The 43,897-nt window shown below is 72.9% G+C and carries 33 protein-coding genes and 1 pseudogene (1 of these 34 only partly in view); 16 read left to right on the plus strand and 18 right to left on the minus strand.

Features of this window, described 5'->3' with window-relative positions; all coding sequences use genetic code 11:
- Together ACFHW0_RS18780 and ACFHW0_RS18785 are read right to left on the minus strand one after the other, a co-directional pair.
- On the minus strand, positions 1-678 hold the 5' portion of the coding sequence (locus ACFHW0_RS18780) for a catalase (protein WP_416609331.1). 825 nt of this gene lie to the left of the window's left edge; the window shows 678 of its 1,503 coding nt (coding positions 1-678); the start codon lies at positions 676-678; the stop codon falls past the left edge of the window.
- A complete protein-coding gene (locus ACFHW0_RS18785; protein ID WP_416609333.1) occupies positions 675-1,130 on the minus strand; it encodes a Fur family transcriptional regulator in 456 nt (151 codons plus the stop codon). Before ACFHW0_RS18785 ends, ACFHW0_RS18780 begins: the two co-directional genes overlap by 4 nt.
- Before the next feature lie 196 nt (positions 1,131-1,326).
- On the opposite strand from ACFHW0_RS18785, the gene ACFHW0_RS18790 reads away from it, so the two are divergent.
- The 5 genes from ACFHW0_RS18790 (at position 1,327) to ACFHW0_RS18810 (ending at position 5,627) form a co-directional block, all read left to right on the plus strand.
- The gene (locus ACFHW0_RS18790; protein WP_416609334.1) at positions 1,327-1,920 is read left to right on the plus strand and encodes a hypothetical protein; all 594 of its coding nucleotides are present in this window, start codon (positions 1,327-1,329) and stop codon (positions 1,918-1,920) included.
- Positions 1,921-1,930: 10 nt separating this feature from the next.
- On the plus strand, positions 1,931-2,950 hold the full coding sequence (locus tag ACFHW0_RS18795) for a hypothetical protein (RefSeq protein WP_416609336.1): 1,020 nt from the start codon (positions 1,931-1,933) through the stop codon (positions 2,948-2,950).
- Between the two features lie 233 nt (positions 2,951-3,183).
- Positions 3,184-4,842 (plus strand): sodium:solute symporter family protein, encoded by a 1,659-nt coding sequence (locus ACFHW0_RS18800; RefSeq protein ID WP_416609338.1) that lies wholly within the window; start codon positions 3,184-3,186, stop codon positions 4,840-4,842.
- A gap of 16 nt (positions 4,843-4,858) precedes the next feature.
- Positions 4,859-5,167 carry a hypothetical protein gene (locus tag ACFHW0_RS18805; protein WP_357578793.1) on the plus strand — a complete coding sequence of 103 codons (309 nt, stop codon included), beginning with the start codon at positions 4,859-4,861 and terminating at the stop codon, positions 5,165-5,167.
- A gap of 88 nt (positions 5,168-5,255) precedes the next feature.
- Complete coding sequence (locus tag ACFHW0_RS18810) at positions 5,256-5,627, plus strand: hypothetical protein (protein ID WP_416609339.1); 372 nt, start codon at positions 5,256-5,258, stop codon at positions 5,625-5,627.
- Between the two features lie 112 nt (positions 5,628-5,739).
- Here the strand turns inward: ACFHW0_RS18810 and ACFHW0_RS18815 are convergent, their stop codons facing one another.
- Complete coding sequence (locus ACFHW0_RS18815; RefSeq protein ID WP_416609341.1) at positions 5,740-7,527, minus strand: glycoside hydrolase family 6 protein; 1,788 nt, start codon at positions 7,525-7,527, stop codon at positions 5,740-5,742.
- Positions 7,528-8,094: 567 nt separating this feature from the next.
- Here ACFHW0_RS18815 and ACFHW0_RS18820 point away from each other — a divergent pair.
- Together ACFHW0_RS18820 and ACFHW0_RS18825 are read left to right on the plus strand one after the other, a co-directional pair.
- Positions 8,095-9,171 carry a hypothetical protein gene (locus ACFHW0_RS18820; protein WP_416609343.1) on the plus strand — a complete coding sequence of 359 codons (1,077 nt, stop codon included), beginning with the start codon at positions 8,095-8,097 and terminating at the stop codon, positions 9,169-9,171.
- Position 9,172: 1 nt separating this feature from the next.
- Positions 9,173-9,847 carry a class F sortase gene (locus ACFHW0_RS18825; RefSeq protein ID WP_416609345.1) on the plus strand — a complete coding sequence of 225 codons (675 nt, stop codon included), beginning with the start codon at positions 9,173-9,175 and terminating at the stop codon, positions 9,845-9,847.
- Between the two features lie 89 nt (positions 9,848-9,936).
- Here the strand turns inward: ACFHW0_RS18825 and ACFHW0_RS18830 are convergent, their stop codons facing one another.
- Entirely contained in the window at positions 9,937-15,009 is a 5,073-nt protein-coding gene (locus ACFHW0_RS18830; RefSeq protein ID WP_416609347.1) for an NAD-glutamate dehydrogenase, read from the minus strand.
- A 288-nt stretch (positions 15,010-15,297) separates the two neighbouring features.
- On the opposite strand from ACFHW0_RS18830, the gene ACFHW0_RS18835 reads away from it, so the two are divergent.
- A complete protein-coding gene (locus ACFHW0_RS18835; protein ID WP_416609348.1) occupies positions 15,298-17,259 on the plus strand; it encodes a penicillin-binding transpeptidase domain-containing protein in 1,962 nt (653 codons plus the stop codon).
- A gap of 1,187 nt (positions 17,260-18,446) precedes the next feature.
- Here the strand turns inward: ACFHW0_RS18835 and ACFHW0_RS18840 are convergent.
- From ACFHW0_RS18840 to ACFHW0_RS18865, 6 genes and pseudogenes are all read right to left on the minus strand, one after another.
- Positions 18,447-19,667 (minus strand): annotated as a pseudogene (locus tag ACFHW0_RS18840) (arginase family protein); the annotation flags it as partial.
- 87 nt (positions 19,668-19,754) lie between these two features.
- The gene (locus ACFHW0_RS18845) at positions 19,755-20,672 is read right to left on the minus strand and encodes a tetratricopeptide repeat protein (protein ID WP_416609350.1); all 918 of its coding nucleotides are present in this window, start codon (positions 20,670-20,672) and stop codon (positions 19,755-19,757) included.
- Between the two features lie 209 nt (positions 20,673-20,881).
- Positions 20,882-22,570, minus strand: coding sequence for an acyl-CoA mutase large subunit family protein (locus ACFHW0_RS18850; RefSeq protein WP_416609352.1), 1,689 nt, complete (start codon positions 22,568-22,570; stop codon positions 20,882-20,884).
- A gap of 108 nt (positions 22,571-22,678) precedes the next feature.
- A complete protein-coding gene (locus ACFHW0_RS18855; protein ID WP_311412026.1) occupies positions 22,679-23,092 on the minus strand; it encodes an Asp23/Gls24 family envelope stress response protein in 414 nt (137 codons plus the stop codon).
- 74 nt (positions 23,093-23,166) lie between these two features.
- Positions 23,167-24,102 carry a methylmalonyl Co-A mutase-associated GTPase MeaB gene (meaB, locus tag ACFHW0_RS18860; RefSeq protein ID WP_416609393.1) on the minus strand — a complete coding sequence of 312 codons (936 nt, stop codon included), beginning with the start codon at positions 24,100-24,102 and terminating at the stop codon, positions 23,167-23,169.
- Between the two features lie 103 nt (positions 24,103-24,205).
- Entirely contained in the window at positions 24,206-25,405 is a 1,200-nt protein-coding gene (locus ACFHW0_RS18865) for an acetyl-CoA C-acetyltransferase (RefSeq protein WP_416609354.1), read from the minus strand.
- 61 nt (positions 25,406-25,466) lie between these two features.
- On the opposite strand from ACFHW0_RS18865, the gene mce reads away from it, so the two are divergent.
- The 5 genes from mce to ACFHW0_RS18890 all read left to right on the plus strand — a co-directional run bounded on the left by mce (position 25,467) and on the right by ACFHW0_RS18890 (position 33,054).
- On the plus strand, positions 25,467-25,940 hold the full coding sequence (mce, locus tag ACFHW0_RS18870; protein WP_121399562.1) for a methylmalonyl-CoA epimerase: 474 nt from the start codon (positions 25,467-25,469) through the stop codon (positions 25,938-25,940).
- A 285-nt stretch (positions 25,941-26,225) separates the two neighbouring features.
- Positions 26,226-27,581 (plus strand): crotonyl-CoA carboxylase/reductase, encoded by a 1,356-nt coding sequence (gene ccrA / locus ACFHW0_RS18875; protein WP_416609356.1) that lies wholly within the window; start codon positions 26,226-26,228, stop codon positions 27,579-27,581.
- A 289-nt stretch (positions 27,582-27,870) separates the two neighbouring features.
- Positions 27,871-29,133: a cell division protein DivIVA gene (locus ACFHW0_RS18880; protein WP_121399564.1), complete on the plus strand. Its 1,263-nt coding sequence runs from the start codon at positions 27,871-27,873 to the stop codon at positions 29,131-29,133.
- Between the two features lie 184 nt (positions 29,134-29,317).
- Positions 29,318-31,579 carry a hypothetical protein gene (locus ACFHW0_RS18885; RefSeq protein ID WP_416609359.1) on the plus strand — a complete coding sequence of 754 codons (2,262 nt, stop codon included), beginning with the start codon at positions 29,318-29,320 and terminating at the stop codon, positions 31,577-31,579.
- Positions 31,580-31,815: 236 nt separating this feature from the next.
- Positions 31,816-33,054 (plus strand): AI-2E family transporter, encoded by a 1,239-nt coding sequence (locus ACFHW0_RS18890; protein WP_416609361.1) that lies wholly within the window; start codon positions 31,816-31,818, stop codon positions 33,052-33,054.
- A 90-nt stretch (positions 33,055-33,144) separates the two neighbouring features.
- Here the strand turns inward: ACFHW0_RS18890 and ACFHW0_RS18895 are convergent, their stop codons facing one another.
- The 7 genes from ACFHW0_RS18895 to ACFHW0_RS18925 all read right to left on the minus strand — a co-directional run bounded on the left by ACFHW0_RS18895 (position 33,145) and on the right by ACFHW0_RS18925 (position 39,595).
- On the minus strand, positions 33,145-33,954 hold the full coding sequence (locus ACFHW0_RS18895; RefSeq protein WP_334605541.1) for an alpha/beta hydrolase: 810 nt from the start codon (positions 33,952-33,954) through the stop codon (positions 33,145-33,147).
- Positions 33,955-34,020: 66 nt separating this feature from the next.
- Positions 34,021-34,347 carry a hypothetical protein gene (locus ACFHW0_RS18900; protein WP_357870721.1) on the minus strand — a complete coding sequence of 109 codons (327 nt, stop codon included), beginning with the start codon at positions 34,345-34,347 and terminating at the stop codon, positions 34,021-34,023.
- 66 nt (positions 34,348-34,413) lie between these two features.
- On the minus strand, positions 34,414-35,466 hold the full coding sequence (locus tag ACFHW0_RS18905; protein WP_416609364.1) for a hypothetical protein: 1,053 nt from the start codon (positions 35,464-35,466) through the stop codon (positions 34,414-34,416).
- Positions 35,463-35,957: a SigE family RNA polymerase sigma factor gene (locus tag ACFHW0_RS18910; protein ID WP_416609366.1), complete on the minus strand. Its 495-nt coding sequence runs from the start codon at positions 35,955-35,957 to the stop codon at positions 35,463-35,465. Before ACFHW0_RS18910 ends, ACFHW0_RS18905 begins: the two co-directional genes overlap by 4 nt.
- A 41-nt stretch (positions 35,958-35,998) precedes the next feature.
- Complete coding sequence (locus ACFHW0_RS18915; protein ID WP_416609368.1) at positions 35,999-37,786, minus strand: 3-hydroxyacyl-CoA dehydrogenase family protein; 1,788 nt, start codon at positions 37,784-37,786, stop codon at positions 35,999-36,001.
- A gap of 195 nt (positions 37,787-37,981) precedes the next feature.
- On the minus strand, positions 37,982-39,040 hold the full coding sequence (locus tag ACFHW0_RS18920; protein ID WP_416609369.1) for an alpha/beta fold hydrolase: 1,059 nt from the start codon (positions 39,038-39,040) through the stop codon (positions 37,982-37,984).
- A 99-nt stretch (positions 39,041-39,139) separates the two neighbouring features.
- Positions 39,140-39,595, minus strand: coding sequence for an FHA domain-containing protein (locus tag ACFHW0_RS18925; RefSeq protein WP_416609370.1), 456 nt, complete (start codon positions 39,593-39,595; stop codon positions 39,140-39,142).
- A 315-nt stretch (positions 39,596-39,910) separates the two neighbouring features.
- Here ACFHW0_RS18925 and ACFHW0_RS18930 point away from each other — a divergent pair, with 315 nt between their 5' ends.
- Together ACFHW0_RS18930 and ACFHW0_RS18935 are read left to right on the plus strand one after the other, a co-directional pair.
- Positions 39,911-41,407 carry an aldehyde dehydrogenase family protein gene (locus ACFHW0_RS18930; protein WP_416609371.1) on the plus strand — a complete coding sequence of 499 codons (1,497 nt, stop codon included), beginning with the start codon at positions 39,911-39,913 and terminating at the stop codon, positions 41,405-41,407.
- A gap of 68 nt (positions 41,408-41,475) precedes the next feature.
- Positions 41,476-42,141, plus strand: coding sequence for a methyltransferase domain-containing protein (locus tag ACFHW0_RS18935; protein ID WP_416609373.1), 666 nt, complete (start codon positions 41,476-41,478; stop codon positions 42,139-42,141).
- Between the two features lie 264 nt (positions 42,142-42,405).
- On the opposite strand, the gene nucS is transcribed toward ACFHW0_RS18935, so the two are convergent.
- Entirely contained in the window at positions 42,406-43,065 is a 660-nt protein-coding gene (gene nucS, locus ACFHW0_RS18940) for an endonuclease NucS (protein WP_121399575.1), read from the minus strand.
- Between the two features lie 71 nt (positions 43,066-43,136).
- Here nucS and ACFHW0_RS18945 point away from each other — a divergent pair, with 71 nt between their 5' ends.
- Positions 43,137-43,754 (plus strand): DUF4126 domain-containing protein, encoded by a 618-nt coding sequence (locus ACFHW0_RS18945; RefSeq protein WP_416609374.1) that lies wholly within the window; start codon positions 43,137-43,139, stop codon positions 43,752-43,754.
- The last annotated feature ends 143 nt before the right edge of the window (positions 43,755-43,897 follow it).

Consider the following 43,897-nt stretch of genomic DNA (forward strand, 5'->3'; position numbering starts at 1 on the left):
CTTGACCAGCACGCCCTCGCCCTCGGCGTTGACCAGGCGGTAGGTGTTCACCCCGGAGCCGCGCATCGTCCGGTAGTTCTTCGGGATGCCGTACGGGGAGAAGAGCCAGGTCAGCATGTGCATCGACTCGGGCGTGTTCGACATGAAGTCGAAGATCCGGTTCGGCTCCTGGCGGAAGGTGACCGGGTCCGGCTTCAGCGAGTGGATCACGTCCGGGAACTTGATCGCGTCGCGGATGAAGAAGACCTGGAGGTTGTTGCCCACCATGTCCCAGTTGCCGTCCTCGGTGCGGAACTTCACGGCGAAGCCGCGCGGGTCGCGCGCCGCCTCGGAGGAGTCCCGACCGCCAATGACGGTGGAGAAGCGGATCGTGACGGGGGTCTTCTTGCCCCTGGTCTGGAACAGCTTGGCCCTCGTGTAGGTGGACGCCGGCACGGCCTGATCACCGGTTCCGATCGTCCCGTACGCCTCGAACTCGCCGTGCGCGACGAAGCCGCGCGCGTGCACCACCCGCTCCGGGATGCGCTCCCGGTCGAAGTGGCTGATCTTCTCCAGGAAGTGGTAGTTCTCCAGCGTCGCCGGGCCGCGCGAACCGACCGTCCGCTGCTGCTGGTTGTTGTGCACGGGGTGACCCTGGCGGGTGGTGAGGATCGACCTGTTGGCCTGCGGGTCGCTCATGGCTCTCCTCCTGATCGGTGTGGCGGCTGGCGTCGGTCGTGCTGCGGCTGGCACCCGGGGCACCGGCCCCAGTAGGTGACCTCGGTGAACTCCACCGCGAAGGCGGCGGCCCCGGGGTCGAGGCAGGGCCCGGGGGCCCGGTCGCGCCGGGTGTCGACGATCGCGCCGCAGTCCCGGCAGACCAGGTGGTCGTGGTCGTCCCCGCCCAGCTCGTACCGGGCCGGTCCGCCGGCCGGGGCGAACCGGCGCAGCAGGCCCGCGCCGGTGAGCGCGTGCAGGACGTCGTAGACCGCCTGGCCCGAGATCCGCCCGAGACGGGCCCGGGCGAGTCGGGTGATCGTGTCGGCGTCCAGGTGCGGCCGGTCGCGCACCGCGGCGAGCACCGCGAGCCGGGGCTGCGTGACGCGCAGCCCCGCCGCCCGCAGGCGTTCGACGTCGGGTCCGACCGGCATCACCCCACCCAAGCGCGTTTTCTGGAACGAGTCAAGTTTTGGCAGCCGATCACGCTGTGTGACTCGTCATGCGGTGGCGGGGAATCAGCAGGGGTCGGGTCCGTCGGGTCGCGGGGTCGGGTTCGTCAGGAAAATGCGCCGGAACGGGATTGGCGATCAGTGAGCGGAGGGAATACCACCTGATGAAGGAGGAGCCATGTCGCCCACGCAGATAGTCGTCATCGTTCTCGTCGTGCTGGTGATCGCGGCCGTAGCCGTGGCCGCCCGGTCGTACGCCCGCCGCCGCGCGCTGCGGTCGCGGTTCGGTCCCGAGTACGACCGTGCCGTCGCCGAGCAGGACAACCGGACCGCCGCCGAACGGGAACTGCGGGAGCGGGAGCGTCGCCACGCGGAGCTCACGCTGACCCCCCTCGCCCCCGAGTCCCGGGCCCGGTACTCCGCCGCGTGGGAGGAGCTCCAGGTCCGCTTCGTCGACTCCCCCGCCGAGACCGTGGGTGAGGCGGACGAACTGGTCACCCGGCTCATCGCGGAACGTGGCTACCCCACGGGCGAGTTCTCCGACCAGGTCGCCCACCTCTCCGTCGAGCACGCCCGCACGCTGGGCCACTACCGCGACGCCCACGAGATCCACCTGCGCAACTCCCGGGGCGAGGCGAGCACCGAGGAACTCCGCCAGGCCGTCGTCCACTACCGCGCCCTCTTCGCAGACCTGCTCGGCGAGGAGCCGGTCGGCGCCCGTCCGTCCGCGCAGCACGACCCGGACAGCCAGCACGACGTCACGAGCCGCTAGGAGGATGACCATGCGCCAGGAAGAGCAGCGGGTGGACAACGAGCACCCCGAGGCCGTCCGCTCCGAGCCGGTGCCGGTGCCGGTGCCGCCTCCGGGCGACCGGGCCGGCCGGGCCGACGTACCCGAGGACGTCCTCGACGACCGGGGCACCTTCGACGATCCGGCGGTCGCCGACCGCGACCGGGCCGACCGGGCCGACCGCGACGACGAGCCGTCGCGCGGCCGGGACGCCGGCAAGGGCCGGCCGGACGACCGGGACGCCGAGCGCGACCGGGCCGGGTTCCACGAGCCGGGGCCGGTGCCGACCGCCTTCGGGGCCACCAGCGTCGGCGGCGCGGTCGCCGCGTCCGCCCTGGCCAGTCCCCTCCCCGAGGACGAGCCCGACCCGCGTACGGAGTCGACCGCGCGGCCGGGCGACGGCGCCGTGGACGGCCCCCGGGAGGGCCGCCGGGCGGACCCGACCGCCGAGTTCCACCGTTCCGTCGGGCTCGGCGACAACCGCTCCGACGACCGGCAGGACCGCCGGGACGGCGCCGAGGCGCTGCCGCCGGACGCCGCCGACGGCCGTCCCGAGCGCCGGGCCGACGTCACCGGGTGGGCCGGCGACCCGGAGGGCGGCGCGGCCGGGGCGGCCGGGTACGGCAGCGCCACGCCCGCCATGGTCGACCCGGACGCCGAGCACGCGCCGGCCGGACGCGTGGCCACCGGGGAACTGGGGTCCGCCGGGACCGACCGCCCGGCGGGCGCGACGGTGGCCGCCGAACCGGCCAGCCTCTTCGACCCGGCGACGGCGCAGGGCTTCCGGGACCGCTGGCGCAACGTCCAGCTGCGGTTCGTGGACGATCCCCGCGCGGCGGCCGGGGAGGCCCAGTCGCTGGTCGACGAGGCCATTCAGGCGCTCTCCTCGGCGCTGTCCGCGCAGAAGAACAAGCTGGGCGGCTGGCAGGACGCCGGCTCGGCCGACACCGAACAGCTCCGGATGGCCGTCCGCCACTACCGAGACTTCCTGGACCGGGTGCTCGGGCGCTGACCCGGTTCCCCGCGGACGCCCCCGGCCGGTCGGCCGGGGGCGTCTCTGCGTCCGGACTCCGCTCGCGGCGCGGCGACGGGCCCTCCGGACAGCGGCGTCCCGCCCGTGCCTCCGAGGCCGGGGAAACGGGGCGCGGACGGGTTTTCGGCACCCCAGGCGTGAAACCGCGCGTTCGGGGTAATTGGGCGCGCGCGCACTCATCCGGCGCACGCGGTCGACGAAGGGTTACAGGGATGGACGACGATGGCCTGCGGCTGAACATGAACGTCCTGGACTACGGCATCCTGGCGCTCTACTTCGTCACGGTGCTCGGTGTCGGCTTCGCCGCCCGGCGGGCCATCAAGACCAGCGTCGACTTCTTCCTCTCCGGCCGCTCGCTGCCCGCCTGGGTGACCGGACTCGCCTTCGTCTCGGCCAACCTCGGGGCGTTGGAGATCATCGGCATGGCCGCCAACGGCGCCCAGTACGGCGCGATGACGTTGCACTACTACTGGATCGGCGCCGTGCCGGCGATGGTCTTCCTCGGCATCGTGATGATGCCGTTCTACTACGGCTCCAAGGTCCGCAGCGTGCCCGAGTACCTGCGGCTGCGCTTCAACCGCCCCACCCACCTGCTGAACGCGCTCAGCTTCGCGGTCGCCCAGGTGCTCATCGCCGGGGTGAACCTCTACGCCCTGGCGCTGATCATGCAGGCGCTGCTCGGCTGGCCGCTCTGGGTCGCCATCGTGATCGGCGCGCTGATCGTGCTGGCGTACATCACCGTGGGTGGCCTCTCCGGGGCGATCTACAACGAGGTGCTCCAGTTCTTCGTGATCATCGCGGGCCTGCTGCCGATCACGATCCTGGGACTGGTCAAGGTGGGCGGCGTCTCCGGCCTGATGGAGGCGGTGCGCGAGTCCAAGCTGGGCGAGGCGGGGCTGCACACCTGGCAGGACACCGGCGGCACCGACAACCCGCTCGGCGCCCACTGGATCGGCATCGTCTTCGGCCTCGGCTTCGTGCTCTCCTTCGGCTACTGGACGACCAACTTCGCCGAGGTGCAGCGCGCGCTGTCGGCCAAGAACATGAGCGCCGCCCGGCGTACGCCGATCATCGCCGCCTACCCCAAGCTGCTCATCCCGGTGGTCACGGTGATCCCCGGCCTGGTCGCCCTCGTGACGGTGCAGGGGCTCGGCGCGGAGAGCGGCGACCTGGTCTACAACAACGCGATCCCGCTGCTGATGCGCGACCTGCTCCCCAACGGCGTGCTCGGGATCGCGGTCACCGGCCTGGTCGCCTCGTTCATGGCCGGCATGGCGGCGAACGTGAGCGGCTTCAACACCGTGTTCACCTACGACATCTGGCAGCAGTACGTGCGCCGGGACCGCCCGGACGAGTACTACATCCGCATCGGCCGGTGGGCGACGGTCGGCGGCGTGCTGGTCGGCATCGGCACGGCGTTCATCGCCGCCGGGTTCAGCAACATCATGAACTACATCCAGGCGCTGTTCTCGCTGTTCAACGCGCCGCTGTTCGCCACCTTCATCATCGGCATGTTCTGGCGGCGGATGAGTGCCGCCGCCGGCTTCCTCTCCCTGCTGATGGGCACCCTGGCGGCGCTGGCGACCTATTTGCTCTACAAGGCCGGGGTGGTGCACTTCAACTCTGACCTGGAGGAGAGCTTCTGGGGCGCCGGCATCGCGTTCGGCACGGCGGCCGTCGTCGCCGCCGTCGTGACCCCGTTCACCGCGAAGAAGCGGGACGAGGACCTGCGCGGGCTGGTCTACGGCATGGGCGCCGTCGACGTGAAGGGCGACCTGCTGACCGGGGACGCCGTCTGGTGGCGCTCCCCGGTGCTCCTGGGCCTGATCGCGGTGGCGCTGTCCCTCCTCCTCTACGTGCCGTTCTTCTAGGAAGGGGTGCTCGGCCATGAGCATGGAAAACCTCAACCCGCACGGGCACGACCGGTCGGTCGAGGCCACCGAGGAGGCCCGCCGCCGCTCGGCCGCCGCCCGGCTGTTCGACATCCGCCGGGTGATCGGTGGCCTCTTCACCGCGTACGGGGCGATCGTCACCCTGATCGGCGTCTTCGACGGCGATTCCGCCGTGCAGAAGGCGCAGGGAGTCCGGATCAACCTCTGGGCGGGCCTCGGCATGCTCGCCTTCGGCGTGCTGATGCTGCTCTGGCAGTGGCGCAATCCGGTCGAACCGCCGGAGACCTCCGACGAGGAGCGCTGAGCCGGCCCGCCGGCCCCCGGCATGGGCACCGCCACGCCGGGTACGCGAGCAGGATCAGGAGACCACCTGGCGACAGGAGGGCAGCGACATGACGGACCGTGACCGTGACCGACCGCTGGAGGAGAGCCCGGAGGTGGCCGCGGCGGTCGAGGACGACACCGGCATCCCGCAGCTGATGACCGGCGGCGGCGCCGACCGCGACACTCCGTCGTTCACCGGGCCCGGGGACGAGGTGGGTGGCGGCGAGCTGATCGGCGACCCGTACGCCGCCGGCACCGGCGCGACCGGCACCGGCACGGGCGCGGCCCCGGACAACATCCGCACCGGGGCGGAGCAGCCCTGGGAGCCGGAGGACCTGGTCGCGGCCCGGGGGCAGGACCTGACGCCGGAGAACGTCGAGCGGGCCCGCCGGGACCTGGCCGAGCTGGGCCGCGCGGCGATCGAGAAGACGGTGCCCTGACCGGCGTACGCGAGGGGGCCCCCGGCCCGACCGTCGGACGGTCGGACCGGGGGCCCGGGGAACCTGCCGCTGGAGCGCCTCACCTACTGCCAGCGGCGGGTGGGCACCGCTCTCAGAGCGCCGGGTACGCGTTCTGCATGAGCTGCGCGAACTGCGCCGGGAACCAGGCGCCCGAGATCGGGGCGTCCGGCAGGGCGCCGCTCATGCTGTTGCCGTTGCGGGCGTTACCGGTGTAGGTCGGGTCGCACATCCGGTCGAAGCCCTTGCCCTCGTTGTTCGGGATCTCCTTGCTGGAGCCGTCCGACTCGCCCGGGGGCTTCACCCAGACGTACGCGTCGATGCCCGGCTCCGGCGCGGCCTTCGGGCGCTCGCCCAGGCCGGCCCCGGCCTGGTTGCACCAGTTACCGGCGTGGATCCGCCGGTCCACCCGACCGCCGTTGACGTACGTGTCCACGTTGGTCGTCGCGCCCGGGCCGGTGGGCCGGGCGGAGCCGCCCCAGCCGTTGCGGGACGTGTCGATCAGCATGCCGATCTTCGAGTCGAAGCCCTTGGCGACGAGCTCGTTGCGGAACGCCTGGGCGAACGAGAGCTCGTCCACGTAGAAGTTCCAGTCGATCCACTTGGACTGCCGCACGCTGGTCCCGTTGACGTTGTCCGTGATCTTGATGTAGGGCTCGCGCAGCGCCGAGTAGTTGGCGGTGTTGACGATGAAGCCGTGGACGTGGTTCACCGTGCTGCCGGAGGCCACGGCGGCGTCCTTCAGGATCTGCGCGGTCGGGCTGAAGTTGCTGTCCCAACCGATCCAGCCGTGGTGGGCGGCGTCGATGTAGTTGTAGACGTTGCCGATCGCGCCCAGCTTCGACAGGGCGTACCCGACACCGTTGACGTAGGCGCCGTTGGCCTTCACCGTGTCGCACATCGCGGTGCCGCCGGGGTTGCCCGAGGTGTTGGTCACCAGGTTCGGCAGCGAGTCGATCTCGATGATGTTCACGATCCGCAGGCTGGCGTACTTCGGGTCGCCCTGGATCGCGGCGATCGGGTCGATGTACTCGGCCTTGTACCTGGGCAGCTCGTCCGCGCGCAGCTCACCGTTCGACGCCAGCGCGGCACAGTCCCGGCCGGGCAGGTTGTAGATCACGAACTGGATGTAGTCCGCGCCCTGCTCGAGGGCCTTGTTCAGGTGGTCGCGGACGCCCATCGCGCCGTTGGAGCTGCTGTCCGGGGTGCCGTTGATGGCGGCGATCCGGTCGATCCACACGGCGGTCGGGTTGTTCGACACCCGGTTGCCGCCCGCGACCGACTCGGCCTTGGCCTTCCACTCCGGGTTCACGTACCCCTGGGCGTTCAGGTAGGGGTTGTCCACCTTCTGCCCGGGCGGCGGGGTGGTGGGCGGCGGGGTGGTCGGCGGCGGGGTCGTCGGCGGCGGCGTCGAGGGGGGCGGCGTCGTCGGCGGGGTCGTGGTGGGCGGGGTGCCGCCGTTGCAGGTCACGCCGTTGAGCGTGAACGAGGTCGGCTTCGGGTTGCTGCCGCTCCAGGCCCCGTTGAAGCCGAGGCTCACCGTGGCGCCGCTGGCCACCGCGCCGTTGTAGGACTCGTTCTGCGCGGTGACGTTCCGGCCGCTCTGCGACCAGCGGGCCGACCAGCCCTGCTGCACCCGCTGGTTGCCGTCGGGGAAGGTGAAACCGAGCGTCCACCCGTTGAGGGCGTCGCCGATGTTCTTGATGTTGACGGTGGCGGTGAACCCACCCTGCCAGTCGCTCGTCGTGTACGACACGTCGCACTGGGTGGCGGCGTGCGCCACGGTGACCGGCAGGGTCACCAGTCCGCCCGCGACCAGAGCGCCCGCGCCACCGAGCGCGAGGGCCCGGCGGGGGCCGGACAGCCTTCTCCACACATTCATGCCACTGATCTCCTTGGGCGAGACCGGATCCGCGAACGGCCCGGCGATACGGCCCGATGGGCGTCCTGCGCGGACGTCCGCCGGCACCACGGGTTCTTCGGGGGTGTGCCCGACCCGGTCGGGCGTTTGGTGGTGGTCCGACCGGCGACAACGTGCCGGTCGGGAGGCGGGACGTCGTCCGGCGGACCGGTGCCCTCGACTCCTGCCTGCGCGGTGTGGCTCCCCGAACCGCGTGCAGCGATTCTTGCATGGGAGCGCTTCCATGGCAATGCCTCGATGTGGTGCGAGGGTCCGAAGGGACCGCCGGAGCCGGCGGGGCGGACGTGACGGGACGGGAAGGGCCGGCGCGGCACGGGCCACGCGACCGGCCCTGCCGGCGCCACGAGGGCGGTAACCACCCGACCGCACCCGGCGTGCCGCCAAAGCCGCGTAGCGCTCCTAGCGCCCTTAGCCTGCCGAAATACTAAAACACGAATCTTTCCCTTCATAGCTCATGAAACGGTCTAACGTCGTCTCTAGCTCGGTTGTCGCCGGGCTCAGGACAACAGGGATGGAGTGACGCAGGTCATGGCAAACAAGATGCTCGGGAAGGTCGTTGCTGGCGCGGCCCTCGGTGGCGCCTCCTTGCTCGTGTTCACGCCGGGGATCGCGTTCGCGGACGGCCACCAGGACGACGAGGGCAAGGTCTACGCCAAGCCGCACGTCGTCAAGGCGGGCGACACGGTCAAGCTGATCGAGGTCTGCCCGGACCGGCAGGAGCACGCATTCGTGTGGTCGAAGGTCACCGGCAAGGTCAAGCTCAAGCCGGCCGAGGGCCGCACCGACCGGCGTGGCGGGGAGGACTCCCGCGACCACGACAAGGGCCCCGACCACGAGGGCAAGGGCCGCGACCACGACAAGGGCAAGGACCACGAGGACAAGGGCCGCGACCACGGCAAGGACGACAACGGCAAGGACGACAACGGCAAGGACGACAACGGCAAGGACGAGAGCCCCAGGCCGCAGCCGCCGGCCAACGGCACCGACCAGCCGCAGCCGCCGGCCAACGGTGGCCAGCCGCCCGCCGACGGCCAGGGTGGCGGCGCCGCCGACGCCGCCGGTGACGAGGGCGCCCGCGACTGGAAGGGCTACGAGCACGGCCAGGACGCCGAGGGCGACCGTGGCGACAAGGGCCACGACAAGGGCCACGACAAGGGCGACCGTGAGGGCCGCGAGGACCACGAGGACAAGTACGGCTCGGACGAGTACGACCGCGAGGACCGCAAGGACCACGCCGGGTACGGCTCAGACAGCAACGGCTCGGACGAGTACGACCGGGAGGGCCACGACAACGGCTGGTCGGACGAGGAGTCCGAGGGCAACGGCAAGGACAAGGACCGCTGGGAGCACAAGCGGGACTTCGTCTACTACGGCGAGGCCGAGGTCTCCGAGGACGCCAAGCCGGGCCGTTACGAGCTCAAGGGCTCGTGCGGCGAGGGCGAGCTGGTCGTGCTGCCGCGCGGTGGGGTCGACGGTGGTGACGGTGGCGTCGGCGCCGGCACCGACCGGGGCCTGGCCGCCGGTGGGGCGAGCCTGATCGGCGCGGCCGCCCTGGGTGGTCTCGTGCTGATGCGCCGTCGTCGGACCGATGAGTCCTTCGTCTGACATGACGGCGACACCGGCCGGCGGCCGTCACGGGACACCGTGGCGCGCCGCCGGCGCGGCCGTCGTCGTCGTGCTCGCCATGGTCGGCGCCGGCCTGATCGGCGCCTCGGTCAAGACCGGACCTGCTCCCCGCCCCCCGCAGCCCCTGGCCGCGTCGGCCAGCACCCGGCCGGCGGTCGCCGACGCGCCGGACCCGGACGTCGCCGCCGGCACGGGCCTCGCCCGCTCCGCCCCCACCACCATCGCCATCCCCCGGATCGGGGTCGACGCCGCGATCATGCCGCTCGGCACCAACCCGGACGGCACCGTCCAGGTGCCCCCGCTGGAGCGGGCGCAGCTGGCCGGCTGGTACGAGCCGGGGCCCAGCCCGGGTGAGATCGGCAACGCGGTCATCGTCGGGCACGTCGACTCGGCGGCGATGGGGCCGGCGGTCTTCTTCTCCCTCGGTGCGCTGCAACCGGGCGACACCATCACCGTCACCCGGGAGGACGGACAGCAGGCCACCTTCACCGTCGAGTCGGTCAAGGCGTACCCGAAGACGGAGTTCCCGACCGAGCAGGTCTACGGTCCCAGCGACCGGCCCGGCCTGCGCGTGGTCACCTGCGGCGGGACCTTCGACCAGGCCGCCGGCAGCTACCCCGACAACGTGGTCGTCTTCGCCTCCATGCCGGCCTGAGCCGGCAACCACGCGGCACCCTCCACCACAGGACACGACGCGGTCCGGCCGGTCGGAACACCGACCGGCCGGACCGCGTGCCGTATGCGTCAGGCGGCGGCGGAGGTCCGCACCAGGGTGCGGATCTGGCGCAGCAGCACCGACAGGGCGGCGAGGTCCGCCCGGGACTCGTCGAACTCCCCCATCGCCCGCTCGGCGCGGTGGATCGAGGTGGCGTTCGACTGCTCCCACTGGAGCACCCGCTCCTGCGGCGACAGGCTGCCGGAGGTGGAGTCGAGAACCTCCGCGGTCAGCGCGGCCAGCGCGGCGTACAGGTCGTAGCGCAGCGCCATCCGGGCCAGCGTCTGCCAGCGATCCTCACGCGGCAGCAGGGAGATCTTCGACAGCAGCGAGTCGACCCGGAAGCGGTCGGAGAGCACGAAGTAGACCGAGGCCACCTCGCCCACGTCCCGCCCGCTGCTCGCCGCGGTCTCCACCACGTCGAGCAGGCCGAAGCTGTACATCAGCCGGGTCGCCTGCTCGGCCAGGTCGCGCGGCAGCCCCCGTCCGGTGAGCGAGTCGATGTGCGCCGCGAGGGACTCCCGCTCGCTGCCGTAGAAGCGCTCCTCCAGATCGGGCAGGAGCCGGGCCACCCCGTCGCGCAGCCGGGCGATCTCCGCCGGCACGTCGATCGGCGAACGGCGGTTGGTCACCAGCCACCGCACCGCCCGGTCGAGCAGGCGCCGCGTGTCCAGGTAGACGCTGGTCTGCAACTCGGGGTCGATCCGGTTGTCCAGGGCCTCCACCGCGTCCCACAGCGCGCGCAGCCCGAACACCTCGCGGACCACCACGTACGCCCGGATCACGTCCGCCGCCGAGGCGGCCGTCTCCTCGACCACCCGGAAGACGAACGAGATGCCACCCCGGTTGATCGCCTCGTTGACCAGCACCGTCGTCACGATGTCCCGGCGCAGCCGGTGCTGGCCCATCCGGTCGGCGAACCGCTCGCGCATCGGCGTCGGGAAGTAGTTGACCAGGACCTCGGTCGTCCACTCCTCGTCCGCGAGCCCCTCCGCCAGGATCTCCGTCTCAAGGACGATCTTGACGTACGCGAGGAGCACCGCGAACTCCGGCGCGGTCAGCCCGGACTCGGTGCGCACCGCCATCTCGTCGTCCGGCGGCAGCGCCTCCAGGGACCGGTCCAGCGCCCCCGAGCGCTCCAGGTCGGTGATCATCCGCCGGTGCACCGGCAGCAGCGAGGCGGCCTGCGCCTGCGCGTTGTTGATCGCCCGGGCCTGGTCGTAGTTGTCCCGCAGCACCAGCTCGGCGACCTCGTCGGTCATCCCCGCGAGCAGCTCGTCCCGCTCGGGCAGGGTCAACGCGCCGTCGGCGACCGCCGTGTTCAGCAGGATCTTGATGTTCACCTCGTGGTCGGAGCAGTCCACCCCGGCCGCGTTGTCGATGAAGTCCGTGTAGATCCGCCCGCCGGTCTGGGCGTACTCGATCCGGCCGAGCTGGGTCCAGCCCAGGTTACCGCCCTCGCCGACCACCCGGCAGCGCACGTTCCTGCCGTCCACCCGGATCGCGTCGTTGGACTTGTCGCCCACCTCCGCGTTGGCCTGGCTGGAGGCCTTCACGTACGTGCCGATGCCGCCGTTCCAGAACAGGTCGACGGGCGCGGTCAGGATGGCCTTCATCAGCTCCTGCGGGGAGAGCTGCGTCACGTCGTCGTCCAGGCCCAGCACCTCGCGGACCTGCGGCGAGATCGGCACCGACTTGGCGGTACGCGGGTACACGCCGCCACCGGCGGAGATCAGCGCCCGGTCGTAGTCCTCCCACGACGAACGGGGCAGGTCGAACAGCCGCCTCCGCTCGGCGTACGAGGTCGCGGCGTCCGGAGCCGGGTCGAGGAAGATGTGCCGGTGGTCGAACGCGGCCACCAGCCGGATGTGCTCCGACAGCAGCATCCCGTTGCCGAACACGTCGCCGGACATGTCGCCGACCCCGACCACGGTGAAGTCCTGGGTCTGGGTGTCGTGGCCCATCTCGCGGAAATGCCGCTTCACCGACTCCCAGGCGCCCCGGGCGGTGATGCCCATCTTCTTGTGGTCGTACCCGGCGGAGCCGCCGGAGGCGAACGCGTCGCCGAGCCAGAACTGGTGGGCCGTGGAGATCTCGTTGGCGATGTCCGAGAACGTCGCCGTGCCCTTGTCCGCCGCGACCACCATGTACGGGTCGTCGCCGTCGTGCCGGACCACGTCCTCCGGCGGCACGATCTCGCCGCTGACGATGTTGTCCGTGACGTCCAGCAGCGCCGAGATGAACTCCTTGTAGCAGACGACCGCCTCGTCCCGGTCCCCCGGCTTCTGCTTGAGCACGAAGCCGCCCTTGGCGCCGACCGGCACGATGACGGCGTTCTTCACCATCTGCGCCTTGACCAGGCCGAGCACCTCGGTGCGGAAGTCCTCGCGGCGGTCGGACCAGCGCAACCCGCCCCGGGCCACCGGCCCGAACCGCAGGTGCACGCCCTCGAAGCGCGGCGAGTACACGAAGATCTCGAACTTCGGCCGTGGCGCCGGCAGGTCCGGGATGGCCTGCGGGTCCAGCTTGAGCGCCACGTACGACTTCGGCCGCCCGTCGGCGCGCTTCTGGTAGAAGCTGGTGCGCAGGGTGGCCTGGATCATCGTCAGGTAGGCGCGCAGGATCCGGTCCTGGTCGAGGCTGGCGACGTCGTCCAGCGCGGCCCGGATGTCGCCCACCAGCTCGGCGCTGCGCTGCTGCCGCTGCTCGTGGCCGTCCGCGCCGGGCGCGAACCGCACCTCGAACAGCTCCACCAGCAGGGCGGCGATCCTCGGGTACGCGATGAAGGTCTGCTCCATGTACTCCTGGGAGAAGACCGTGCCGGCCTGGCGCAGGTACTTCGCGTACGCGCGCAGCACCACCACCTGCCGCCAGGTGAGACCGGCGCGCAGCACCAGCTCGTTGAAGCCGTCCACCTCGGCCTCGCCCCGCCACGCCGCCGCGAAGGCGTTCTCCACGTGCGGGCGCACCTCGGCCAGCTCCTGGTGGCCCTCGGGCAGCCGCAGCCCGAAGTCGTAGAGGTAGACCCGGCCGTCGATCCGGTCCACCTCGTGCGGGTGCTCGTCGACCACCTTGACGCCGAGCGAGTGCAGCACCGGCAGCACGGCGGAGAGCATCATCGGCTCGCCGTAGCGGTAGACCTTGAAGCGGACGTCCATCGCCTCGTCGACGTCCGGCCCCCGCCCGCCGGCCCGCGGCGCGAGCTGCTTGCGGAACAGGTGCATCTCCAGCTGGCCGGGCTCCTCCAGCAGCTCCAGCTTCGCCAGGTCCTTCATCGCCTCGTACGGCGTGTGGCCGTCCTTGTAGCCCTCGGGGAAGGCGTCGGCGTACCGGGTGAACAGGTGCTTGGCCTGCTCGTCGCCGAGCTTGCGCTCCAGCACCAGCCGGTAGTCGTCGTCCCAGAGCCGGGTGGCGTCGGCCAGCTCCTCGGCGAGCAGGTCGGCGTCGATGTCGCCCGGAGTGTTGGTCGGGTCGGTCCGGACGATGAAGTGCACCCGGGCGAGCATCGACTCGGTGACCCGGGTCGTGTAGTCGACCCCGACGCCGTTCAGCTCGCGCAGCAGGATGTCCTGCATCCGCAGGCGGTTCTGGGTGGTGAACCGGTCCCGGGGCAGGTAGATCAGGCAGGAGATGAACCGCCCGTACGCGTCCCGGCGCAGGAACACCCGCAGCTGCCGGCGACCGGCCATCCGCAGCACGCCGATGACCGCGTGGTAGAGGTCCTCGGTCTTGATCTGGAACAGCTCGTCGCGCGGGTAGGTCTCCAGGATCTGGAGCAGGTCCTTGCCGGAGTGGCTGCGCTGGCTCAGGCCGGAGCGGTCCAGCACCTCGGCCACCTTGCGGCGGACCACCGGCAGCTCCTGCACGCTGGTCCGGTACGCGGCCGTGGAGAACAGCCCGAGGAAGCGCCGCTCGCCGATCACCTCGCCGGCCTCGTTGAAGATCTTGAAGCCGATGTAGTCGAGGTAGGCGGAGCGGTGCACGGTGGCCCGCGAGTTCGCCTTGGTGATGATCAGCAGCCGCTTCTCGGTGACCTTGTCGTGCGCCTCGGGCGTCATCGACGACAGCGGCCGGGCCTCCGGGGAGTCCTGGCGCAGGATGCCCAGCCCGGTGCCCAGCACCGCCTCCAGGGCTTGTCCGCTGCCCCCGGCCCCGGCACCCGACTCGCCGGTGTCGACCAGCCGGTACTCCCGGTAGCCCAGGAACGTGAAGTGGTCGTGGGCGAGCCAGCGGAGCAGCTCCACCGAGTCCGTGATGTCCTTCTCCGGCACCGGCGGCCGGTTGTCCGACGTCCGCGCGGCGGCCAGTTCGTCGGCGAGGGCGAGGGCCCGCTGGCGCATCTTGGGCCAGTCCTCCACCGCCTCCCGTACGTCGGTGAGCACCCGCTGGAGCTCCCGGCGCAGCCTGTCCCGCTCGGCGGCGTCGCGCACCGGGTCGATCTCGATGTGCATCCAGCTCTCGACCAGGTCGCCGGCGATGGCGTCGTCGGGCTCGACGTCGGCGGAGACCTCGACCAGCCGGCCCAGCGGCTCGCGCCGGACCACCACCAGCGGGTGGACCAGCAGGTGCACGTCCAGGTGGTGCGAGTTGAGCAGGGCGGTCACCGAGTCGACCAGGAACGGCATGTCGTCGGTGACGATCTCGATGACGGAGTGGTGCTGATCGGCGTCGGGCTCGTGGATGCGCAGCTTCAACTCGCCCGGTACCCGCTGCTGGGCGAGGTCGCGGTGCGCGCGGGCCGCCTCCAGCATCTCCTCGGCGGTGAAGCCGATCAGCTCCTCGTCCGGCGCGAACCGCCAGAAGCGGCTGACCAGGGTCGCCGCGTCGTGGTCGTCGCCGGCGAGCGCGACCGCCTGGGCGACCAGGCGCTCCACGTTGGGAACCGGCTCGTCGAGTTCGTTGTCCTCCACGTCGTCGGCCAGCGCGTCGGCGGGCAGACCCAGATCGTAGAGGGTGTCGATACTCGAACCGGTCATCCCGGTCACTCCTGTGTCGAGTCGGCCGTAGCCGTCCCCGTCGGTCGCCGAATCGAAGCTGTCGTCCCGGCCGGTGTCATCCTGCCGGAGGTCGGGTCCCGGTTTGATCGCCGGACGCCGGTCCATCGGTGCCACTCCCCTCGACCCACCGCATTGTGGGTCACTCTGCCGCCCAGCCTAGGCCCTGCCGTTCCGCCCCTTGCTCGGCGGACCACGGTGCGGACGTCCGGTTCCGGACTTCGTCCTTTCACCCGTTGCGGGTACGAGGTTGGCCGGTTCGGGAGTACCCCGCCACCAGTCGTTCATCACCCGGGCGACGGCCTCTCTTTCCGCACGTCCCGGTGCGGGGGGACGGTGCGGACGGCGCCGCCGTACTAGCGTGCAGGGCAGTTCCGAGATCGGAGAGCTGCTTCCATGCGCCTGTCGTACCCTCGCCGCCCCCGCCGCAACCGGCTCCGCCCGCCGCTGGCGCTGCTCGCCGCGACCACGCTCGCGGCCGGCGCCCTCACCGCGTGCTCGGGCGGTGACGGGCCGGAGCGCAGCGTCGACGCGTTCCTGGCCGGCTGGCGCTCGGGCGACCTCCAGGCCGTCGGCTTCGTCGACCCGACCGGCGCCAAGGTGCCGGCGGCCGACGTCGCCCGCGAGCTCAAGGAGCTCTCCGGCGAGCTGGCGGCCACGCCGCCGACGCTGACCCGCCGGGGCGAGGCGAAGGTGACCAAGGACGTCGCGACCACGGTGGTCAAGGTCGACTGGACCCTCCCGGGCCAGACCCGCTGGGCGTACGAGCGTCCGGTGCGGCTCAGCCGCGGCGGCGACGAGTGGCGGGTGATCTGGGAGCCGCAGGTGGTGCAGGAGCAGCTCACCCGGGGCGACCGCCTGGGGCTGCGCCGCGACACCGCCACCCGGGCCGCCGTTCTCGACGCCGCCGGCCGGCCGATCGTGGCGCCCCGGCCCGTGGTGCGGGTCGGGCTCCAACCGAGCGAGGTCACCGACCTCCCGGGCCTGACCCGGAAGCTGGACTCGGCCTTCCGGGCGATCCGGCCGGCGATCACCCCGCCGGTGGACCTCTCCGGGCTGCCCAAGCGGCTCGCCGACGCGGATCCGGGCGCGTTCGTGGAGGTGGTGACGCTGCGGGAGGAGGCGTACCGGCAGATCAAACCACGCATCTACGACCTGCCGGGCACCAAGTTCCGCAGCGACAAGCTCGACCTGGCGCCCACCCGGGAGTTCGCCCGGGCGGTGCTCGGCTCCGTCGACCCGGCCCAGGCCGACGACCTCGCCCAGCACCCCGACCGCTACGAGGCCGGCGACCTGGTCGGCCACGGGGGCCTCCAGGGCCGTCACGACGAGCGCCTGCGCGGCGTGCCGGGGCTGACCGTGATCACCGAGCGCCCCGGCCCGGACGGCACGCTGGTGCCCACCGGCACCGAGGTGTTCCGCAGCGAGCCGAAGCCGGGGCAACCGGTGAAGACCACGCTCGACGTGGCCACCCAGAACGCGGCCGACACCGCCCTGCGCGGCGAGAAGCGCCGGGCGGCGCTGGTGGTGGTGCGGATCAGCGACGGCGCGGTGCTCGCCGCGGCCAACGGTCCCGGCGGGGCCGGGGAGAACCTGGCCTTCACCGCCCAGGTCCCGCCGGGCTCCACCTTCAAGATGGTCAGCGCGCTCGGCCTGCTCGACCGGGGTGCGGTCACGCCGGACGCGACGGTGGACTGCCCGAAGACGTTCACCGTCGACGGCAGGCCGTTCAAGAACTCCGACAACTTCGCGCTGGGTCCGGTGCCCTTCCGCACGGACTTCGCCAAGTCGTGCAACACGGCGTTCGTCGCGCTGGCGCCGAAGCTCGGCCCCGACGGGCTGGCCGTGACCGGCCGTTCTCTCGGGCTCGAAGGGAAGTGGGACGTCGGCCTCGACGCCTTCACCGGCAAGGTCTCGGCGAACGGCGGGGCGACCGAGCAGGCCGCCGCCGCCATCGGCCAGGGCACCACGCTGGTCAGCCCGCTGGCCATGGCCTCGGCCACCGCGGCGGTCGCCCGGGGTCGCTTCGAGCAGCCGAAACTGGTGCTCGACCCCGCCCCGGCCCAGCCCGCCGCCCCCGGCCCGCAGCTCAAGCCGGAGTCGGTCGAGGGGGTCCGGGCGATGATGCGGGAGGTGGTCACAGCCGGCTCCGGCAGCGCGCTGCGGGACGTCCCGGGCGCGCCGGTGCACGGCAAGACGGGCACCGCCGAGTACGACGACAACCCGGCGCACACGCACGCCTGGTTCGTCGGCTGGCAGGGCGATGTCGCGTTCGCGGTCTTCGTCGAGAAGGGCGAAGCCAGCACCGCCACCGCCGTCCCCGCCGCCGAGCGCTTCCTCCGCGCCCTCTCCCGCTGACCAGCCCCACCGCCGGCACCTCGACGAACGATCTCCGTCCGCAGCCAGCGGCGTCGGCACCCAACACCGTCCGCACCCGGCACGTCCCGGATCCGGTGCGGTTTGCATCGGGCACGGGTCGGCACCGCCGCTTCGCGGTTCACCCGGCCACGCCCTGGTCGGCGTCGTCCGACACTCGACGGCGACGGCGACAGCGACAGCGACAGCGACGGCAAGCGCCGTGCGCCGTTGCGGCGGCCCCGGCGGGCAAGCCGGTGCTCGACGAGTCGCTGCCGTTCCACACCGGCGTGATGGGGCACCTCGGCAGCACCGCCAGCAGCGCGCGGGGTCCCGCCCAACCGGCCCGACGCTGTCGAGCTGCCCCTACAGACGGGGCAGCGACGACGCGGCCCGGCGCACGTCCGGCTATCCCCCAGTGGAACGTCATGGATGTCAAACCCCGTCGGTGACACCCATGACGTTCCACCGGTGGGCCCGGGTGCCACCGGCCGCCCCGGCCGTACTCGACAGGCGCACCGGCCCTACCTCAACCGCCCCTGCCCCGACCCGCCTCGGGCACATGCCATCAGCCGCCCCGGCCTGGCCTGTCGAGTCCGGCCTGGCCTGGCCCGCTCCGGCCCGGCCGGACTCGACAGGCGCACCGGGCCTACCTCAACCGCCCCTGCCTCGCCCCTCCCCGGGCATGTGCCGCCAGCCGCCGCCCCGGCCAGGCCAGGCCAGGCCAGGCCAGGCCGAACTTGACAGGCGCACCGGCCCCGCCTCGACCGCCCATCCTTCGCCCCGGCCCAGGCACCTGCCACCAGCCCTCGCCACGACGGATTCGGCAGGTGGGCGCACAGATGGGGCAGCTCGACAGGGAGTCAGGCGATGCCTGCGGCGGACGGTGAGGTGCCGTCCTCGGGCGTGGGCAGCGGGTCGCCCGGGTCCAGGCCCGCGAGCGGCGCCCGGCGCAGCAGGCCCGGGCCGGCAGAGGCGGGCGGGCCGACGGGTTCCGGCACGGTGGGATTGTCGGGGGCGACTGCGACCGGGGCCACCGGCCCGAGCGGTCGGGGCGGGGCTGGCGGAGCGCCCTCGGCACGCTCCTCGCCGCCGCCCGGGTGCCGGTCGTCGCCGTCGCCGGGTGGAACGGGGGCGGGAACAAGAGCCGGGGCGGAGGCCGACGGGGGCATGACCGGGACCTCGGGACGGCCGTTGCTCCGCCGCGCCGGGGGCACGGCCGGGAGCGCGGCCGGGAGCGCGGCCGGGAGCGCGGCCGAAGCGGCAGACCCCGAGGGCACGTTGGCGACGGCAGACGGCGACGGCACGTTGGCGACGGCAGACGGCGACGGCACGTTGGCGACGGCAGACGGCGACGGCACGTTGGCGACGGCAGACGGCGACGGCATGGTCGGGGCGGCGGACGCGGAGGGCCTGGTGGGGGTGGCCGACCGGGACGGCCCGGACGAGGCGGCGGGCGCCGACGGGCCCGGCAGCAGTCGGGGCGGCGACGCCGTCGGCGCGGAGACCGGGCGCAGCCCGGCCACCACGGTGTTGACGATCTCGGCCGCGTACGCGCCGTCCGGGTCGTAGTCGGGGTCGAAGACGGTCAGCTCGACGCCGAGGCAGTGCGGGGTGTCCACGAGGCCGGCGAGCAGGATCTCCAGCTCGGCGAAGGCGATCCCGCCGGGGTCGGGGGCGTCGACGGCCGGCATCACGGCCGGGTCGAGCACGTCCACGTCGATGTGCACCCAGTAGCCGGCGCAGTCGGCGAGCTGCTCGTGCGCCCACTGTGCCGTACGCGCGGCGCCCTCGGCGCGCAGCGCCGGCACCGGCCGGGTGGTGATCCCGGCGGCCTGGAGGTCCAGGCGGTACTCGTCCTGCGCCCGGATGCCGAGCACCACCACGTCGATGTCCCGGAAGTACGGCCGGCGCCCCTCGATGGCGGCCAGGTCGGCCTGCCCCCGCCCGGTGACCAGCGCGAGGTCCTCGCCGGCCGCCGCGCCCACGTAGGAGGCGTTGCCGGGGTGCCGGAAGTCGGAGTGGCCGTCGACGAAGACCAGCCCGATGCGCCCGCCGACCGCCTCGCCGAGCCGGTGCATGGCCAGTGCCGAGCCGAGCAGGATGGAGCAGTCGCCGCCGAGCACCAGCGGGAACTCGCTGCGGTCGATGATGGCGCCGATCCGCTCCGCGAGCGCCACCGAGTAGTCGGCGATCTCGCGGGCGTGGCAGACCCCGTCACCCGGTCGCCAGTCGCCGGGGTCGTAGCGGGGCGCGGTGAGGCAGCCGGCGTCGCGGGCCCGCAGCCGGGCGAGCAGCCCCTGGTCGCGCAGCGCGCCCGGGGCCTTGCCGCAGCCGGGGACCGAGGTGGACGTGGGTGGGCGCAGGCCGAGGTTGCTGGGCGCGTCGAGGACGGCGATCCGGCGCATCATGGGCTCCCGTCCTCGAGGTGTCGGGCGGGCCGGCCGGAACGCCGGCCCGCGCTGGCGTGCTATGTGCTCACAAACAGGGCGTGGTGCTCAGAACAGGGCGCTGGCCAGGGCCCGGCGCGCCGAGGCGACCGCGGGGTCCTCCGGGCCGGCGACCGTGAAGAGGCTGACCAGGTGCTGGCGTACCTTCTCCCGCTCCTCACCGGCGGTGCGGCGGACCACGCCCACCAGGCGGGCGTACGCCGCCTCGGCCTGACCGCTGAGCACCTCGATGTCGGCGGCCAGGAGCTGGGCCTCGACGTCGTCGGGGTTCGCCTGGGCGGCGGCGATGGCCGCGCGCGGGTCGGCACCGGCCACCCGGCGGGCGAGCCCGACCTGGGCCAGGCCCGCCTCCGCCGCGGCGTCCGCGGGCGACTCGGCGAGGATCTTCCGGTACGCCCGCTCGGCCGCGTCGAGGTCGCCGCTCATCAGGGCGTCGTCGGCCTCGTCGAGGCGCGGGTCCTCCGGCTCGGCGACGCTCACGCCACCGGCCTTGAGCACCGCCTGGATCCACTGGCGCAGCTGCGCCTCGGGCACCACTCCGGAGAAGGCGTCGATCGGCTGGCCGCCGACCACCGCGTAGACCATGGGGATGCCCTGCACCCGGAACATCTGGGCGATGCGCGGGTTGGCGTCCACGTCGACCTTGGCGAGCACCCAGGCGCCGCCGCCCTCGGCGGCCAACCGCTCCAGCACGGGGCTCAGCTGCTTGCACGGCTCGCACCACTCGGCCCAGAAGTCCACGATCACCGGTGTGGTGAGCGAGCGCTCGAGAACCTCGGACTGGAATGTCGCCTCACTCACGTCGATGACGGCGACGCCGCCACCGGCGCTGCCGGGAAACTCGGCGGAGGGGGCGGACTGTGCCGGGGTGGCGGGGCGGGCAGGGGCCGATGCGGGGGTGCGCAGCGCGCTGAGGTCGACCGCGCCGCGGGTGAAGATCGACGAGGTGATCCGTGGGTCGCTCATGGTTACCTAGTCTCGCACGCGACCCGCCGAACTCAGATCAACCGCGACGGCGACAGTTGCGACTGTCACGGCTGCTCCCGCCCTTTCCCGCCGTCCGCCCGGCACGCCGCGATCCCGCATCCACGGTCCTCGGTACGGGGCCTGCGCGGCGTCCGCCGGGACGCGGGGTGCGGGATCGCGGATGCGGGATCGGGGTCGGGGAACGGGGGTCAGAAGCGGGCGGGTTCGCGGTAGACGCCCCACTCGGCGCGCAGGGCGTCGCAGATCTCGCCGAGGGTGGCCTCCGCGCGTACGGCGTCCAGCATGGCCGGGATCATGTTGCCGTCGGTCCGGCCGACGGCGACCATCCGCTCGATCGCGGCCTTGACAACGGCCTCGTCGCGGCCGGCCTTCCGCTCGGCGAGCACCCGGCGCTGCTCCAGCTCCACCTCGTGCGAGATGCGCAGGATCTCCAGGTCCTTGGCGACCGTGCCGGTGTGGCAGTTGACGCCGACGATCCGCTTGTCGCCCTTCTCCAGCGCCTGCTGGTAGACGAAGGCGGACTCGGCGATGTGGCCGGTGAACCAGCCGTCCTCGATGCCGCGCAGGATGCCGGAGGTCATCGGGCCGATCCGGTGCGGGCCCTCGCCGCCGAGCTGCCGGATCCGGGCGAAGATCTCCTCCGCCTCGGCCTCGATCTTGTCGGTGAGCGCCTCGACGTACCAGGACCCGCCCAGCGGGTCGGCCACGTTGGTCACCCCGGTCTCCTCCATCAGCACCTGCTGGGTACGCAGGGCGATCTCGGCGGACTCGTCGGTCGGCAGCGCCAGGGTCTCGTCCAGGGCGTTGGTGTGCAGCGAGTTGGTGCCGCCGAGCACCGCCGCGAGTGCCTCCACGGCGGTACGCACCACGTTGTTGACCGGCTGCTGGGCGGTCAGCGACACCCCGGCGGTCTGCGTGTGGAACCGCAGCCAGAGCGCCTTCTCGCTGGTCGCGCCGTAGACGTCGCGCAGCCAGCGGGCCCAGATCCGGCGGGCGGCCCGGAACTTGGCGATCTCCTCGAAGAAGTCGACGTGCGAGTCGAAGAAGAAGCTCAGGCCGGGGGCGAAGACGTTGACGTCCAGCCCCCGGGAAAGCCCCAGCTCGACGTAGCCGAACCCGTCGGCGAGGGTGTACGCCAGCTCCTGGGCGGCGGTCGAGCCGGCCTCGCGGATGTGGTAGCCGGAGACCGAGAGCGGCTTGTAGCGCGGGATCTCCCGGGCGCAGTACTCCATCAGGTCGCCGATCAGGCGCAGGTGGGGCTCCGGGTCGAAGAGCCACTCCTTCTGCGCGATGTACTCCTTGAAGATGTCCGTCTGCAGCGTGCCGTCCAGCTTGGACAGGTCGGCACCCTGCCGCTCGGCGGCCACCAGGTACATGCAGAACACCGGCACGGCCGGCCCGGAGATGGTCATCGACGTGGTGACCCCGGCCAGGTCGATGCCGTCGAAAAGGGCCTCCATGTCGGCGGCGGTGTCGATGGCGACGCCGCAGTGGCCCACCTCGCCGAGCGCCTGCGGGTCGTCGGAGTCCCGGCCCATCAGCGTGGGCATGTCGAAGGCGACGGAGAGGCCCCCGCCGCCGGCGCCCAGGATCATCTTGTAGCGCTCGTTGGTCTGCTGCGCGTTGCCGAAGCCGGCGAACTGCCGGATCGTCCAGGTCCGCCCGCGGTAGCCGGTCGGGTAGAGGCCCCGGGTGTACGGGTACTCGCCCGGCCAGCCGATGCGCTCGAAGCCCGGGTAGGCGACCCCCTCCGGCGGCCCGTAGACCGGCTCGACGGGCATCCCGGAGAGCGTGGTGAAGTCGGCGTCCCGCTTGCGCGCGGCGTCGTAGCGGGCCTGCCAGCGTGCCCGTCCGGCGGCGATCTCGTCGGCGTTCATCGGCGGGGCTCCTCCTCGAGTCCTCGACTGCACTGCGAGTGTAGAGCCCAGACCTGAACGATCGCTAAGTAAGTTCGTACCGGCAGGTAACCTGCGCCGCCGGACGCGTCACGCGACGGGCGCGGCGGGACCGCCCAGGGCCACGTCGTCGACCCTGATGTTGACCTCGTCGACCCGCAGCCCGTACGCCTCGACCGCCCCGGCGACCTGCGCCCGGACCTCGGCGGTCACCTGCGGCACCGCGCGGCCGGCCTCGATCACGATGACCAGGTTGACCACCGCCGCGCCGTTCGTGACGTGGGCCGAGCAGCCACGGCGGGCGTCGCCGACCTGGTCGAGCCCGACCTTGTCGAGCACCGCGTTGAAGAACCGGGCCACGTCCCCGCCCAGCTCGACCACCCCGGGCACGGACCGCGCGGCGGCCACCGCGATCTTCTCCACCACCTCGTCGGAGACGAGCGTCGTCCCGCCCGGCACCGCGTCCGGTGTCACCGACAGCTCCTGCGTCGCCTCGTCGCCCATCGTCTCCCCACTCCGCCGCGCACCGCCCCACGCCGACCGTGGAGCGGTGCGAGCGTACTAGCTCGGTGGGTTCCTTAGGAGCCGAGTTGGGCGAGCAGCTCGTCGGCCGCCGCGTACGGGTCGAGGGCGCCCTCGGCCACCTTCGCAGCGAGCGCCGGCAGCTCCGTACCGTCGCGCAGGGAGCCGATCCGGGCGCGGAGCACGCCCAGCGCGATCGCCTCGACCTCGGCGGCGGCCCGCGCCTCCTGGCGGCGGCGCAGCTCGCCGTGCTCGACGAGCCAGCCACGGTGCTTGTCGATGGCGGCGGCGATGTCGTCGATCCCCTCGCCCCGGGAGGCGATCGCGCGCACCACCTGCGGCCGCCACTGGCCCGGGCCGCGCTCGCCCAAAGCGATCATGCCCTGGATGTCGCGGTAGGTGGCGTCGACGCCGTCCCGGTCGGCCTTGTTGACCACGAAGACGTCGGCGATCTCCAGGATGCCGGCCTTGACCGCCTGGATCGCGTCACCCATGCCCGGGGCGAGCAGCACCAGCGTGGTGTCGGCCAGCGAGGCGACCTCCACCTCGGCCTGCCCGACGCCCACGGTCTCCACCAGCACCACGTCGCAGCCGGCGCCCTCCAGCACCCGCACCGCCTGCGGCGTGGCCGCCGACAGCCCGCCCAGGTGGCCCCGGCTCGACATCGACCGGATGTAGACGCCCGGGTCGGTGGCGTGGTCCTGCATCCGGACCCGGTCGCCGAGGATCGCCCCGCCCGTGAACGGGCTGGACGGGTCGATGGCCAGCACGCCCACCCGGTGGCCGCGGGCGCGCAGCGCCCGGACCAGCTCGTTGGTGGTGGTCGACTTGCCCACCCCGGGCGAGCCGGTCAGCCCGACCACCTGGGCCTGGCCGGCGTACGGCGCAAGGGCCGCCGCGATCCGCGGCAGCGTCTCGTCGCCCGACTCGACCAGGGTGATCAGCCGGGCCACCGCGCGGGGATCGCCCGCGCGGGCCCGCTCGACCAGCATCGGCACGTCCCGGCTGCGGCGCACCGGGGGTGCGCCCGCCGCCGGGACGTCGTCGACGATCTCGCTCACTGTGCTGCCTCTAACGGGATCGGCCGGCCGGCGGTCAGTGACCGCTCTCGCCGGGGGCCGGGACGTGGATGATCAGAGCGTCGCCCTGGCCGCCGCCGCCGCAGAGCGCCGCCGCGCCCGTGCCGCCGCCCCGGCGCTTGAGCTCCAGCGCGAGGGTCAGCACCAGCCGGGCGCCGGACATGCCGATCGGGTGGCCCAGCGCGATCGCCCCGCCGTTGACGTTGACCTTGTCCGGGCTGACCCCGAGGTCACGGGTGGACTGGATGCCGACCTGGGCGAACGCCTCGTTGATCTCGATGAGGTCCAGGTCCTCGATGCCGAGCCCGCCCTTCTTGAGCGCGTGCTGGATCGCGTTGGACGGCTGCGAGTGCAGGGAGTTGTCCGGGCCCGCGACGTTGCCGTGCGCGCCGATCTCGGCCAGCCAGGTGAGCCCCAGCTCCTTGGCCTTGGCCTTGCTCATGACGACGACCGCGGCGGCGCCGTCGGAGATCGGCGAGGAGCTGCCGGCGGTGATCGTGCCGTCCTTGGCGAACGCCGGGCGCAGCTTCGCCAGCGACTCGACGGTGGTGTCCGGGCGGATCCCCTCGTCCTCGCTGATCACCAGCGGGTCGCCCTTTCGCTGCGGGATGACCACCGGGGTGATCTCGTCGGCGAAATGGCCGTTCTTCTGCGCGGCGGCGGCCCGCTGGTGGCTGGCCGCGGCGAACGCGTCCTGCTCCTCGCGGGTGATGCCGTGCCGTCCGTTGTGCCGCTCGGTGGACTCGCCCATCGCGCAGCTGTCCCAGGCGTCGGTGAGCCCGTCGAGCGCCATGTGGTCCTTGACCACCACGTCGCCGTACTTGTAGCCGCCGCGCTGGCCGAGCAGCAGGTGCGGGGCGTTGGTCATCGACTCCATGCCGCCGGCGACGACGATGTCGAACTCGCCGGCGCGGATGAGCTGGTCGGCCAGGGCGATCGCGTCCAGGCCGGAGAGGCAGACCTTGTTGACGGTCAGCGCCGGCACGGACATCGGGATGCCCGCCTCGACCGCCGCCTGGCGGGCCGGGATCTGCCCGGCACCGGCCTGGAGCACCTGCCCCATGATCACGTACTGGACCTGGTCGGGGGCGACGCCGGCGCGCTCCAGCGCCGCCTTGATCGCCACGCCGCCGAGTCTGGTCGCCGGGAGGTCCTTGAGGTTGCCCAGCAGGCGCCCCATCGGGGTCCGCGCGCCGCTGACGATCACCGAAGCCATGCCTGCCTCCGAGGGGGTGCCGACCTGTACGCCTTAACGATTGTTCGGTCAGACTAACGCCATGGCTGAGAACTCCCCCGTCGAGACCGCTGCCGACTATGTCACAGACATCGGCCTGCGCCGCATCGACCACGTCGGGGTCGCCGTCGCCGACCTGGACGCCGCGATCGACTTCTATCAGCGCACCTTCGGGATGCGCTGCGTGCACACCGAGGTGAACGCCGAGCAGGGCGTACGCGAGGCGATGCTGGCCGTCGGCCCGGACGCCGAGGGCGGCTGCGTACAGCTGCTCGCCCCGCTGACCCCGGAGTCGACCATCGCCAAGTTCCTCGACAAGAAGGGCCCGGGCGTGCAGCAGGTGGCGTACACCGTCGAGGACATCGACGCCGCCTGCGCGAAGCTGCGCGAGCGGGGCGTGAAGCTGCTCTACGACACCCCGAAGCGCGGCACCGCCAACTCGCGGGTCAACTTCGTCCACCCGAAGGACGCCGGCGGGGTGCTGGTCGAACTCGTCGAGCCCGCCGCCGGGCACTGACCCCCACCTCCGGCCCCCGCCGACGGGCGGGGGCCGGAGCCCACTTCCCCCGCCGAGCGCGTCGGTGCGTGGTTTCACCACTGCTCGGACACCACCACGCATCGGCCAATGCAGTTTTTCACAGAGGGCTTCCGGCCCTACCTACCGTTCAGTAACGTCCCGCCCCACAGGAGCGCGGCCGGTACCGGATGTGTCGGACACCGACATGGCGGTGGGCCGCACCGACGCCGACGATGGCAGCACCCGGGCCCGCGTGGGCGGGGTGCGGACGAACGGGAGGTCGACGTGCAGGACATCCTCGAAGCGATCATGGCGGCGGAGGGATCCGACCAACCGGAACGGGAGCTCGCCGGAATCGCCGGTCTGCCGGTACCCGAGTCGTACCGCGGCGTCGTGGTGCGCGCCGACGAGACCCGGATGTTCGACGGCCTGGCCACCCGGGACAAGGACCCACGCAAGGCGCTGCACGTGCAGGAGGTGCCGACGCCGGAGCTGGGGCCGGGCGAGGCGCTGGTCGCGGTGATGGCGAGCGCGATCAACTACAACACGGTCTGGACCAGCATCTTCGAGCCGCTGCCGACCTTCAGGTTCCTCCAGCGCTACGGCCGGATCTCGGAGCTGACCCGCCGGCACGACCTGCCGTACCACGTGGTGGGCTCGGACGCGGCCGGCGTGGTGCTGCGCACCGGGCCCGGCGTGACCCGGTGGAAGGCCGGCGACGAGGTCGTCGCGCACTGCCTCTCCGTCGAGCTGGAGGACGCGGCCGGGCACGACGACACCATGCTGGACCCGCAGCAGCGGATCTGGGGCTTCGAGACCAACTTCGGCGGCCTGGCCGAGCTGTGCGTGGTCAAGGCCAACCAGCTGATGCCCAAGCCGCGCCACCTGAGCTGGGAGGAGGCGGCCAGCCCCGGGCTGGTCAACTCGACCGCGTACCGGCAGCTGGTGTCGCACCACGGGGCGAACATGAAGCAGGGCGACGTGGTGCTGATCTGGGGCGCCTCCGGCGGCCTGGGCGGCTACGCCACCCAGATGGCGCTCCACGGCGGGGCGATCCCGGTCTGCGTGGTCTCCTCCCCCGACAAGGCGGAGCTGTGCCGGCGGATGGGCGCCGAGCTGGTCATCGACCGGGCGGCCGAGGGATTCCGGTTCTGGAAGGACGAGCAGACCCAGGACCAGGACGAGTGGCGGCGCTTCGGCGAGCGGATCCGGGAGCTGACCGGCGGCGAGGACCCGGACATCGTCTTCGAGCACCCGGGCCGGGAGACCTTCGGCGCGAGCGTCTACGTGGCCAAGCGCGGCGGCACCATCGTCACCTGCGCCTCCACCAGCGGCTTCCAGCACCAGTACGACAACCGCTACCTCTGGATGCACCTGAAGCGGATCGTCGGCAGCCACTTCGCCAACTACCGCGAGGCGTGGGAGGCCAACCGGCTGGTGGCGCTGGGCAGGATCCACCCCACCGTGTCGAGGACCTACGCACTGGAGCAGACCGGCCAGGCCGCGTACGAGGTGCACCGCAACGCGCACCAGGGCAAGGTCGGCGTCCGCTGCCTCGCACCGTCGGACGGGCTCGGCGTACGCGACCGCGAGCTGCGCTCCCGGCACGAGGACGCGATCAACCGGTTCCGCGGTCACTGACCCGACGGATGAGGCGCCGTCGACCATTGCGGTGAACGGCGATTGCCTTTCCGCCGGGGCCGTCGGACGCTCATTCGAGTGACCCGCGCCATGACACGACAAAGGGCCGCGGGGTGCTCCCGCGGCCCTTTTCCGATGTCACGCTCCGTGCCGTCCGACCCGCCCGGGACCTGCCAAGATCGGCGATCTGTCCGGCCATCGGCGGACCCGCAGTTGACCATGTAAAGAGGACACGAAAGCTCGGCACCGCTCTTGCGAAGCACCCTGGGGGGTCTGCGAGTATGTCCCAATGCCCCAGCAGTCCTCCCCTCTTGCGTTCTTCGATAACGCGAACTCGCAGCCCGATTTCACCGTTGGCCTGCGCGGCTACAACACCCACCAGGTCGATGACTTCATCGGCCGGATGACGGCCGCGCTGACCCAGTCCGAGCAGGCCCGCGCCGAGGCCGAGCAGCGGATGAACGACGCCCAGCGCCGCCTGCGCCAGGCCGAGCAGCGCATGAGCGCGCTGGAGCAGAAGCTCGCCGACACCAACAAGCAGCTCGAGGAGAACAGCCGGCCCACCCTCTCGGGCCTCGGCACCCGCGTCGAGCAGATCCTCCGGCTGGCCGAGGAACAGGCCAACGACCACCGCAACGAGGCCAAGCGGGAGTCGGAGGGCATCCTCTCCGCCGCCCGCCTCGAGGCGCGCGAGATCACTGACAAGGCGCGCGCCGAGGCGGCGGCCATGAAGGCCAACGCCGAGCGGGAGGCGGGCAGCGTCCGCACCGCCGCCGAGCGCGAGGCCGCCGAGGTCCGCGTCCAGGCGCGGCGCGAGGCCGACACGCTGCGCGCCGACGCCGACCGGGAGACCAAGCAGCTGCGCACGGTCACCGCCCACGAGGTCGCCGAGCTGAAGTCCACCGTCGAGCGCGAGGTCGCCACCATGCGGGCCACCGCCGAGCGGGAGATCACCCAGCAGCGGGCGAAGGCCGCCCGCGAGGCCGAGGAGAAGCGCGCCGAGGCGACCAAGCTGCTCACCGACGCCCGCGACAAGCGCGACAAGGACCTCCAGGCCCTGGAGCTCCAGCTCGCCGAGCGCCGGGAGAAGGCCGAGCGCGAGGAGTCCGAGCGGCACGCCGCGCAGGTCGCCCAGACCCAGAAGCTGGTCAGCGAGGCCGAGCAGCGGGCGCACGCCGCGCAGGAGCGGGCCAAGGAGATCGAGCAGCGCGCCGAGGCCCGCCGGGTCGAGTCGGAGCGCACCGCCAACGAGACGGTCGACAAGGCCAAGGCGCTGGCCGACAAGACGCTCACCGAGGCCAAGGCCGAGGCGAACCGCCTGCTCACCGAGGCGCGCACCGAGGCCGAGCTGACCACCCAGGCGGCCCGCCGCGAGGTCGAGGACCTCACCCGGCAGAAGGACGCCGTCACCTCGCAGCTCGGCCAGATGCTCTCCGGCCTCGCCGGCATCGTGCCGGGCGTGCCCGCCCAGCCGCCGGCCGCACAGGCCAAGCCGGAGGCGAAGAAGGCCGACAACGCCGACGAGCGGGTGGCCGCGGAGACCGCCAACTGACCCAACCGACCCACCCGACCGGGGCATGATCCGCGGCGCGGGGTGACACCGGGTGACCGGTGCGCCCCGCGCCGTATGCGTTTTCCCGTAAAGCGAATTGCCCGGGCGTGTCAGTAGTGAAGTAGGTCCTATCCGGGGCGTCCGTATCGCCCCAGCCGGACGGGATGCGTGTGAGGATGGGGGCATGTCGCACGGCGAGGAACTGTTCGCTCTCGGCGGGGACGTGACCACGGAGCCCAGCTTCGAGTCCGCTCTGCGGGGGTACGAGAAACGACAGGTCGACCGGTACGTCGCTCGCGCGGAGCACGAGATCGCGGCCCTGGCGGCCGAGCGGGAACAGGCCTACACACAGATCCACAAGCTGGCCGGCCAGGTCGAGGTGCTCCAACGCGACCTCGCCCAGGCGCGCAAGTCGTCCGGGGCGCTCGAGAACGTCTCCTACCGGCACCTCGGCCCGCGGGTGGAGCAGATCCTCACCCTCGCCGAGGAGCAGGCCGACGCGATCCTGGTCGCCGCCAACGAGGAGATCGAGGCTCGCCGGGCCGCCGCCGAGCACATCGTCGAGGAGGCCCGCGAGCAGGCCGCCACCGCCCTCAAGGACTTCGAGATCGCGCTGGCCGCCCGCCGGACGGAGGAGGAGCGGCACACCGCGGCCCGCAGGGCCGAGGCGGACGCCGCCGTCCGGACGGCCAAGGACGAGGCCGCCCGGCTCCGCAAGGCCGCCCAGGAGGCGCTGGCGAAGGCCCAGCAGGAGGCCACCCAGCTGCGGGACGCGGCCAAGGAGATCCACCAGCGGGCCCAGCAGGAGGCGACCAAGCTGCGCGAGGCCGCCAAGGAGGTGCACGCCAAGGCCCAGCAGGAGGCCACCCAGCTCCGCGAGGCCGCCAAGGAGGTGCACGCCAAGGCCCAGCAGGAGTCCAGGCGCCTGGTCGACCAGGCCACCGAGGCGGGCCGGGCCACCCACGCCAAGGCGCAGCGGGACGCCAAGCAGATCATCGACGACGCCGCCGACGCCGGCCGGGCCACCCGGGAGAAGGCCCGCCAGGAGGCGGAGCGGCTCACCACCCAGGCGGCCGAGACGGCCAAGCGCAACCGCGCCGAGACCGAGGCGTACGTGCAGCGGATGCGCACCGAGACCGAGGCGTACGTGCAGCACGCCCGGGCCCAGACGCAGCAGGAGCTCGGCGCCTGGCGGGCCGGGGTGGAGCAGGAGGTCAACAGCCGGCGCGAGGCCGCGGACCGCGAGCTGGCCCAGCGCCGCGCGGCGGCCGAGCAGGAGTTCACCAAGCGCCGCGACGAGCTGAAACAGCAGTACAAGACCCGGCTCGCCGAGCTGGAGAAGCAGCACACGAGCCGGCACGACGAGCTGGAGTCCGGGTTCGAGGCGCGCCGCGCCGCGCTGGAGGCGGAGTACACCGCCCGGAAGAACGAGATCGAGCAGGGCGCCGCCGCCGTCCGCCGGGCCGCCGAGCAGGACGCCCTGACGATGCGCCGGCAGGCCGAGGAAGAGGCGGCGGCGCTGCTCGGCCGGGCCGAGTCGGAGGCGGCCGACAAGCGCCGCAAGGCCGACGAGCACGTGGCGACGTCGCGTCGGCAGTTCGAGGAGTACGCGGCCACGACGCAGCAGCACCTGGCCACCACCCAGCAGCACCTCGCCGCCACGCAGCAGGAGGCCGCCGCCAGCCGTCAGCAGCTCGCCCAGGTGATGCTGGAGATCGCCCGGGCCCAGCAGGAGCTGGCCGACCTGCGGCAGGAGACCTGGAAGTCCCGGCAGGAGTCCGACGAGCTCCAGCGGCAGGTGACGGAGCTGCGGCTGGGCCTGCTCGGCGCGGCCGACCGGCCGGGCGGGACGGACGGCGCCGTCGCCCCGGTGACGGCGGACGGCAAGCCGACTCCGGCCACGGCGAACGGCGGCAGGCCCCGCCCCGACGCGGCCAGGTCCCCGGCCGACAAGGCTGGCCACCCCGCCCCGGCAGGAGCGGGCGCGGCGGACAAGACCCCGGCCGGCGCGGGCACTGCGGACAAGACCCCGGCCGGCGCGGGCTCCCCGGACAAGACCCCGGCCGGCGCGGGCTCCCCGGACAAGACCCCGGCCGGCGCAGGCGGGGCGACGGGCACCGCGGCGGCCGCGTCCCCCTCGGGCGGCAAGCCCGCCGCCGGCAAGGTGGAGCCGGAGGACGCCGGGCAGCCGGCCAAGGGCCGGATCGAGCCTGCCGACGCTGGGCAGCCGGCCACCGGCAAGGCCACCGTGACCACCATCGACGGAGGCACGGCCAGTGCCGGCGTGGACGGAGAGCCGACCGTGGCGGCGGTACCCGGCGAGGGCGGCCGGGGCGCGACCCCGACGAAGATCACCAGCACCGGCGAGAACGGCAAGCGCCCGGCCAAGCCCACCACCGACGAGCGCAGCGCCAAGCCGAGCAAGGTGGTCGTCGACAAGGACTGACCCTGTGCGCGGCACCGCCCGACGACCTTGGTCGTCGGGCGGATCTTGGTAAGAGGCGGCCCCCGGAGGGGCCCGTTCCTACCAAGATCTCAACCCCGGGCCCGCCCCCAACCCCAGCGGGGTCGGGTCGGTCGGGCTGCGGGGGCGGGCCGGGTTTGCGGCGTACGCTCCCGGGTGGGATCCGTCGACGCGAACCGTGGTGGGCCGTCGACGGGAGTCGATCAGGGGGAGGTCCGATGGCAGACGACGGACCGACGGCGTCGAGCGGCGACCCGGAGCCCGGCAGCAGCCCTGGACCGGGCGACGGGAGCCGGGGGCCGGAGCACCCCGCCGCGCCCGAGCGCAGCACCCGCCCGTCTGACACCACGGACGGCGGCGGGACGGCGGCGGGGATCACGGACCGCAGCGGGCCGGGGGCGAACGGATCGGGCCGGTTCGGCACGCCGGGGCGGCCGCTGAAGCGCAGCAGCTTCCTGGTCGGCTTCACCGGCGCGGCCGGGGTGCTGCTCGCGTACGCCCTCTATCTGGGCCTGCGCAACGCGGCCGGCATCCTGGTCCTGGTGGTCATCGCGCTCTTCCTCGCGGTCGGCCTGCATCCCGCGGTGGTCCGGTTGCGGTCCTGGGGGCTGCCGCACGGGATCGCCGTGGCGGTCGTCGCGCTCACGGTCGTGCTGCTGCTCTGCGGTGGCGTGTTCGCCCTGGTGCCGCCGATCGTCACCCAGAGCGGGCAGTTCATCGAGCAGCTGCCGAGCTACCTGGAGGCGTTGCGCCGCAACGAGACGGTCAACGACCTGGTGGTCCGGTACGACCTGATGGAGCGGGTGCAGAACGCGGCCAACGCCGACACCGTCGGGCAGGCCCTCGGCGGGGTGCTCGGCGGCGCCCAACTGGTCTTCGGCACCGTCTTCCGGGGGCTGACCGTGCTGGTGCTGACCATCTACTTCCTGGCCTACTTCGACCGGCTGCGCGACCTGGGCTACTCGCTGGTGCCCCGCTCGCGCCGGGAGCGGGTGCAGCTCATCGGGGACGAGATCCTGGCCAAGGTGGGCGCGTACATGGTCGGCGCGCTCAGCATCGCGGTGCTGGCCGGAATCTCCACGTACGTGTTCGCGCTGATCGTCGGGCTGCCGTACCCGTTCGCGCTGGCCGTGGTGGTCGCGGTGACGGACCTGATCCCGCAGATCGGCGCGACCCTGGGCGCGGTGATCGTCAGCCTGGTCGGTTTCGCCACGGACCTGCCGATCGGCATCGCCTGTGCGGTGTTCTTCCTGATCTACCAGCAGGTGGAGAACTACCTGATCTATCCCAAGATCATGCGTCGGTCGGTGTCGGTCAACGAGGTGGCCGCCCTGGTCGCCGCCCTGCTCGGGGTCTCCCTGCTGGGGGTGGTGGGCGCGCTGATCGCGATCCCGGCGGTGGCCGCGCTCCAGCTCATCCTGCGGGAGGTGGTCCTGCCCCGGCAGGAGTCCCGCTGACCCCGGCCGGCCCGGTCGGCCACGGTGGACAGGTCGGCCACGCTGGACCGGTCGGCCGGGTCCGCGACGGGAGCGGGGGCGGAGGGTGGGTCAGCCGGCCTGGCCGGCGGGCGGGCCAGGCACCGGGCGGTCCGCGAAGGAGGCCACCGTGCGGTCGGCGTACGCGCTGACGTCGCCGGTCTCCATCGGGCCGTCCCAGGTGGTCGGCAGCGGCACGGCGGCGGCCGGGTTGACCCGGCGGACCACCTCGTCCAGCACGGTCTCGGCGTCGCCGACCCAGAGGTGCTTCGCGCCGGGCACCCCGACCACCTCGGCCTGCGGCACCGCCGCGAAACGCTCCCGGGCCTCGTCGGGGCGCAGGTAGTCGTCGAACTCGGGCACCAGCGCGGTCAGCGGCTTGCCGGACTCCGCCCAGTGCTCCAGGTCCGCCGGGGCGGAGAAGCGCAGCGGCGGGGAGAGCAGGATCGCCCCGACGACGGCCGGGTCGCAGCCGTACTTGAGGGTCAGGTCGGTGCCGAACGACCAGCCGAGCAGCCAGACGTTCGGCAGCTCGTGGAACTCGGCGTACTCGATGGCGGCGGCGACGTCGAAGCGCTCGCCGACCGCGTTGTCGAAGGCCCCCTCGCTGGTGCCGCGCAGGCTGCTGGTCCCCCGGGTGTTGAAGCGCAGCACCGCCAGGTCGGCCAGGGCCGGCAGCCGCCACGCCGCCTTGCGGAACACGTGGCTGTCCATCATCCCGCCGTGTGTCGGCAGCGGGTGCAGGCAGACGAGGGTGCCCACCGGCTCACGGTCCAGCGGCCGGGCCAGCTCGCCGACCAGCCGCAGACCGTCCGCGGTGTGCAGTTCGATGTCCTCGCGGTGCCCGGGCAGGATGGAGGACGCGCGGATCGGTGTGCTCACCCCACCAGTCTCGCCGGTGCGGCCGGGAACCGCCGGGCGGGGCGGAAACAGCGTGATCCAGATCGCTCAGCCGTAGCGCGGAGCGCCGCGACCGCGCTGGACGGCGGGCCCGCGCCGGTCCCGGGCCCGCCAGCACCCGCTGTGCCAGTGCCGCCGGTCGGTCAGGTCGCCCCGCCCGTCCGCCGGCCACGCCACCAGGTGCGCCACCCCGGGCCGGATCTCCTGGTCGCAGCCCGGACAGCGGTACGTCTTGGTGGAGGCGCCGCCGCTGATCCCGCGTACCTGCCAGTCGCCGTCGCGCCACTGCTGCACCGAGGCGACGCCCTGGCGGACCCGGTCGGAGTCGAGGTGCGCGGCGTCATCGCGGCGGGGTCGGTTGCGACGGGGGCTCACGCTTGCCAAGCGTACGTGCCGGTGGCGGGGCCGGCCCGGGGCGGGCGGGCCGGCCCCCGACTCCGGTCAGTCCCAGGTTCGCGGGTCGGCGAGGTCCGGGGCGACCTGCGCCCCGCCCAGCACGACGGCGGCGTCCGCCTCGGTGAAGCCCTGGCTCGGCCAGCCGAAGCGGGCCGTCAGGTGCGCCTTCGGAAAGCCGAGCAGCTCCAGCTCGTCCCCCTTCGGGTAGAGGTAGGCCGACCGGTCGCCGATCGTCCGGTTTCCTTCGTCTCGGCTGCCGGCTATCTCGCGGTGGTACTGCAACCGCACCTGCATCCAGCGCTCCCCGGGTCGGGTGACGCGCAGCAGGACGTCGAGCGAGTCCGGGAAGCCGATCGCGTTCACCTCACAGCCCGCGAGCCGGGCGTCCGGCGGCAGCTCGCCCAGCCGCAACGGGGACGCGCACCGGTGCGCCGCGTCGAGGCGCAGCGCCGACCGTGCCGTCCGCAGCACCGCACCGTCGTCGGCCACCGTGTAGACCCGGGCGTAGAGCCCCGGGACCGGCTGCCAGCGCAGGAACCATCCGGGCTGCGCGCCGGGCCCGGGCGAGGACACCTGCCGCACCTGACCGTCGAAGGCGTCGGCGCCCGCCGGCGCGTCCGGGTACGTCATCCCCTCGTGGCGCATCTGTTCCGCGGCCGCGGCGGTGCGGGCGAGGTCGAACGCGACCCGTCGGCCACCGCCGAGATCGAGGCGGGCGCCCTCCGCCCCGGCGACGGACTGCCAGGTGAGCCAGCGGGCCCGCGCCGGGTCGACCGTGAAGTGCAGCAGGTCCGGGTTACTGCCGACGAGTTCGGGCCGGGCCAGGGCGCCGGGCACCCCGTCCGCCCGGCCCGGCGCGGCGACGGCGACCGTCGGCTCGGCGCCCGGCCACCGTGGTCCGGGCACCGGCCCGAGAGCGCCGGCGGCCGCGAGCCCGAGCAGGGCCACCACCCCCCACGCGCTGCCCGCGCCGATCCGCCGGCGTCGGCGACGGGCGCGCCCCCGGGTCACCGCCCGCGCGGTGAGCCGGTCCGTGTCGACCGTTCCCTCGGCGCGTTCCCGCAGCGTCCGTACGATCCGTTCGTCGAGGTCGGTCACGGCTGGCTCCCGTTCGTCGCCGGGACGCCGTGGCGCTCCCGGAGGTGGTTGAGCGCCCGCATGGCGTGGGTGCGGACGGTGACCGGCGAGCAGCCGAGGATCTGGGCGATGGTCGCGTCGTCGAGGTCCTCGTAGTAGCGCAGCACGAGCACCGCCCGCTGGCGGTCCGGCAGGCCGAGGATGAGCCGCCACATGGCGTCCCGGTCGGCCGTCTCGCCGCCGAGGTCGCCGTGCTGCGGGCGTTCCGCGAAGTCGGCGACGGCCAGTTCGCGGTTCGTGCGCCGGCGCCACCAGGAGTTGTTGGCGTTGACCAGCATCCGGCGCACGTACACGTCCGGCCGGTCCGCCCGGGCGATCCTCCGCCAGTGCACGTACGCGCGGGCCAGGACGTCCTGGGTGAGGTCCTCGGCCCGGTGCTCGTCCCCCGTCAGCAGCCGGGCCAGCCGCATCAGGGCGGGGCCTCGGCTGCTGACGTACTCCTCGAAGGTCACACCCTGCAGACGCCGTCACCGGCCCGAGGTGTTGACCCCCGTCAGCGACGCGTGTGGTCGCGGAAGCCGCGGCCGCTCTTGCGGCCCAGGTAGCCGGCCGTGACGAGGTGCTCCAGCAGCGGCGCGGGCGCGAAGCCCGGCTCGCGCAGCTCCAGGTAGAGCTCCCGCTGGATGGCCAGCGAGACGTCCAGGCCGACCACGTCGAGCAGCTCGAACGGGCCCATCGGGTAGCCGCAGCCCAGCTTCATCGCGTGGTCGATGTCGTCGGCGGTGGAGTAGCTCGCCTCCAGCATCTTCACCGCGTCGTTCAGGTACGGGAAGAGCAGCGCGTTGACGATGAAGCCGGAACGGTCGCCGCAGACCACGCCCGTCTTACCCAGCCCGGCACAGACGGCGCGGGCGGTGGCGGTGGTCTCCGGCGAGGTGCGGATGGTCTCCACGACCTCGACCAGCGGCATGACCGGCGCCGGGTTGAAGAAGTGCAGCCCGACCACGTCGGCGGGCCGCTGGGTGGCCATCGCGACGTCGATCACCGGCAGCGAGGAGGTGGTGGTGGCGAGCACGACGCCCGGCTTGCAGATCTCGTCGAGGCTGGCGAAGAGGGCCTTCTTGACGCTCAACTCCTCGACCACGGCCTCGACGACGAGGTCGACGTCGGCGAGGTGCTCCAGGGTGGCCGACCAGTTGATCCGGCCGAGCGCGGCGTCCCGGTCGGCCTCGCTCAGCTTGCCGCGCACCACGCCCTTGTTGAGCGAGGTCTTGACCGCCTCGAAGACCTTGGCGGACTTCTCCGCGCCCCGGGTCACCGAGACGACCTCGTAGCCGGCCTTCGCGAAGACCTCGATGATGCCGGTGGCCATCGTCCCCGACCCGACGACGCCGACCTTCGCGATCGCGGCGGCGCCGCCGCTCGCCGCCTCCGACGCGACCGGCGTCTGCTCGTCGGGTACGACGACCGGGGAGCCCGGCCGCTCGTAGGTGTAGAAGCCCCGGCCGGACTTGCGGCCGAGGAGCCCGGCGGTGACCATCTGCTTGATCAGCGGCACCGGAGCATGCCGGCGGTCGCGCCCGCCGCGCCGGTACATGGTGTCCAGGATTTCGTACGCGGTGTCCAGGCCGATCAGGTCCATCAGCGCCAGCGGGCCCATCGGCAGGCCGCAGCCGAGCTTCATGGCCGCGTCGATGTCCTCGCGGGTGGCATAGTGCGCCTCGAACATGCCGACTGCGTGGTTGAGGTAGCCGAAGAGCAGGGCGTTGGCGATGAAGCCGGCCCGGTCGCTGATGGTGACGTCGACCTTGCCCAGCCGCTTGCAGAGCGCCTCCACGTCGGCGACCACGTCGGTGGAGGTGACCACCGTCCGGACCACCTCGACCAGTTTCATCACCGGGGCCGGGTTGAAGAAGTGGATGCCGATCACCTGGTTGGGCCGGCTGGTGGCGACGGAGATCTCGGTGACGCTGAGCGACGAGGTGTTGGTGGCCAGGATCGCCTCGGGCTTGCACACCCGGTCCAGCTCGGCGAAGATCCGCTGCTTGAGGTCCAGGTGCTCGGGCACCGCCTCGATGACCAGGTCCACCGAGTGCAGCGCGTCCAGCCCGACGGCGAACCGCACGCGGCTCAGCAGCGCGTCCCGGTCGGCCTCGGCGAGCTTGCCCTTGGCCACGGCCCGGTCCGTCGACCCGGTGAGGATGGCCCGGCCGCGTTCCAGGGCGTCCTCGGAGACCTCCACCGCGACGACGTCGACCCCGTTGCGCGCGAATACCTCGACGATGCCGGCACCCATGGTGCCCAGACCCACAACGCCCACGCTGGTGAAATCACGCGCCACGACCAGCCTCCTCAATGCTCCGCACGGCCGCGTTAACGACCATTAAGGTTATGCGCGCGAGTCTGCCACGTGACGCTGAGTTGTCGAGGCGCCGTGGGAAATTTCACGAGCCCAGCGGGGCTGCGCGCGCCGCTAGGTGGGGCCGGTCGGCTCACCGTCGGTCGGCTCGCCGCACCGGTCGGGCTCGCCGGTCGATCAGCCCGCCGCGTCGGTCAGCCGCAGCAGTTCGGCGACGAACTCGGCCGGCCGCTCCAGGTGCGGGCTGTGCCCGCAGCCGGGCAGCAGCACCTCGCGGTACGCCCCGCCGGCCGCCGCGTAGCGCTCCAGCACCGCCCGGGTCTGCGCCACCATCGGCTGCGCGGGGCAGGCCGCCTCCCCCGGCCAGCCGGGCACCACGCCCAGCGAGCCCAGGTGGGCCAGGTCCATCATCGCGGTGTCCGAGACGATCACGTCGGCGTCCCCGTGGACCCAGGTGATCGGCGGCTTCCCGGCCACGGCGACCAGTTCGTCGGCGACCCGGAAGTGCGCCGGGGAGAGGGCGTTGAGCACGCCGCGCCGTCCCGGGGCGGTGCCGGGCCAGTACGCCGAGGCCACCGCCGTACCGGGGTAGTTGTCGTCACCGATCGCCGTGGAGAGGAGGCTGTCCAGCAGCAACTCCTCGTCGTCGCCGAGCGAGGCCGGGTCCGCCACGTAGGTGGCCCGCAGCACGGCGCGCGGGCTGGTCGGGCTGTCCACGCCCCGGTCGCCGGCGGCCAGCCGCTTGACGAAGTCCCTGTTGGCGGTGCCGCCGCCGGTGCCGGCGAAGTCGGGGGTGGTCGGCGTCCCCGTCAGGTCCCGGGTGCCGCCGTAGCCGTACGGCGAGACCGGCGCGGCGAGCAGCAGCGCGCCCACCCGGTCGGGGTGGTCGACGAGCAGTCGCATGGCCACCCCGCCGCCGAGCGAGTGGCCGACCACCACCGGCCGCGCGCCGGGGGCGAAGAGGGACGGCTCGTCGAGCAGCGCGGCGACGTCGTCGGCGAAGTCGCGCAGCCCCCGGGTCGCGTCCACTTCGACGGTGTCGGTCAGCCCGTAGCCGCGCAGGTCAGGCGCGACCACCCGGAGGGTGGCCGGCAGCCGCCGCAGCAGCGGCTCCCAGAAGGCCGCCGACGAGCAGTTGCCGTGGATCAGCAGCACGGGAACGCCGTCCGGCGGCCCGGCCACCCGTACCGCCTGGGTGATCCCGTTCGCCGACACCTGCCGCTGTCCGGTCTCCATCCGCCGGATGCTGCCACGGAGGCGCCGGACGCGTCCATGGGCCGGCCCGCCACCTTCCACCACCGGGAGGTGTGCGCCGGCATCCACCGTCGGCCCCGGTCAGGACGGCGCGGACAACACCGCCGGAACCGCCGCCGGCGGCACCGCGTCGACGCCCGGCGCGGACAACGCCGCCGGGACCGGCACCGCGTCGACGCCCGGCGCGGCCGGGGTCGCGATCGGCAACGGCAGGGTCGGGCGGCGGTCCCGGCGCGGCCCGTTGAAGCTGAAGCCCACCGGGTCGGTACGCGCCACGCCAGGGTCGTAGACGCGCAGCTCGGTGCGGCCGAGCCGGATCACGTCGCCGTCGGCCAGCCGCTCCACGCCGGTGATCCGCCGGTCGTTCAGCCAGGTGCCGTTGGTGGAACCCAGATCCACCAGGGCAGCGCCCTCGCCCGTCAGCCATACCTCGGCGTGCCGGCGGCTCAGGTGGGCGTCGTGCACCATGATGTCGGCGGTCGACGCCCGGCCGATGACCTGCCGCTCGGGGCCCACCCGGACACTCAGCCCCCGCATCGCCCCACCGGCCACCGTCAACAACGGTCTCAGTTCCGGATGTTCCTCCATGGAAAGTCAGCCTCCACCCCGCGCGGTCACTCCACGCGTCAGCCTGCCATCACACGGTAGTCGTCCTCCACCGCCGCGTGGTCACCTGCGCGACCCCGGCCGGACACCTCGCGTTCGGCAATTCGGCGCGCTCCGGCGGAAGAATCATCACAAGTCCGGCCGACCCTCGTCCACCCCGTCCCACCGCCAGCCGGGCGGTCCGGCGGGCGGGACCGGGCCACCGCGGACCTACCGGCGAGTAATTTTCGGGTCTAGACTTCCGCCATGACGGCTGTGCGTGTCCCGGGTACCCCGGTCATCGAGGACGGTCGGCTGGTGTCGACGAGCCCGGCGACCGGCGCGGAGGCCGGACGCCTGCCGGTCGCCACCGCGGAGGACGTGGAGCGGACCGTCGACCGGGCCCGAGCGGCCGGACAGTGGTGGGCCGGGCTCGGCTTCGGCGGGCGCCGGGAGCGGCTGCTGCGCTGGCGCAGCCTCCTCGCCCGACGGATCGAGGAGATCGCCGAGCTGGTGCACGTCGAGGGCGGCAAGCCGGTCGCCGACGCCGTCGTCGAACTCGTCACCGCCGTCGAGCACGTCGACTGGGCGGCCCGCAACGCCGGCCGGGTGCTGGGCCCCCGCCGGGTCCGCTCACGGCTCGTCCTGGCCGAGTTCTCCGCCCACCTCGAATACCAGCCGTACGGCGTCGTCGGCGTGATCGGCCCGTGGAACTACCCCGTCTTCACCCCGATCGGCTCCGCCGCGTACGCGCTTGCGGCGGGGAACGCGGTGGTGCTGAAGCCCAGCGAGTACACCCCGGTCGTCGGGCAGTGGCTGGTCGACACGTTCGCCGAGGTGGTGCCGGAGCAGCCGGTGTTCACCGCGGTGCACGGGCTCGGCGACGTCGGGGCGGCCCTCTGCCGCTCCGGAGTGGACAAGGTGGCCTTCACCGGCTCGTCCGCCACCGCGCGGAAGGTGATGGCGGCCTGCGCCGAGTCCCTGACGCCGGTGCTGCTGGAGGCGGGCGGCAAGGACGCGATGATCGTCGACGCCGACGCCGACCTGGACGCCGCCGCCGAGGCGTGCGTCTGGGGCGCGCTGACCAACGCCGGCCAGACCTGCATCGGCATCGAACGGGTCTACGCGGTCGAGCCGGTCTTCGACGCCTTCGTCGGCAAGGTCGTCGAGCGGGCCGGCCGGTTGACCGTCGGCCCGGACGACGCGGACATCGGGCCGATCACCATGCCGAGCCAGGTCGACGTGATCCGCCGGCACATCGACGACGCGCTGGCCCGGGGCGGCCGGGCGGTGCTCGGCGGGGCCGACGCGGTGCAGCCGCCGTACGTACGGCCGACCGTGCTGGTGGACGTCCCGGAGGACTCCGCCGCCGTACGCGAGGAGACGTTCGGTCCGACCCTGACCATCAACCGGGTCCGCGACGCCGACGAGGCCGTCGCCCGGGCCAACGCCCTGTCGTACGGCCTGGGGGGCTCGGTCTTCGGCCGGCGGCACGCGGTGGCGATCGCCCGGCGGCTGCGCTCGGGCATGGCGTCGGTGAACTCGGCGCTGACCTTCGCCGGGATGTCCACCCTGCCGTTCGGCGGCGTCGGCGACTCCGGCTTCGGGCGCATCCACGGCGAGGACGGGCTGCGCGAGTTCAGCCGCGCCAAGGCCATCACCCGGCGGCGGGCCCGGTCGCTGCTGCCCTCGACGACCTTCGAGCGGACGCCGGCCGACGTCGCCCGGCTCGTGAAGGCCATCAAGGTCATGTACGGCAGGTGACTGTCGGATAACCGATCATGAACGCCCTCGCGTGTGTCCAACGTGGTGGGAGCGGTACATTGCGTTAAATGCGCCCCCATCGATTGCGCTTCCACCTCGTCGACAGTGACCGGTCGTGGAGTGCCCGGCAGCGACGTCGCCGCGCCGACTGGCTGGCCCGGACCTTCCCTGACCTGGAGAAGATGCACATTATCGACCTGGGCGGCCGGCTCGGCACCTGGACCCGCGCCGACGTGCGGCCGGCCCGCGTACACGTGGTCAACCTGGAACGACCGCCCACGGACGTCCCGGAGTGGGCGGAGGTCGACCGGGCCGACGCCTGCGACCTGCCGGCCCGGATCACCGGGCGCCGCTACGACCTGGTCTTCTCCAACTCCGTGCTGGAGCACGTCGGCGGGCACGAGCGGCGGCTGCGCTTCGCCGACGCCGTGCGCAGTCTCGGCGACCGGCACTGGGTGCAGACGCCCTACCGCTACTTCCCCATCGAGCCGCACTGGATCGCGCCGGGGATGCAGTTCCTTCCCGTGCGGCTGCGCACCGCGTTCGCCCGCCGCTGGCCGCTCGGGCACAAGCCGACCCGCAGCCACGAGGCCGCCCTGCACCAGGTGCTCTGGACGGAACTGCTGGATCGCTCGCAGATGCGGCACTACTTCCCCGACTCGCGGATCCTCGTCGAGCGGGTGGCCGGCCTGCCCAAGTCGCTGATCGCCGTCCGCGCGGACGGCCCGCCTTAGCCGCCCCGCTGACGAACCGGCCTCCGGCGGCGGGCGGCGGGTCTCCGGCCGTGCGTCCGACAACGGCCGCAGCGTCGGACTCGGGGGCGGGGATCATGCCCGGGTCGCTCGTGTCGGCGTCCACCGGCCACCACAGCTCAGCCGCGGAGTGCCGAGCGACCGGCCCGTCAACGCCGGGCGGCAGCCCGTCGCCGGGCGGGCATCGGAGCGCCGGTCGGCCCGTCAAACGCCGGGCGCGTGCCGGAGCGTCAGGCGGGCGGCCCGTCAGAAGAGAGTCAACTCGTCGCGTTCGATGCCGCGCAGCTTGTCGTAGTTCACGACCACGCAGCGGATGCCCCGGTCCGTGGCGAGCACCCGGGCCTGCGGCTTGATCTCCTGCGCGGCGAAGACCCCGGCAACCGGGGCGAGCAGCGGGTCGCGGTTGAGCAGTTCGAGGTACCGGGTCAGCTGCTCCACGCCGTCGATCTCGCCCCGGCGCTTCACCTCGACGGCGACGGTGCCGGACGCGGCGTCACGGCAGAGCAGGTCGACCGGGCCGATCGCCGTCATGTACTCCCGGCGGATCAGCGTGAACCCCTCACCGAGGGTCTCCGGGTTGGCCGCCAGCAACTCCTGGAGGTGCGCCTCCACACCGTCCTTGCGCAGGCCCGGATCGACGCCCAGCTCGTACGAGGTGTCCTGGAAGATCTCCTCCAGGGTGATCCGCAGTTCCTCGCCAGCCTTGTTGACGACCCGCCAGACGCCGGGGGCCTCCTCCAACCGGCAGGGCGGGCTCATCCAGTTCAACGGCTTGTACGCCCGGTCGTCGGCATGGATCGACACCGACCCGTCCGCCTTCACCATGAGCAACCGGGTGGCCGGCGGCAGGTGGGCCGAGAGCCGTCCGACATAGTCCACCGAGCACTTCGCAATGACCAACCGCACCCGACGAGGGTAGCCGAGACCCCGGCCCGCGCCACCGAGCGGCACTGGCGCGCCGGTGCGATGCTGAGACGGTGCTCGAAGTTCTCACCGGTACCGGTCTCGCCGCCTCGGCGGGGCTGAACGCGTACGTCCCCCTGCTCACCATGGGCCTGCTGGCCCGCTACACCAGCCTGATCGACCTGCCCGGCGGGTGGCAGTGGCTGGGCAACGGCTGGGTGATCGCGATCCTGGCGGTGCTGCTGGTCGTCGAGGTCGTCGCCGACAAGGTCCCGGTGGTCGACCACGTCAACGACGTCGTGCAGACCGTGGTCCGGCCGACCGCCGGCGGCCTGGCGTTCGGCGCGGGCTCGTCGTCGGAGACGGTGACGGTGAGCGACCCAGGCAGTTTCTTCTCGTCCAACCAGTGGGTCCCCGTGGTGACCGGGGTGGTGATCGCCCTCGGCGTACACCTGTTGAAGTCCGCCGCCCGACCGGTCATCAACGCGACCACGGCCGGCGTCGGCGCACCCGTGGCCAGCACCGCCGAGGACGCCACCAGCGTGGCCATGTCGGTGGTGGCGATCATCCTGCCGGTGCTGGTGCTGGCGTTCCTGCTCGGGCTGGTCGTCTTCGTCTTCTGGTTCATCCGACGCCGCTCCGACCGCCGCCGGGAGCGTCAGGCGGCGCGGGCCGCCGGCTTCCGCGTCTGACGACTGCGGACACACGGCTGGCCGGCACCCCGGTGGGGTGCCGGCCAGCCTTGTTCATGTGTTGCTGTCAGCTGTTCCAGTGCTCGGTGACGAGGTCGGCGGCCTGCTGCTCCCACTGGGCGTAGTGGTCGGGGTACGCCGAC

The sequence above is a fragment of the Micromonospora sp. LOL_025 genome, assembly GCF_048060285.1.
GTDB lineage: Bacteria > Actinomycetota > Actinomycetes > Mycobacteriales > Micromonosporaceae > Micromonospora.

Bases quoted from the DNA above. Each gene is read 5' to 3' on its own strand.
- ACFHW0_RS18785 (WP_416609333.1), bottom strand. From the start codon at position 1,130: ATGCCGGTCGGACCCGACGTCGAACGCCTGCGGGCGGCGGGGCTGCGC.
- ACFHW0_RS18790 (WP_416609334.1), top strand. From the start codon at position 1,327: ATGTCGCCCACGCAGATAGTCGTCATCGTTCTCGTCGTGCTGGTGATC.
- ACFHW0_RS18795 (WP_416609336.1), top strand. From the start codon at position 1,931: ATGCGCCAGGAAGAGCAGCGGGTGGACAACGAGCACCCCGAGGCCGTC.
- ACFHW0_RS18800 (WP_416609338.1), top strand. From the start codon at position 3,184: ATGGACGACGATGGCCTGCGGCTGAACATGAACGTCCTGGACTACGGC.
- ACFHW0_RS18805 (WP_357578793.1), top strand. From the start codon at position 4,859: ATGAGCATGGAAAACCTCAACCCGCACGGGCACGACCGGTCGGTCGAG.
- ACFHW0_RS18810 (WP_416609339.1), top strand. From the start codon at position 5,256: ATGACGGACCGTGACCGTGACCGACCGCTGGAGGAGAGCCCGGAGGTG.
- ACFHW0_RS18815 (WP_416609341.1), bottom strand. From the start codon at position 7,527: ATGAATGTGTGGAGAAGGCTGTCCGGCCCCCGCCGGGCCCTCGCGCTC.
- ACFHW0_RS18820 (WP_416609343.1), top strand. From the start codon at position 8,095: ATGGCAAACAAGATGCTCGGGAAGGTCGTTGCTGGCGCGGCCCTCGGT.
- ACFHW0_RS18825 (WP_416609345.1), top strand. From the start codon at position 9,173: ATGACGGCGACACCGGCCGGCGGCCGTCACGGGACACCGTGGCGCGCC.
- ACFHW0_RS18830 (WP_416609347.1), bottom strand. From the start codon at position 15,009: ATGGACCGGCGTCCGGCGATCAAACCGGGACCCGACCTCCGGCAGGAT.
- ACFHW0_RS18835 (WP_416609348.1), top strand. From the start codon at position 15,298: ATGCGCCTGTCGTACCCTCGCCGCCCCCGCCGCAACCGGCTCCGCCCG.
- ACFHW0_RS18845 (WP_416609350.1), bottom strand. From the start codon at position 20,672: ATGAGCGACCCACGGATCACCTCGTCGATCTTCACCCGCGGCGCGGTC.
- ACFHW0_RS18850 (WP_416609352.1), bottom strand. From the start codon at position 22,570: ATGAACGCCGACGAGATCGCCGCCGGACGGGCACGCTGGCAGGCCCGC.
- ACFHW0_RS18855 (WP_311412026.1), bottom strand. From the start codon at position 23,092: ATGGGCGACGAGGCGACGCAGGAGCTGTCGGTGACACCGGACGCGGTG.
- meaB (WP_416609393.1), bottom strand. From the start codon at position 24,102: ATGCTGGTCGAGCGGGCCCGCGCGGGCGATCCCCGCGCGGTGGCCCGG.
- ACFHW0_RS18865 (WP_416609354.1), bottom strand. From the start codon at position 25,405: ATGGCTTCGGTGATCGTCAGCGGCGCGCGGACCCCGATGGGGCGCCTG.
- mce (WP_121399562.1), top strand. From the start codon at position 25,467: ATGGCTGAGAACTCCCCCGTCGAGACCGCTGCCGACTATGTCACAGAC.
- ACFHW0_RS18880 (WP_121399564.1), top strand. From the start codon at position 27,871: ATGCCCCAGCAGTCCTCCCCTCTTGCGTTCTTCGATAACGCGAACTCG.
- ACFHW0_RS18885 (WP_416609359.1), top strand. From the start codon at position 29,318: ATGTCGCACGGCGAGGAACTGTTCGCTCTCGGCGGGGACGTGACCACG.
- ACFHW0_RS18890 (WP_416609361.1), top strand. From the start codon at position 31,816: ATGGCAGACGACGGACCGACGGCGTCGAGCGGCGACCCGGAGCCCGGC.
- ACFHW0_RS18920 (WP_416609369.1), bottom strand. From the start codon at position 39,040: ATGGAGACCGGACAGCGGCAGGTGTCGGCGAACGGGATCACCCAGGCG.
- ACFHW0_RS18925 (WP_416609370.1), bottom strand. From the start codon at position 39,595: ATGCGGGGGCTGAGTGTCCGGGTGGGCCCCGAGCGGCAGGTCATCGGC.
- ACFHW0_RS18930 (WP_416609371.1), top strand. From the start codon at position 39,911: ATGACGGCTGTGCGTGTCCCGGGTACCCCGGTCATCGAGGACGGTCGG.
- ACFHW0_RS18935 (WP_416609373.1), top strand. From the start codon at position 41,476: ATGCGCCCCCATCGATTGCGCTTCCACCTCGTCGACAGTGACCGGTCG.